The 57,671-nt window shown below is 68.6% G+C and carries 48 protein-coding genes (2 of these 48 only partly in view); 21 read left to right on the top strand and 27 right to left on the bottom strand.

Features of this window, described 5'->3' with window-relative positions:
- The 6 genes from ACO0LV_RS09745 to ACO0LV_RS09720 form a co-directional block, all read left to right on the top strand.
- Positions 1 to 1,252 carry the 3' portion of a DUF885 domain-containing protein gene (locus ACO0LV_RS09745; protein ID WP_424787695.1) on the top strand. 461 nt of this gene lie to the left of the window's left edge, so 1,252 of the gene's 1,713 nt are visible here — the last part of the coding sequence; the start codon falls outside the window, past its left edge; the stop codon is at positions 1,250 to 1,252.
- A gap of 308 nt (positions 1,253 to 1,560) precedes the next feature.
- Positions 1,561 to 2,559 carry an ABC transporter permease gene (locus tag ACO0LV_RS09740; RefSeq protein ID WP_424787804.1) on the top strand — a complete coding sequence of 333 codons (999 nt, stop codon included), beginning with the start codon at positions 1,561 to 1,563 and terminating at the stop codon, positions 2,557 to 2,559.
- Between the two features lie 3 nt (positions 2,560 to 2,562).
- A complete protein-coding gene (locus ACO0LV_RS09735; protein WP_424787694.1) occupies positions 2,563 to 3,528 on the top strand; it encodes an ABC transporter permease in 966 nt (321 codons plus the stop codon).
- A complete protein-coding gene (locus ACO0LV_RS09730; RefSeq protein ID WP_424787693.1) occupies positions 3,525 to 5,672 on the top strand; it encodes a dipeptide ABC transporter ATP-binding protein in 2,148 nt (715 codons plus the stop codon). Before ACO0LV_RS09735 ends, ACO0LV_RS09730 begins: the two co-directional genes overlap by 4 nt.
- Before the next feature lie 149 nt (positions 5,673 to 5,821).
- A complete protein-coding gene (locus ACO0LV_RS09725; protein ID WP_424787692.1) occupies positions 5,822 to 7,627 on the top strand; it encodes an ABC transporter family substrate-binding protein in 1,806 nt (601 codons plus the stop codon).
- Positions 7,628 to 7,804: 177 nt separating this feature from the next.
- On the top strand, positions 7,805 to 9,751 hold the full coding sequence (locus tag ACO0LV_RS09720) for a glycoside hydrolase family 127 protein (protein WP_424787691.1): 1,947 nt from the start codon (positions 7,805 to 7,807) through the stop codon (positions 9,749 to 9,751).
- A 135-nt stretch (positions 9,752 to 9,886) separates the two neighbouring features.
- On the opposite strand, the gene ACO0LV_RS09715 is transcribed toward ACO0LV_RS09720, so the two are convergent.
- The 4 genes from ACO0LV_RS09715 to ACO0LV_RS09700 all read right to left on the bottom strand — a co-directional run bounded on the left by ACO0LV_RS09715 (position 9,887) and on the right by ACO0LV_RS09700 (position 16,889).
- On the bottom strand, positions 9,887 to 12,676 hold the full coding sequence (locus ACO0LV_RS09715; protein ID WP_424787690.1) for a beta-L-arabinofuranosidase domain-containing protein: 2,790 nt from the start codon (positions 12,674 to 12,676) through the stop codon (positions 9,887 to 9,889).
- 48 nt (positions 12,677 to 12,724) lie between these two features.
- Positions 12,725 to 14,191 carry an aminopeptidase P family protein gene (locus ACO0LV_RS09710; protein WP_424787689.1) on the bottom strand — a complete coding sequence of 489 codons (1,467 nt, stop codon included), beginning with the start codon at positions 14,189 to 14,191 and terminating at the stop codon, positions 12,725 to 12,727.
- Positions 14,188 to 15,474, bottom strand: a complete 1,287-nt coding sequence (locus tag ACO0LV_RS09705) for an alpha/beta fold hydrolase (RefSeq protein ID WP_424787803.1) — start codon at positions 15,472 to 15,474, stop codon at positions 14,188 to 14,190. Before ACO0LV_RS09705 ends, ACO0LV_RS09710 begins: the two co-directional genes overlap by 4 nt.
- Before the next feature lie 326 nt (positions 15,475 to 15,800).
- Positions 15,801 to 16,889 carry a Gfo/Idh/MocA family protein gene (locus ACO0LV_RS09700; RefSeq protein ID WP_424787688.1) on the bottom strand — a complete coding sequence of 363 codons (1,089 nt, stop codon included), beginning with the start codon at positions 16,887 to 16,889 and terminating at the stop codon, positions 15,801 to 15,803.
- A gap of 374 nt (positions 16,890 to 17,263) precedes the next feature.
- On the opposite strand from ACO0LV_RS09700, the gene ACO0LV_RS09695 reads away from it, so the two are divergent.
- The 5 genes from ACO0LV_RS09695 (at position 17,264) to ACO0LV_RS09675 (ending at position 23,184) form a co-directional block, all read left to right on the top strand.
- Positions 17,264 to 18,463 carry a sensor histidine kinase gene (locus tag ACO0LV_RS09695; protein WP_424787687.1) on the top strand — a complete coding sequence of 400 codons (1,200 nt, stop codon included), beginning with the start codon at positions 17,264 to 17,266 and terminating at the stop codon, positions 18,461 to 18,463.
- Positions 18,451 to 19,110, top strand: coding sequence for a response regulator (locus ACO0LV_RS09690; protein ID WP_424787686.1), 660 nt, complete (start codon positions 18,451 to 18,453; stop codon positions 19,108 to 19,110). The genes ACO0LV_RS09695 and ACO0LV_RS09690 overlap by 13 nt, the downstream gene beginning before the upstream one ends.
- A gap of 148 nt (positions 19,111 to 19,258) precedes the next feature.
- Positions 19,259 to 20,116 carry a hypothetical protein gene (locus ACO0LV_RS09685; protein ID WP_424787685.1) on the top strand — a complete coding sequence of 286 codons (858 nt, stop codon included), beginning with the start codon at positions 19,259 to 19,261 and terminating at the stop codon, positions 20,114 to 20,116.
- Positions 20,117 to 20,505: 389 nt separating this feature from the next.
- Positions 20,506 to 21,171: a GntR family transcriptional regulator gene (locus ACO0LV_RS09680; protein WP_424787684.1), complete on the top strand. Its 666-nt coding sequence runs from the start codon at positions 20,506 to 20,508 to the stop codon at positions 21,169 to 21,171.
- A 129-nt stretch (positions 21,172 to 21,300) separates the two neighbouring features.
- Positions 21,301 to 23,184 (top strand): thiamine pyrophosphate-binding protein, encoded by a 1,884-nt coding sequence (locus ACO0LV_RS09675; protein WP_424787683.1) that lies wholly within the window; start codon positions 21,301 to 21,303, stop codon positions 23,182 to 23,184.
- Between the two features lie 72 nt (positions 23,185 to 23,256).
- On the opposite strand, the gene ACO0LV_RS09670 is transcribed toward ACO0LV_RS09675, so the two are convergent.
- The 10 genes from ACO0LV_RS09670 to ACO0LV_RS09625 all read right to left on the bottom strand — a co-directional run bounded on the left by ACO0LV_RS09670 (position 23,257) and on the right by ACO0LV_RS09625 (position 35,041).
- Positions 23,257 to 25,146: an FAD-binding monooxygenase gene (locus ACO0LV_RS09670; protein ID WP_424787682.1), complete on the bottom strand. Its 1,890-nt coding sequence runs from the start codon at positions 25,144 to 25,146 to the stop codon at positions 23,257 to 23,259.
- Positions 25,147 to 25,184: 38 nt separating this feature from the next.
- Entirely contained in the window at positions 25,185 to 26,267 is a 1,083-nt protein-coding gene (gene hpaD, locus ACO0LV_RS09665; RefSeq protein ID WP_424787681.1) for a 3,4-dihydroxyphenylacetate 2,3-dioxygenase, read from the bottom strand.
- A gap of 27 nt (positions 26,268 to 26,294) precedes the next feature.
- Positions 26,295 to 27,800, bottom strand: coding sequence for a 5-carboxymethyl-2-hydroxymuconate semialdehyde dehydrogenase (hpaE, locus tag ACO0LV_RS09660; protein WP_424787802.1), 1,506 nt, complete (start codon positions 27,798 to 27,800; stop codon positions 26,295 to 26,297).
- Between the two features lie 88 nt (positions 27,801 to 27,888).
- Positions 27,889 to 28,818 carry a 4-hydroxy-tetrahydrodipicolinate synthase gene (gene dapA, locus ACO0LV_RS09655; protein WP_424787680.1) on the bottom strand — a complete coding sequence of 310 codons (930 nt, stop codon included), beginning with the start codon at positions 28,816 to 28,818 and terminating at the stop codon, positions 27,889 to 27,891.
- A 17-nt stretch (positions 28,819 to 28,835) separates the two neighbouring features.
- Entirely contained in the window at positions 28,836 to 30,293 is a 1,458-nt protein-coding gene (locus ACO0LV_RS09650; protein WP_424787679.1) for a fumarylacetoacetate hydrolase family protein, read from the bottom strand.
- 161 nt (positions 30,294 to 30,454) lie between these two features.
- Positions 30,455 to 31,774, bottom strand: coding sequence for a short-chain fatty acid transporter (locus ACO0LV_RS09645; RefSeq protein WP_424787801.1), 1,320 nt, complete (start codon positions 31,772 to 31,774; stop codon positions 30,455 to 30,457).
- A gap of 310 nt (positions 31,775 to 32,084) precedes the next feature.
- Positions 32,085 to 32,840 (bottom strand): anti-sigma factor, encoded by a 756-nt coding sequence (locus ACO0LV_RS09640; RefSeq protein WP_424787678.1) that lies wholly within the window; start codon positions 32,838 to 32,840, stop codon positions 32,085 to 32,087.
- Entirely contained in the window at positions 32,827 to 33,399 is a 573-nt protein-coding gene (locus ACO0LV_RS09635; protein WP_424787677.1) for an RNA polymerase sigma factor, read from the bottom strand. The genes ACO0LV_RS09640 and ACO0LV_RS09635 overlap by 14 nt, the downstream gene beginning before the upstream one ends.
- Positions 33,400 to 33,454: 55 nt before the next feature.
- Entirely contained in the window at positions 33,455 to 34,183 is a 729-nt protein-coding gene (locus tag ACO0LV_RS09630) for a class F sortase (protein ID WP_424787676.1), read from the bottom strand.
- A gap of 36 nt (positions 34,184 to 34,219) precedes the next feature.
- The gene (locus ACO0LV_RS09625) at positions 34,220 to 35,041 is read right to left on the bottom strand and encodes a DUF4397 domain-containing protein (protein WP_424787800.1); all 822 of its coding nucleotides are present in this window, start codon (positions 35,039 to 35,041) and stop codon (positions 34,220 to 34,222) included.
- Positions 35,042 to 35,341: 300 nt separating this feature from the next.
- On the opposite strand from ACO0LV_RS09625, the gene ACO0LV_RS09620 reads away from it, so the two are divergent.
- From ACO0LV_RS09620 to ACO0LV_RS09610, 3 genes are all read left to right on the top strand, one after another.
- The gene (locus ACO0LV_RS09620) at positions 35,342 to 35,956 is read left to right on the top strand and encodes a DUF664 domain-containing protein (RefSeq protein WP_424787675.1); all 615 of its coding nucleotides are present in this window, start codon (positions 35,342 to 35,344) and stop codon (positions 35,954 to 35,956) included.
- 43 nt (positions 35,957 to 35,999) lie between these two features.
- Positions 36,000 to 36,218, top strand: coding sequence for a hypothetical protein (locus ACO0LV_RS09615; protein ID WP_424787674.1), 219 nt, complete (start codon positions 36,000 to 36,002; stop codon positions 36,216 to 36,218).
- A gap of 128 nt (positions 36,219 to 36,346) precedes the next feature.
- Positions 36,347 to 36,850, top strand: coding sequence for a CinA family protein (locus tag ACO0LV_RS09610; protein ID WP_424787673.1), 504 nt, complete (start codon positions 36,347 to 36,349; stop codon positions 36,848 to 36,850).
- 23 nt (positions 36,851 to 36,873) lie between these two features.
- Here the strand turns inward: ACO0LV_RS09610 and ACO0LV_RS09605 are convergent, their stop codons facing one another.
- On the bottom strand, positions 36,874 to 37,932 hold the full coding sequence (locus ACO0LV_RS09605) for a DNA glycosylase AlkZ-like family protein (protein ID WP_424787672.1): 1,059 nt from the start codon (positions 37,930 to 37,932) through the stop codon (positions 36,874 to 36,876).
- 257 nt (positions 37,933 to 38,189) lie between these two features.
- Here ACO0LV_RS09605 and ACO0LV_RS09600 point away from each other — a divergent pair, with 257 nt between their 5' ends.
- Positions 38,190 to 38,552 carry a DUF4342 domain-containing protein gene (locus ACO0LV_RS09600; RefSeq protein ID WP_424787671.1) on the top strand — a complete coding sequence of 121 codons (363 nt, stop codon included), beginning with the start codon at positions 38,190 to 38,192 and terminating at the stop codon, positions 38,550 to 38,552.
- Positions 38,553 to 38,582: 30 nt separating this feature from the next.
- Positions 38,583 to 39,767 (top strand): amidohydrolase, encoded by a 1,185-nt coding sequence (locus tag ACO0LV_RS09595; RefSeq protein ID WP_424787670.1) that lies wholly within the window; start codon positions 38,583 to 38,585, stop codon positions 39,765 to 39,767.
- A gap of 404 nt (positions 39,768 to 40,171) precedes the next feature.
- On the opposite strand, the gene ACO0LV_RS09590 is transcribed toward ACO0LV_RS09595, so the two are convergent.
- From ACO0LV_RS09590 to ACO0LV_RS09570, 5 genes are read right to left on the bottom strand one after another with little or no spacing between them, the layout of a single operon-like run.
- Complete coding sequence (locus tag ACO0LV_RS09590; protein ID WP_424787669.1) at positions 40,172 to 41,296, bottom strand: Gfo/Idh/MocA family protein; 1,125 nt, start codon at positions 41,294 to 41,296, stop codon at positions 40,172 to 40,174.
- Positions 41,283 to 43,256 carry a 3D-(3,5/4)-trihydroxycyclohexane-1,2-dione acylhydrolase (decyclizing) gene (gene iolD / locus ACO0LV_RS09585; protein WP_424787668.1) on the bottom strand — a complete coding sequence of 658 codons (1,974 nt, stop codon included), beginning with the start codon at positions 43,254 to 43,256 and terminating at the stop codon, positions 41,283 to 41,285. Before iolD ends, ACO0LV_RS09590 begins: the two co-directional genes overlap by 14 nt.
- Positions 43,253 to 44,191 (bottom strand): Cgl0159 family (beta/alpha)8-fold protein, encoded by a 939-nt coding sequence (locus ACO0LV_RS09580; protein ID WP_424787667.1) that lies wholly within the window; start codon positions 44,189 to 44,191, stop codon positions 43,253 to 43,255. Before ACO0LV_RS09580 ends, iolD begins: the two co-directional genes overlap by 4 nt.
- Positions 44,188 to 45,195: a 5-dehydro-2-deoxygluconokinase gene (iolC, locus tag ACO0LV_RS09575; RefSeq protein ID WP_424787666.1), complete on the bottom strand. Its 1,008-nt coding sequence runs from the start codon at positions 45,193 to 45,195 to the stop codon at positions 44,188 to 44,190. The genes ACO0LV_RS09580 and iolC overlap by 4 nt, the downstream gene beginning before the upstream one ends.
- A gap of 8 nt (positions 45,196 to 45,203) precedes the next feature.
- Positions 45,204 to 46,163 (bottom strand): sugar phosphate isomerase/epimerase family protein, encoded by a 960-nt coding sequence (locus ACO0LV_RS09570; RefSeq protein ID WP_424787665.1) that lies wholly within the window; start codon positions 46,161 to 46,163, stop codon positions 45,204 to 45,206.
- A 211-nt stretch (positions 46,164 to 46,374) separates the two neighbouring features.
- Here ACO0LV_RS09570 and ACO0LV_RS09565 point away from each other — a divergent pair, with 211 nt between their 5' ends.
- The 3 genes from ACO0LV_RS09565 to ACO0LV_RS09555 are packed head-to-tail and all read left to right on the top strand — an operon-like array spanning position 46,375 to position 49,079.
- Complete coding sequence (locus ACO0LV_RS09565) at positions 46,375 to 47,112, top strand: GntR family transcriptional regulator (protein WP_424787664.1); 738 nt, start codon at positions 46,375 to 46,377, stop codon at positions 47,110 to 47,112.
- A 41-nt stretch (positions 47,113 to 47,153) separates the two neighbouring features.
- Positions 47,154 to 48,074: a 5-deoxy-glucuronate isomerase gene (gene iolB, locus ACO0LV_RS09560; RefSeq protein ID WP_424787663.1), complete on the top strand. Its 921-nt coding sequence runs from the start codon at positions 47,154 to 47,156 to the stop codon at positions 48,072 to 48,074.
- Between the two features lie 6 nt (positions 48,075 to 48,080).
- Positions 48,081 to 49,079, top strand: coding sequence for a Gfo/Idh/MocA family protein (locus ACO0LV_RS09555; protein ID WP_424787662.1), 999 nt, complete (start codon positions 48,081 to 48,083; stop codon positions 49,077 to 49,079).
- A 305-nt stretch (positions 49,080 to 49,384) separates the two neighbouring features.
- On the opposite strand, the gene ACO0LV_RS09550 is transcribed toward ACO0LV_RS09555, so the two are convergent.
- The 3 genes from ACO0LV_RS09550 to ACO0LV_RS09540 are packed head-to-tail and all read right to left on the bottom strand — an operon-like array spanning position 49,385 to position 52,232.
- Positions 49,385 to 50,365, bottom strand: coding sequence for a sugar ABC transporter substrate-binding protein (locus tag ACO0LV_RS09550; RefSeq protein WP_424787661.1), 981 nt, complete (start codon positions 50,363 to 50,365; stop codon positions 49,385 to 49,387).
- Positions 50,366 to 50,368: 3 nt separating this feature from the next.
- On the bottom strand, positions 50,369 to 51,175 hold the full coding sequence (locus tag ACO0LV_RS09545) for an ATP-binding cassette domain-containing protein (RefSeq protein ID WP_424787660.1): 807 nt from the start codon (positions 51,173 to 51,175) through the stop codon (positions 50,369 to 50,371).
- 1 nt (position 51,176) lies between these two features.
- Entirely contained in the window at positions 51,177 to 52,232 is a 1,056-nt protein-coding gene (locus ACO0LV_RS09540; protein WP_424787659.1) for an ABC transporter permease, read from the bottom strand.
- A 574-nt stretch (positions 52,233 to 52,806) separates the two neighbouring features.
- Between ACO0LV_RS09540 and ACO0LV_RS09535 the strand changes: the two genes are divergently transcribed.
- Together ACO0LV_RS09535 and ACO0LV_RS09530 are read left to right on the top strand one after the other, a co-directional pair.
- Complete coding sequence (locus ACO0LV_RS09535; protein ID WP_424787658.1) at positions 52,807 to 52,938, top strand: hypothetical protein; 132 nt, start codon at positions 52,807 to 52,809, stop codon at positions 52,936 to 52,938.
- 56 nt (positions 52,939 to 52,994) lie between these two features.
- On the top strand, positions 52,995 to 54,329 hold the full coding sequence (locus ACO0LV_RS09530; RefSeq protein WP_424787657.1) for a DUF222 domain-containing protein: 1,335 nt from the start codon (positions 52,995 to 52,997) through the stop codon (positions 54,327 to 54,329).
- Between the two features lie 175 nt (positions 54,330 to 54,504).
- Here the strand turns inward: ACO0LV_RS09530 and ACO0LV_RS09525 are convergent, their stop codons facing one another.
- From ACO0LV_RS09525 to ACO0LV_RS09510, 4 genes are all read right to left on the bottom strand, one after another.
- Entirely contained in the window at positions 54,505 to 55,563 is a 1,059-nt protein-coding gene (locus ACO0LV_RS09525; protein WP_424787656.1) for an ABC transporter ATP-binding protein, read from the bottom strand.
- 215 nt (positions 55,564 to 55,778) lie between these two features.
- Positions 55,779 to 56,531, bottom strand: a complete 753-nt coding sequence (locus ACO0LV_RS09520; RefSeq protein ID WP_424787655.1) for an ABC transporter permease — start codon at positions 56,529 to 56,531, stop codon at positions 55,779 to 55,781.
- 167 nt (positions 56,532 to 56,698) lie between these two features.
- Complete coding sequence (modA, locus tag ACO0LV_RS09515) at positions 56,699 to 57,481, bottom strand: molybdate ABC transporter substrate-binding protein (RefSeq protein ID WP_424787654.1); 783 nt, start codon at positions 57,479 to 57,481, stop codon at positions 56,699 to 56,701.
- Positions 57,481 to 57,671, bottom strand: the final stretch of a protein-coding gene (locus ACO0LV_RS09510) for a TOBE domain-containing protein (protein WP_424787653.1). 220 nt of this gene lie beyond the right edge of the window; 191 of the gene's 411 nt are visible here — the last part of the coding sequence; its start codon lies beyond the right edge, outside the window; its stop codon occupies positions 57,481 to 57,483. The genes modA and ACO0LV_RS09510 overlap by 1 nt, the downstream gene beginning before the upstream one ends.

Raw genomic sequence — 57,671 nt, 5'->3', positions numbered from 1 at the left:
GACCGAGAACATGCGCGCCGGGCTGGCCCGCGGCTTCGGTCCGCCCCGGATCACCCTGACCGGGCGCGAGGAGCCGGTCCGCGCCGTCGCCCAGGCCGCCGATGTCACCGAGCTGGCCCTGTTCGCGCCCCTGCGCACCCTGCCCGAGGCCATCGACGCCGCCGTTCGTGAGGAGTTGCAGCAGGAGGCTGCCGCGCTGCTGCGCGAGGTGGTGGTGCCGGCCTATGCCGAGCTGCTGGAGTTCCTGGTCACCGAGTACCTGCCGAACCTGCCAGAGAGCATCGCCGCGCACGACCAGCCCGAGGGAGAGGCCTTCTACGCCGCCCAGTTGCGGGAGTTCACCACCACCGACCTGAGCCCCCAGCAGATCTTCGACATCGGCATGGAGCACGTACGCGCGATCCGGGCCGAGATGGAGCAGGTGGCTGCCGAGGTCGGCTTCACCGGCGACGTGGCCGGCATGCTCGCCTTCATGCGCGCCGACGCGCAGTTCTACGCCAGCACGCCCCGGCAACTGATCGCCGAGGCCGCCTACACCTGCAAGGCCTTCGACGGCGTCATCCACCGCTACTTCGGCCGTCTGCCCGATCAACGGTTCGCGATCGTGCAGACCCCGCCCGACATCGCCCCGTTCGACACCTTCGGGCGCGGGGCACCGGATGCCTACATCCTGAACACCTACAACCTGCCCGCCCGGCCGCTGTACTCCCTGCCGGCGCTGACCCTGCACGAGTCCGCTCCGGGGCACTCCTTCCAACTCTCCCTGGCTCGGGAACTCGATCTGCCGGACTTCCGCCGTCAGTACATCTCCGCCTTCGGTGAGGGCTGGGGGCTGTACTGCGAGCGGCTGGGGGTGGAGATGGGCATGTACACCACGCCCTTCGAGACGATGGGCATGCTGTCCTTCCAGATGTGGCGGGCGGTACGGCTGGTGGTCGATCCCGGCATGCACGCACTGGGGTGGAGCCGGGAGCAAGCCCAGGACTTCCTGCGCGAGAACACTGCGATCGCCGAGCACGAGATCGTCACCGAGATCGACCGCTACATCGCCTGGCCGGGCCAGGCGGCGGCCTACTACCTGGGCCAGTTGAGCATCCAGAAGATGCGCGCCCGCGCCGAGGCAGAGTTGGGCGCGCACTTCGATATCCGCGACTTCCACGACACCGTGCTGGGACTGGGCAGCGTGCCGCTGGCCGTCTTCGAGGAGCACATGGAGCGCTTCATCGACCAGCGGCGGGCCGCCCACGCATGAGCGGGGCGCACCACTGGACCCACGGCTGGGGAGGCGATGTGACTGTCCATAGCGTGAGCGTTAACATGGGCGGCACCGCCCCAGCAGACGCACGTCACTGGCAGTGGTGGGACCGCAATGGTGAAGGCCGCCGTTCCAGGCAAGCATCCGCGCGTAACATGGCACATTGCATGTGTTACATTTCTACGAATGTGACGGGGGCAGTGAGGCGCCACGCCATGGACGAGACGCAGAGCGAGGACATCGATGACGAACTGTGAAGCGATGAATCCGGTTCGGATCGCGCGGCTCCGTGAGGGATGGGCACCGTGCTGAAGTTCCTCGGGATGCGGTTCGTCCGCTACGCGATCATGACCATCGTGGTCACGTCCCTGGCCTACCTGCTCGCGGTGACCTTCTTCAACCCGGCCCTGCAGATGCTGGACACCCAGGGCCGGATGGAGATGGACCCAGAGGTCAGTTACGAACGGGTCCAGCAAACTCTGGCTCGCCTGGACCTGGACCCGGACCAGAACGCCTTCCAGCGCTACTGGGTCTGGCTGACCGCGATCCTGACCGACTGGGACTGGGGCCGCACCCCCAGCGGCGGATTCGTGAACTCCGAGTTCGGAATCCGGATCTGGATCTCCACCCAGCTCACCCTGGCCGCGACGGTGCTGACCTTCATCCTCGGGATCGCCCTGGGAGTGTTCTCCGCAGCCCGGCAGTACAAACTCGGTGACCGGGTCACCACCTGGTACTCCTACCTCACCATGGTGCTGCCCACCCCGGTGGCCTACCTGCTGGTGCAGCGCGCGGCGATCTGGATCAACGACCAGTCCAGTGAACGCATCTTCTACGTCACCGGGTTCCGCAGCATCGGGGTCGAGGGAACCTGGAACCAGATCGTGGACATGGCCGCCCACTACGCCGTCCCCACGGTGGCGATGACCATCTTCGGGTGGGCCTCGATGCAGATCTCCCAACGCCAGTACCTCCTTGACTTCGTCAACGCCGACTTCGTCCGGACCGCCCGGGCCACCGGACTTACCCGTAACCAGGCGATCCGCAAGCACGCCCTGCGGGTGTCGTTCGTGCCGACCGCCCAGTCCCTGGCCTTCACTATCCCGGCGCTGTTCACCGGCACGGTCTTCGCCGAGGTGATCTTCAACTGGGACGGACTCGGATCCTGGTCCATCCGTGCCCTGCACGCCCACGACGTGAACTCCACCGTGCTGATGACCTTCTACGGCTGTGTCATCTTCGCCATCGGCGCGCTCCTGGCGGACCTGTTCACCTCGATCGTCGACCCGAGAGTGAGGCTCTGAGCCATGTCGATGACTCCGCTGTCCGCGACTCAGAACGCCCGTAGTACCGGCGCTGAGGTACCCACCCGCGAGGACGCCCCTGACGACCCCGTGGGCGCCGACTTCAAACCACTTGGCAAGAAGCGGCTGATCCTGAAACGGTTCTTCCGCAACAAACTCGCCGTCCTCGGCCTGATCATGCTCGGCCTGATCGGGGCGTTCGCGCTCTTCGGCCACCTGCTCACCCCATGGCACTACACCCAGCAGGACTTTCTCTCCCTCGGTTCCCCGCCGAGCGAGGAGCACTGGCTGGGCACCAACTCCGCAGGCGTGGACATGGTGGCCCTGCTCGCCCAAGGAGCTCGGACATCCCTGATGATCGGCCTGGTCGTGGGTCTGCTGACCCCGATCATGAGCCTGATCATCGGATGCGCGATGGCCTACTTCGGCGGCTGGGTGGACCGCGGCTGGATGTGGGTGATCGAGTCCCTCATCATGTTCCCCCAGATCATCCTGATCGGGATCATCATGACCGGCCGCGGGGGCGGACCGGTGCTTCTGGCCTTCATCATGGTGATGTTCGGCTGGATGTCCTCGGCCCGTCTGATCCGCGGGATGGCGCTGTCATTCGTGGACCGCGAGTTCGTCAAGGCCGCCCGTTTCATGGGCGTCCCCTCGCTGCGGATCGTCTGGCGCCATCTGGCCCCGAACCTGGCCTCCCTGGCCATCATCAATGCCACCACCAGCATCTGGGGCGCGATCCTGGCCGAGATCAGCCTGTCCTTCCTGGGCATCGGGGTCACCGTCCCGGAGACCTCCCTGGGCCTGATGATCGCCCAGGCGCGCAACTACCTCTTCTCCCAGCCGTGGATGTTCTGGACCCCGGTGCTGGCGTTCATGCTCATCGTCGGCGCCCTGGCGCTGATCAACGACGGGCTGCGGGATGCGCTCGACCCTGAATCTAAAGCCAGCGGTAAGGCCAAAGTATGAGTACCTTCGCAACCCGATCCGGCAGCGCCGCGACCGCAGGCGCTGACGAGCCCGTCCTGAGCGTGCGGGACCTGAATGTGCGCTTCCCCTCCGAGGCGGGCACCGTGCACGCCGTCCGCGGGGTCAGTTTCGACCTGTACCCGGGGCAGGTGCTGGGCATCGTGGGCGAATCCGGGTCCGGAAAGTCGGTCACCTCGATGGCAGTCATGGGGCTCCTTCCGGACAACGCCAAGGTCGACGGCGAGGTCGTCCTCGCCGGTGAGTCGGTGCTGGGCCTGTCGGACAAGCAGATGAGCCAGCACCGCGGGAACACCATCTCCATGGTGTTCCAGGACCCGCTGTCCTCACTGACCCCGGTGCTGTCGATCGGCCACCAGATCACCGATGCGATCAAGAACCACAACCCGGAGATGTCCAAGGAGGACAGGGAGGCCCGGGCGGTGGAACTGCTGACCAAGGTCGGCATCCCAGACCCACAGGGCCGGATGACCTCCTTCCCGCACGAGTTCTCCGGCGGGATGCGCCAGCGGGTGATGATCGCGATCGCGATGGCCAATGATCCGGCGGTGATCATCTGCGATGAACCCACCACTGCGCTGGACGTGACGGTGCAGGCCCAGGTGCTGGAACTGCTCAAGATCGCCCACCGGGAGACCGGTGCCGCGATCATCATGATCACCCACGACCTCGGTGTGGTGGCCGGTCTGGCCGATGACCTGCTGGTGATGTACGCCGGCCGGGCGGTGGAGACCGGCACTACCGAAGAGGTCTTCGCCAACCCTTCGATGCCGTACACGATGGGCCTGATCGCGGCGGTACCGCGACTGGACGTCTCCGCCGAGCACGCCCTGGCCACCATTCCCGGCCGCCCGCCGAACCTGGTCGATCGGCCCACTGGTTGCACCTTCGCCCCTCGGTGCCCGCTCGCCGCTGAGAAGTGCGAGCAGGGCGAGCCGGACCTGGTGCCCATCGAACTTGGGAGCGATCACACCGCTGCGTGCGTGCGCCTGGACGAGACGGTGCACGCCGATGCCCAAGAGGTCTACGGCGTCAAACGGATGCCGCGATCGGAGATCGAGGAACTGCCGCGCTCCGAGCGCGAGGTGGTGCTGGCTGCGGACAACCTGGAGCGTCGGTTCGTACTGCGCAGCCGGATGCTCAAACGGCATCTGGGCACCGTGCGCGCGGTGGACGGTGTCAGTTTCGATGTCCGGGAGGCCGAGTGCTTCTCCATCGTGGGCGAGTCCGGGTCGGGTAAGACCACCACGCTGCTGGAGATCATGGAGATGGACCCAGCCGAAGGTGTCCGGCTGGAGATCAACGGCACCGCGATCGAGGGGTCGAAGAAGCGCCACCGGGCACCACGCAGCCTACGAGCCGATATCCAGATGGTCTTCCAGGACCCGGTCGGGGCGCTGTCTCCGCGCCAAACGGTGTACGAGATCCTGGCCGAACCGATGGAAACCCACGGGTGGAAGCCTGATCGGGTCAAGGCCCGGATCCTGGAACTGCTCGAGATCGTCGGCCTGCAGCGCGACTACGTCAACAGGTTCCCGAACGCCTTCTCCGGAGGCCAGCGCCAACGCCTCGGCATCGCCCGGGCGCTGGCGCTGAATCCCAAGGTGATCGTGCTGGACGAGCCGGTCTCGGCGCTGGATGTGTCCATCCAGGCCGGGGTGATCAACCTGCTGCAGCGACTGAAATCGGAGTTGGGCCTGTCCTACCTGATGGTCGCGCACGACCTGTCGGTGGTGCGGCACATCTCCGACCGGGTCGCGGTGATGTACCTGGGCAGGTTCGTCGAGATCGGTGACGTGGAGACCATCTTCGACCGGCCCCGCCACCCCTACACCCAGGCTCTGCTCTCGGCCATCCCGATCCCGGATCCCCAGGTGGAGAAGAACCGCACCCACCTGGTCTTGGAAGGTGACCTGCCCTCCCCCACCGACGTCCCCGGGGGTTGTAGGTTCCGCCCCCGCTGCCCGCTGTACCAACTACTCCCGGAAGACAAGCAGAGCGCATGCGAACAGACCGAGCCCACCCTGGATCCCCTCGATGAACGGGACCAACGGGTGGCCTGCCACTACCCGCAAGACCTTATCGAAGCGGTGGCGCACGGACCCAAGGTCAGCGGAAGGGTTTGAACTCCGGGGGACGGCAGGGAAGAACACATCCTGAGACTTGCGGTCGCGCGGCCCGACGCGACCGACACCACGGAGGCTACTCGGCCTCTACCCATCGCGGGACGAGGGCGCCCGCAAACCCACCCAGAAAGTAACGACACATGAGAGAGATGAAACACAAGCGTCTGCTCGTGCCAGCCGCGCTGCTGACCGCCAGCGCCCTGGTGCTGGCGGGCTGTGGCAACGGCGACGGCGGCAGCAGCGGCGGCGGTGGCGACACCGATCCGGTCGAGGGCACTGCGACCTATGACATGGACGCCGTCTATGACATCAACGAACAGCCCCGGGAAAATCTGCAGGAAGGCGGCCAACTGACCATCCCGATGGGTGGGATGGGGCCGAACTGGAACGTCGCTGCTGTCGACGGGTACTTCGGCGCCACCCTGGACATCATGGCCACGATGCACAACATCAGCGCCTGGAAGTCCGACCCGTTGGGTCAGCCGGTTCTGAACACCGACTACTTCCTGGATGTGCAGGAGGAGTTCGAGGAGGACGGCACGCAGATCCTGCACTACGAACTCAACCCCGAGGCGGTGTGGAACGACGGCACCCCGATCGACTTCTACACCTACGAGCACACCGTGGCGATGAACACCGAAGAGGACTTCGATGCAGTCGCTTCGGCCTTGTTCAACCGCGTCGAAAGCATCGAGATGGGCGAGGACGAGTGGTCCTTCACCGTCACGATGGCTGAGGTGCAGAAGCCGATCACGTCACTGTTCGCCGCCTACTCCATGGTGCACCCGGAGGTGACGGACGCCGAGGAGTTCAACGAGGGCTTCGTCAACGACCTCAAGCCCGACTATCGGGCGGGGCCGTTCATCCTGGACATCTACGACCGGGCGGCGAACACCGTCTCGGTGGTGCCCAACCCCAACTGGTGGGGCGAGGAGCCGGTGCTGGACCGGATCAACTTCGTCCAGTACGAGGCCTCGGCCACGATCCAGGCGTTCCAGAACGAGCAGACCGACGCGGTCCAGATCAACAACTACGACCGCTACTCCGAGGTCACCAACTGGCGTGAGCCCGGCGATGGTTACCAGATCCGCCGTGGCCAGCACATCGGCGACGGCGGCTTCCTCTTCAACGCCGATGCCCGCAACCTCGACGACGTCGAGGTCCGCAAGGCGATCTTCCAGGCGATCGACCGTGAGCAACTCGCCGAGGTCCGCTTCCAGGGCCTGAACTGGGAAGAAGAGATGCCCGGCTCCTGGTTGTTGATGCCGTTCGACCCCCGCTACCAGGACAACTACCCGGTCGAGGACACCGACCCCGCCGGCGCCCGTGAAACCCTGGCCGCGGCCGGATGGACCGGCGAGGAGGGTGAGATCGTCACCAACGAGGCCGGTGAGCCGCTGACGGTGCAGTTGTCCACCTTCGGTGATGACCCGACCGAGTCCGCGATCGCGCAGTCGTTCCAGACCATGATGCGTGAGGCCGGGATCGATGTGGAGATCTTCAACCGTGGTGCTGGTGAGTTCAGCGAGGCGATGAACACCCAGGACTTCGGAATCGTGATGTCCGGGTACACCAAGGGCGGCGCGGACCCCACCAGCGGGCCCGGGTGGTTCTGGGGTTGTGAGTACACGCCCACCGGCGTGTGCGATGACGACATCGACGAGTGGGTCGCAGCACTGCCGACGATCCTGGACGATGACGAGCGTGCCCTGGAGACCCTCCGGATCGAGCAGGAGGCCATCTCCCGCCACTTCCACTTCCTGATCTACTACAACGGCCCGAACATCTGGGCCTACCGGGACGGCCTGGCCAACTACGGCCCGCGCCTGTTCGAGACCATCGACTGGACCAAGGTCGGCTGGGAAGCCGACGCCGGTCACGACGGGACCGACACCGGTGTGGACGTGGACGAACTCGACGAGGACTCCGAGGTCGATGAGGAGGACGACTCCTGATCACGGGGCAATGGTCGAACCGGCACGACCGGTGAGCACCGCAGCTGGGTCACATCACGCACCGTGACCCGCACCGGGCCGGTCCGGACCACTACGGTCCGGGCCGGCCCGGCCCATTTCCCCTACCGTCTGCCACACGATGGTCACCCACAGTTCCCGCATCCCGGAGAAGGACCGATGACTCACACACCCGCACCTGACACACCCAGCCCGGGCGCCGCCCGCACATCCGTCCCGGCCGGCGCCGTGACGATCGATGACCCGTTCTGGTCACCACGCCAGCAGCAGTTGCGCACCACCACGTTGCCCGCCCAGTACGACCACCTGGTCTCCACCGGCCGGCTCGGTGCGCTGGCGCTGACGTGGACGCCGGAGAGCGGCGAACCCACCCCGCACCCGTTCTGGGAGAGCGACATCGCCAAATGGATCGAGGCGGCCAGTTACTCCTTGGCCAGCCATCCCGATCCGGACCTGGAAGCCAAGGTCGACACCGCCATCGAGGCCCTGGCGGGGGCCCAGCAGGACGATGGGTACCTCAACGTCTACTTCACCGTGGTCAAGCCCGGTGAGCGGTTCACCGACCTGCGCGATGCCCACGAGTTGTACTGCGCCGGGCACCTGATCGAGGCCGCGGTGGCCCATCACGAGGCCACCGGCAAGACCACGCTGCTGGACGTCATGCGCCGCTACGCCGACCTGCTGGTGCAGGAGTTCGGTCCCGGGGGCCCGCACGAGGGCGGTTACTGCGGTCACGAGGAGGTCGAACTGGCCCTGGTGCGCCTCTACCGCGCCACCGGCGAACGTTCCTACCTGGACCTGGCGCTGACGTTCCTGGACTCGCGCGGCACCGAACCGCACTACTTCGACCTCGAACAGCAGCGGCGCGGCACCCCGGGCTACTTCGGTTCGATATTCCCCCAGCGGGACCGTCGCCGCACCCAGTTCCTGGAGTACAACCAGTCACACGCCCCGGTGCGGGAGCAGACCGAGGCCGTCGGCCACGCGGTGCGCGCGATGTACCTGTACTCCGCCATGGCCGATGTGGCCGCCGAGACCGGTGATGACACCTTGTGGCAGGCCACCGAGCGGCTCTGGCAACATCTGACCAGCAAGCGCATGTACGTGACCGCCGGCATCGGCGACTCCCGCCACAACGAGGGCTTCAGCCACGACTACGTGCTGCCCAACGACAGCGCCTACGCCGAGACCTGCGCGGCGATCGGCCTGGTCTTCTGGGCCCGGCGGATGGCCACCTACAGCGGCGACGCCCGGTACCTGGAGATTCTGGAGCGGGCGCTGTACAACGGCGCGATCGCCGGGATGAGCGCCGACGGGTTGACGTACTTCTACGACAACCCCCTCTCCAGCAACGGGCACGTAGCCCGCCGGGACTGGTTCGACTGCGCCTGCTGCCCGCCCAACCTGGCCCGCCTGGAGGCCTCCCTGGGCAGTTACGCCTACAGCCTGGGGACCGATGAGGTGGCTGTCGACCTGTACCTCGGCTCCACCCTGACCTGCCGCATCGGCGGGGCGGGCGTGCAGGTCGAACAGCGTGTCAGCGCACCCGTCGGCGGACCGGCCTCCTTCACCATCAGCACCGATGCGGAGGCGACCTGGGACCTGCTGCTGCGCTCTCCGTCCTGGGCCGAGCAGATGACGGTCCGGGTGAACGGGACGGCGGTCGAGGCCGTGGTCGAGGCCGGCGGCTTTGTGCGTCTGCACCGCACCTGGGCCGACGGCGACCGGGTCGAGGTGAACTTCGAGGTGCCCGTGCGGCGTCTGTACGCCTCGGCCAATGTCGGCGCCGCCGCCGGGCGTGCCGCCTTGGCCTATGGCCCGTTCGTCTACTGCGTCGAGGGGTTGGACGTGGGCGTACCCGCACACGCGATGGTGCTGGGAGAGCAGACCCCGGCCCCCGTCGACGCCGGCGATGGAACCGTCCCCACGTTGGCGGGACCGGCGTGGGCCCAGGTCCGTGGCGGGGCCGACGACGAACAGTTGTACTTCACCTCCCCCGCTCCCCGGCAGGAGCGGGAACTACGCGCGGTGCCGTACTACACCTGGAACAACCGCGGCCAGTCCACCATGGCGGTCTGGCTGCAGGAGGGCCCGGCCCAGCGCTGAGCGCCCGGGTCGGGAAGCACTCCCGAACCGGACGAGGCCGGCCCAGCGGGTTTCCCGCTGGGCCGGCCGCTTCGTGTTCGCGCCCGGACGCGCCAGGCAGCCGGGACGTGCTCACTCAGGTGAGTTCCGCCGTCGTCAGTCCTTGGTGGTCTGCTCCCCCAGTGCCGGCAGCACCACACGACGACGGGGCTCGATGTTCCCCGCCCGGTCGGTGGCGGCGTACTCCAGCACCTGCTCGGTATCGTTCAGGGTCCGCACGAACGCCTCGGAGAAGGTGCCCCAGAACGTACCGGGTCCCTCCCACTGGATCCGCTCGACCCCCGAGACCTCATCGGTGGCGGTGAAGGTGACCTCGACACTGCTGCCCAGTTCGCGCACCTTGACGGCCGACTCCGGGGGCTCGGTGTCGATGCTCAGTTCCCGTTCGTCCCGGTTCTGACGGCCCTGGCCGTCACTGACCCGGGCCCGGACCTGGTGGGCACCCTCCTGGTCCAGCGTGAAGGGACCCGTGTAGGACTGCCAGTCGCCGTCGTCGATCTGGACCTCGATGTTCAGGCCCTCCTCGCCGGGCCCCTCCCGGCCGTCCTGGGCATCCAGGTGCACCGCCCGCACCACCACCGTGGGGGTGGTGGTGTACCAGCCGGAGGGTGCGGCCTCCTGCTCCACCTCCACGGTGACCACCGGTGGCGCCTGGATCCGTGCCCATCCGGCCGGCAGCAACCAGACGGTGTCGGAATCCTGCTCACCGGTCTGCCAGGTGATCGCATCGCCAGCGCCGGGCTCGGGTCGCACCCGGGCCCGGCGCGGGGTGCCGGTGCCGTCCACATCGGCCTGCGCCGCGGCGATGAGCACGCGCTCGGCCTCATCCCGGCCGAGGACGCCCTCGGTACGGGCCTGGCCGACCACGGTGGCCACCTGGGCGAGGAGGGCCTGCCGGTCGACGAAGACCCCCGGCTCCCAGATGGAGTCCAGCACCGTGACTCCGGCCGGCCGCATCCGGTTGGGCACCCCGGTGTCGGTGCCGGCGAAGGCGATCGTGGCATCGGCCTGGCGTACGTACATGTGGTACCGGGTGTCCTGGCCGGAGTAGGCCGGCTCCCACGTCATCCCGGCGTAGGTGATGGTGCCCTGGGCGTCCAGCTGCGCCAGCAGGTCCGACGCCGGAGCCTCGGTCCGCAGGCTGCCGTCCAGCAGGCGGTTCCCGGCCAGGGGCAGCCGCACCTGGGTGGTCTCCTCGGACCGGGCGAGCAGCACGGTGGGGCCCAGTTCCAGGCTGTGCACGCTCGGGTCGTCGATCGTGGAGACCGACCGCAGGGTGAGCGGCATTTGCACGGAGATGTCGTCGCCGTCGTGCCACCGGCGCTGCAGGCTCAGGTACTCCCCCGCCCGGGCGGACTCCTCCACCACGGCGCCGTTGACCGACACCTGCACCGGACCGCCGACCGCCTCGGGGATCCGCACGTGCACGGTCAGGTCCTCGCTGTCGGCCCCACCGGCCGGTGCGTCGAAGTGGATCTGCACAGAACCGTGCAGCGGGTACTGTCCCTGCACCGCCACGTTCAGCACGGCCGACTCATCGGCGCCGGCCCGGTTCAGAGCGGCCGGGAACAGGTGGTTGATCCACAACTGCCCCGGTGCCCGGTGGAACAACCCCTCGCCGTACTTGACGTGGTTCTCCAGGCCGGTGCCACCGCAGCAGGTGCCGATGTTGTTGAACTCCCGCTTCGCCCCGGGGTGCACCGGGAACATGTAGGTGACCTCGGGCGAGACGTCGGAGTCCTCGGCCTTGCGGGATCCGAGAATCTGGTTCAGGACCGTGCGCTCGGCGTAGTTCATGTACTTCGGATCGAGCGTGTGGGCGAACAGGAGCCGGGCGATCTTGAGCAGGTTGTAGGCCGCGCACGTCTCGGCGTTGCGGTTGCCGATGTCCCCGGCCACGGTGTCGGCCGGGCCCCACAGTTCGCTCTCCCCGGTGCCCCCGTGGGCGTACATGCGCCCGGGCACGATCGAATCGAAGATCCCGGCCGCGGCGTCGAGGTAGCGTCGCTGCCCGGTCAACTCGTACTCGTGGACGTACCCGACCAACTGCGGCAGGTGCTGGTTGGCGTGCATGCCGTCGAGGATGTCGGTGCCGCTCGAGCCGGCCTCGAGCAGGTTCTCCTGGTCGAAGAACTGAGCCGTGGCCAGGAACTCCTCATCCTGCGCCGCCACTGCCAGGCGGGCCAGGGTCTCATTCATCCCGCCGTACTCACCGGCGATGTACAGCGACCACATCTTCTGGATCTGTGCCGGGTCCAGCCTGGACAACCGGGCGTGCACCCACTTGCCCATCGCCGTCACGATCCGCAGGGCCTGGAGGTTGCCGGCCAACTCGTAGGCGTCCAACAACCCGGCCATGATCTTGTGGGTGGTGTAGTAGGGGGCCCAGATCTCGCCGTAGGGGGCATAGCCCTCCAGGCGGGAGAACTGCCACTCCCCATAGGCCGCCAGGAAACCGGGATGGGAGTACCGGCCGGTTGCGGCGAGGGCGCTCTGTACCTGCCCGAGGCCCTCGACGAACTCGCTGACCTTGGCCCGCAGTTCCTGCTCACCGGTGCTGGCATAGGCCATCGACAGCATCGAGAGGAAGTGCCCGGCGTAGTGTCCGCGCAGCAGGTTGGCTGTCTGGGCCTTCTCCCGGCCCGGGTAGTCGCTCTCGCTCCAGGGCTGCTCGTTCGGGTGGCCGTAGTCCTCCCAGTTGCCCGGCGGCTGAGCGCCGTGGGTGTCCAGGCCGGCGTTGATGCGGAACACCGCGAGCAGGCGATCCACCGGGTAGGTGCGGGCCAGATGGAGCATCCGGTCACGGCTGGCGGCGAACACGCTGTTGTCGGCCACGACCACATCGGAAATCGGGTAGGGCCGGGCAAGCGGGCCGACCGTAGGCACAGCGCGATCTTGGGTCTGGGTCACGTCGTCTCCAGGTTGGGTGTAGGTTCAGGCGGAGGGCATGTGCCGGCGGGTCCACTGCTCGATGCCCGCGGCATCGATGGGCAGGGCCTCGGACAGCACCTCGGCGCCGGTGTCGGTGACCAGCAGGTCATCCTCCAGCCGCACGCCGATGCCACGCAGTTCCGGTGGTACGGACAGGTCGTTGGTGTGGAAGTACAGGCCCGGCTCCACGGTCATCACCACACCGGGCTGCAGGTCGGCGCCCATGTAGTCCTCCCACTCGGCCTTGGAGCAGTCGTGCACATCCAGGCCCAGGTGGTGCCCGACGCCACAGACGATGTAGCGCCGGTGCTGCTGGCCCGCCGGGGACAGTGCCTCATCGACCGAGACGGGCAGCAGGCCCCAGTCGTGCAGGCCCTCGGCCAGCACCTCCATGGCGGCGAAGTGGAAGTCCAGGTAGTTCACCCCGGGGCGGACGTGGCTCATCGCGATCCGGTGGGACTTCTCGACCAGGTCGTGCACCTGGCGCTGGGCGGGGCTGAAGGTGCCCGAGGCGGGCAGGGTGCGGGTGACGTCGGCGGTGTAGAGGCTGCGGGCCTCCACCCCCATGTCCAGGAGCAGCGCCCCGTCGGGGCGGATGGGGCCATCGCACCGGGTCCAGTGCAGCACCGGGGCGTTGGGTCCCGAACCCACGATCGTGGAGTAGCCCGGGCCGTTGCCGTGCGTGCGGGCATGCCGGTCGAAGGTGCCCTGCAGCCAGCGCTCCCCCAGGCCCTCGTCGATGGCACGGGGAATCTCACCGGCCACGGCGGCGAAGCCGCCCACGCTGGCGTCCACGGCGTGGCGCAACTGGGCGATCTCCCAGTCGTCCTTGATCATCCGCAGCTGGGCCAGTGCACGGCCCAGTTCGGCCGAGACCTCCATCGAGTGGCTGCGGCGCAGGGTCTCGGGCACCACCGCGGTGGCCAGCACCGGACCATTGGTGGAACTGAGGCCTGCGGAGGTGTCCAGTTCGGCGACGTCCCGGACGGCCACGTCCAGGGCCCGGGACCACTCGGTCAGCCCCGGGGAGGCGCCGACCCAGAGTTCACCGTGCATCGCGTTGCCGAAGAAGCCGTCCTCGCCCGGCCGGAACGGCGGCGGGAGGTAGACGGTGGTCTCATGGCCGCCGCTGACCGGGGTCATCACCACCACGGCGCCCTCCACCTGCACCCCGGTGAGCCAGACGAAGTCACTGTCGGCGCGGAAGCCGTAGGCGCAGTCGTCGTTGCGGATCGGCGCGGTGCCGGCTGCGGCCACGATGGTGCGGCCGGGCAGAGCGGCACTGAGCCGACGACGGTGGGCCGCTGCCGCCGGCGCGGTCCCCTCGGGCAGGTCCACCGGAATGGGTTCGGAGCCCCAGTGCTGGGCGATGTAGTCGGTGAAGGCCGGGATCTGGTGCAACCGCGGGGGGCGGGTACCGGCGTAGGGGGGCTTGGTGGCGGGGCCGGCCTGGTGGGCAGTGTGCGTCATCGCGCTTCGGTTCCTGTCTGTTCTCCGCCGCGGTCACGGACCAGTTCGCGCAACCGCGCGAAGGTCCGTTCGGCGCCGATGCCGTCGTGTTCGAACTCGTTGGTGACCCAGTACTGGGAGTTGCCCACCCCGGACAGGGTGTCCAGTTGCAGGTGGGCGTCGACGTACATGTCGTCGTAGTAGACCGCCGCGGCCACCGGGACCTCGTTGGCGGCCAGGGCGTCCAGGTCGTACAACCGGGACCAGTTCTGGCGGTGGGCCAGCTCGTTCACCGCCGGGGCGAAGCCGCGCAGCAGCCGTACCTCCTCGAACATCCACGGGAAGGCCATCTCGCCGGTGAACAGCAAGGGGCGGCGGTCTTCGGCGAACTCCGGGCGACGGTCGCGTTCGGCCTGGGCAGCCCACGCGGTGGGGCCCGAGCCGACGTCGCCGTAGATGGACTCCTGCAGCGTCCAGAACAGCGGGTTGCCGGCGGAGGAGGTGCGCGCCTGGACCTGCTCCAGGAAGCCGGTGGACAGCCGGCCCGGTCGCACGAACGCCCCCTCGAGCAGCCAGTGCATCCGCTCGAAGCCGGGTTTCATCCCGAAGTCGATGCCCAGGGACTGGAACCTACGCACGGTGAGCCGGTCGCCGTCGGGCAGTCGGACGTCGTCGGCTTGGAGGTGGTCGGCGATCGCGGCCACGATGTCGGCGTCGGCCGGGTAGCGACGGTAGAACTCGGCGGTCTTGTCCTGCACCCGGGTGAAGGTGCGGCGGTAGACCTCGGCGGCCGCCGGCGGCGTCCCCGGGACCCCACCGTGGATGTAGCAGGCACTCAGGGCCCGTGGGGCGACGGAGAGGTAGGTCAACGCGATCCAACCGCCGAAACTCTGGGCGATGGTGGCCCACTTGCGACCCTCGTACAAGGTGGTGCGCACGTGTTCCAGGTCCCGCACGATCGAGTCGGCGCGGAACTTGGCCAGGTAGTCAGCCCCCGCTGCGGCGTCGCCACGGGCCTGCACGTCGGAGGCCTCGATCGGTGTACTGCGACCGGTGCCGCGCTGGTCCACCAGCACGACCCGGTAGTTCGCCAGCGCCTCGGCCAGCCAGCCGCCGGAGCCGGTCAGCGGGCGTGGGTTCGCCCCGCCGGGGCCACCCTGGAGGTAGGTGATCAGGGGCAGGTCGGCGTCACGCCGGTCCGGGTCGATGAGTTCGCGGACGAAGACTTCGATCGTCTCCCCACTCGGTTCGTCCCAGTCCAGGGGGACCTCGATCGTTCGTTCACTCACCCACATGCCGGGCATGGAGTAGGTCCAGGGTTCGGCTCGAGTCACGCAGCATTCCTCCGTTAGAAAACCTCAATGGTATGTACCATTTCACACCGCCTGGACCGTCGTCCACCGGGCTCGCCCCGGTGCGCACCTCGCACCTCCCACCCACCGCGGCACCGGGCACCGCCCTGGCGCCCCACTCCAGGTGACACCGGTCGATCGCCCGCGAGACAGGGGGTGAGCGACCCGAGCCAGCCCACCCCAACTGTGAGATCGGTGGGGTACGAGACCGGTGTCACCGCACCCCACCGGCCTCAGCGTTTGGGGCCGGTGGGCGAGCGGCTCGCGTTGGAAGGGGGTCAGTGGGCGGGGCGCGGGACCAGGTCGACCGCTTGCATCTGGGCGCGCACCGCCAGTTCGGCGGCCTTGAAGGCGTGCTCCTGGGTCATCGCGTTCTCGGTACGCGCCAAGCAGTCCAGGATCAGTTCACCGAAGTAGGGGTAACCCACCTTGCCGTGCACGTTGAAATGGGTCTCCTCCTGCCCATTGGCCAGGTACACATGCCCCGGACCATCGGAGGTGGTGATGTTCATGTACTTACGCTGCTCGATGAACCCCTCGGTCCCGAGGATGAAACTACGCCCATCACCCCACCCCTGCAGACCATCGGGGGTGAACCAATCACACCGGAAATACCCACTGGCCCCGGTATCGGTCACCAGCATCGCATCACCGAAGTCGTCCAACTCCGGGTGATCAGGGTTGTGGTAATTCGCGATCTGGGACCGCACCACCTCGGCATCGGTCGAGCCGGTGTAATGCAGGATCTGCTCGATCTGATGCGACCCGATGTCACACAAGATCCCCCCGTACCGCTCCCGCTGGAAGAACCACTCCGGACGCCCCGCGGCACCCAGACGGTGCGGGCCCATCCCGATCACCTGGACCACCTTGCCGATCGCACCGGCCTCGATCAACTGACCGGCGAACACCGAAGCCTCCACATGCAGACGCTCGGAGTAATACACCGCGTACTTACGCCCGGTCGCCGCCACCGCCTCCTTCGCCGCAGCCAACTGCTCCAACGTCGTCAGCGGCGCCTTATCGGTGAAGTAATCCTTCCCGGCATTCATCACCCGAATCCCCAACGCCGCCCGATCCGCAGTCACCGCAGCCCCGGCCACCAGATGCACCTGATCATCCTCAAGGACCTCGGCCTCACTACGCGCCACGCGCACCTGCGGGAAGTTCTCCCTGAACGCCGCAACCTTGGCCGGGTCAGGGTCATACACCCACTTCAACTGCGCCCCAGCACCGATCAACCCCTGGCACATCCCCCCGATATGACCATGATCCAACCCGATCGCGGCGAACACGAACTCACCAGGCCCCACCACCGGCGCCGGCATCGGATCAGGGGCGTAATTGGCGCCATCAGTTGCGCTCATCATCTTCCTTCCATCAAGGGCGAATCACAATACTCTCGGGCGTCGGGCGGGCCGTCGGGGACCGTGGCTGCATCGCGGACGTACGGGCTGGGTGCCACGGGTGGTGTTCGCGAGATTCGGCGAACCCTCCATTGCGATTGACACTCCTCGACTCCTCCAGCGGACCACATCCCTGGTACGGACCGTGTGCGGGCCGGCCGCGCCGGCCGCGCATCGGTCCTGCGGCGTACCCGAGCCTAGTGCGTCGCCGTCCACGGTGGCAGCGGGAGACGTTGTATCGTGCCCGCACGTGTGGCGGGGTGGGGAAAACCCTCCCCTGGATTGACCGGCCAGCACCGTAGAAGCCACCACCGGGCGCCCGTAGCGTTCAGGGTGTGAAAACCAAACTCATCACCACCTGGTCACGGGCAGTGGACCTGTTCCTGGACTTCATCGTCGGAACGTTCTGGGTGACGCTGTTCCTTGCCCTGATCGCCACAGGTATTCCGCTGATCCTGCTGGCAGGCCTCGGCGTGCTGCTCCTCCTCGGTACCGCCGCTCTGACCCGGGTGAGCGGCTCTGCTGAGCGGCACCGCGCGATGGCCCTGCACAACGTGGCCATCGAGGCACCCCACCGCCGCCGCACCACTCGCACCGACTGGCTCCGCCCCTTCGCCCAGGGCCTGACCGACATGACCGATCCGGTCACCTGGCGAACGCTCGCCCACCACCTGATCACGATGCTGGTGGGCAGCGGCATGCTCCTCATCCTCGCCGGCGGCATCGGCCTGCTGGAGTGGCTCACCCTGTCCGCGAACGCCGGCACCGTCTCCTGGGCGATGCCGGTGGCAGCCGGACTGGCCGCGTTGCTGCTCCTGGTGCTGTACGTCGTCTACATCGGCCGGCTGGACGAGGCCGCCTCGGTGGCCCTGCTGGGTCCGAGCCGCTCGGCGGCGCTGGCCGGGCAGGTCAACCAGTTGGCGCAGGCGCGCAAGGGCGCGGTCAGTGCGGCCGACACCGAGCGACGCCGCTTCGAACGCGACCTGCACGACGGCGTTCAGCCGCGGCTGGTCTCCACCGCAATGACCCTGGGCATGGCCAAGCACCGGTTCGACGAGGACCCGCAGGGAGCCCGCCAACTGCTGGATGAGGCCCATGAGGAGATCAAGGAGTCGATCACCGAACTACGCCATCTCGCCCGCGGCATGCACCCGGCGGTCCTGACCGATCGTGGCCTCGATGCGGCACTGTCCGCGGTGGCCTCCCGCAGCCCGGTCCCGGTGCGCCTGGAGGTGAACCTGGCCGGTCGCCTCGATGGCGAGACCGAGGCGGTGTTGTACTTCGTGGTCGCCGAGGCCCTGACCAACGTCGCCAAACACTCCGGCGCCACCAGCGCACAGGTGCAGGTCAACCGGCGCGATGGCGCAGTCTGCGGGCGGATCACCGACAACGGGCGCGGATCGGCCTACGTCACACCCGGTGGGGGCTTGAGTGGCATCGGCGACCGGGTCCGTTCCGCCGGCGGCACGTTCACCCTGACCAGCCCCGAGGGCGGTCCAACCGAGATCGAGGTACTGGTGCCATGCGAATCGTGATTGCCGAGGACGCCGTTCTGCTGCGCGCCGGACTGGAGCGCCTGCTCAGCGACGCCGACCATGAGGTGGTGGCCACCGTGAGCACCGCCAACGAACTGCTCCGCGCTGTGGACACCCACAGCCCTGACCTGGCCGTGGTGGATGTGCGCATGCCCCCGACGTTCACCGACGAGGGCATCCGGGCCGCGGTGCTGATCCGGTCCCAGAACCCCGACACGTGCGTGCTGGTGCTGTCCCAGTACGTCGAGGAACGCTACGCCGCCGAACTCATCGCCAGTGACACCGCCGGCCTGGGCTACCTGCTCAAGGACCGGGTGGCCGATGTGACGGACTTCCTGGATGCGGTCGCCACCGTGGGAGCCGGTGGCACGGCCCTGGACCCGGAGGTGGTGGCCCAGATCCTGGTGCGCTCGCGCCGGGTGGACGAGCTCACGGCCCTGACTGCCAGGGAGCGCGAGGTGCTGGCCGCGATGGCCGCCGGCGCCGCCAACCGCACCATCGCGAAGCAACTGCACATCACCGATGGTGCGGTGGAGAAGCACATCTCCTCGATCTTCACGAAGTTGAGCCTGTCGAGCGAGGCCACCGGCAATCGGCGGGTGCTTGCGGTGCTGCGATACCTCCGGCACGAGAACGGAGGGACATGACGCCGGGGCCCCGAAACCCAGGGCCGCGCACACCCCCGCATGTAGCCGGCCAATCGCACGCCGCGCCGGCGCAGATACCCCCGCACGTAGCCGGCGAACGCGTCGTCGGCACACCGCCACTCCGACCGACCTTTCCTGAGGACCCACGATGACCGCCACCGCAACGCCCCAGCCCACCTCTCCCCCGCCGTCAGGCACCCCGCACGCGCGGCCCAACAGCGCCCTTCGCGCCGCCCTGCTCCTGATCGGCACGGTGCTGCTGATCGGCCTCCTGGTCCCCACCGGGGTGCGGCTGGTCGCACTGGCCACGCACGAGAACCAGAGCGGCCTGCACCAGGTCACCGAAGAGGTGGACAGCGTGTCACTGCGCACCGTCGCCACCGACGTGCAGGTGCGGTACGCCGATGTGGATCAGGTGGAGTTCGAGTTCACCCAGAACAACCCCGACCTGATCCTGCGGCACAGCGTGCGGGCCGGAGAGCTCTCGATCGTGGTGGAACGGCCTGGCCGGGGCCTGGGCATCCTCACCCCGTCACTGTCCTCCCGCCGGGGGGCCAACGTGGAGGTCACCTTGCCGCGCACCTCGGCCGGAGCGGACCTGGACCTGCGCACCACGGCCGGGGACGGGCAGATCGAGGGGGACTTCGGTGGCGTCTCGGTGAACTCCACCGCCGCCGACATGCACCTGACCGGAAGCGCTGGTTCCCTCCAGGTGGACGGCACCGCCTCCGACGTCATCGCCCGTGACCTGGCCGTCTCCGGCCCGGTCCGGATCGACATGACCGCAGGGATGGTGAGCTTCCACGGCACCGAACTGCCCTCCTCGATCAATGTGGGCACCACGGCCACCGACGTGTTGTTCGAACTGCCCGCCGGTGAGTACGAGATCCGCACCAGCACCACCGCTTCGACCCTGACGCAGGGTCTGTCCAGCACCGTCGGCGCCGAGCGGATCTACGATTTCCGCAGCACCGCGGGCGACCTGCACCTGCGCGAACGCCCCTGAGCACGGCCCCGGCCGCCTACGGCTCCCCGGTGCCTCAACGCCCCGGCGCACGGCGTCGGCCGGCTTCGGCTCCAGGGCGAGCCTCGTGGCCGAGGGCGAGTGGCCGAACACTCGCCTTCGGCTACAGGGGTCGCTCTCGGCGGCACTGGACCGGGCGGGCTCGGCGGCATCCGCAGCGTGCTGAACCGCTGTCTCGCCGACAGCGTGCTGAACCGCTGTGCCGCCGTCGCGCGTGCGTCGCGGGGGCGGTTCGCGTTCAGGTGTGAGGCGGGGTCGCCCACCGCTGACCTGGGAACGCAGGATCGTATATGATGCTGGGTGCCGGCGCGGCCGGCGCACGAGCAGCGCTAGGCGCGCGAGCAGAGGCAGGCACCAACGGAGGGAGCACAGTGACCAGACTCGTCGCGGTCTCCAAGTCCGAGATGGTCTACCAACGGGTACGCGACCGGATCCTTACCGGCTCCTACGGCGCGGGATACCGGCTGGTGCTGGACAAACTCGCTCGAGAGTTCGAGGTCAGCCCCGTCCCGGTCCGTGAGGCGATCCGTCGCCTGGAGGCCGAGGGGCTGGTCACCTTCACCCGCAACGTGGGTGCCGAGGTCAGCGGAGTCAACGAGCGCGATTACACCGACGCCATGCAGACTCTGGCCTACCTCGAGGGCGCGGCCACCGCCCTGGCTGCGCCCGCCCTGAGCGCCGAGCAGGTCGCCGAGGCAACCGAGGTCAACGAGCAGATGCGCCGTCTGCACCACGGGGACTTCGACCCGGTGCGCTTCACCGCACTGAACGAACGCTTCCACCGGGTGCTCTGCGGGGTCTGCCCGAACCAGCGCCTGCTGGACCTGGTGGACCGGGAGTGGCAGCGGATGGCGATGATCCGCCGCTCCAGTTTCATCCGGCTGTCCTCGCGCCCGGCGGTCTCGGTCGCCGAGCACGACGATCTGCTCCACCTGATCCGCACCAAGGCGCCGACGGGCGAGGTGGAGCGGGCCGCGCGCGCCCACAAACTGCGCACCATGGAGGAGTTCCTGGCCGGCCGGCACGGCGGCACCTGACACCGCACCGTAGGGACCGCCCAGCACAGCGAAGGACGACGACGAGCGCCTTGGACGATGACGACCGGAGGTTCCGTGCCAGACAAGCCAGACACACAAGGCCCCGCCGTGTCCCCGGACCCCCCGACCGTGTCCACGCACACCCCCGCCGTGTCTCCGGGCACCCCCGCCGTGTCTCCGGGCACCCCTGTCGTGTCCCCGGGCACACCTGTCGTGTCCCCGGGCACCCCCACCGTGTCCATCGCGGTCGCCGAAGTGATCAGCGAACGCGCCGGGCACCTCTTCGGCCTGCTGGGCAACGGCAACGCCCACCTGGTGAGCCACCTGACGAGTTCCGGTTTCCCGTTCACCTCGGCCCGCCACGAAGTCGCCACCGTGACCATGGCCGACTCCTACCACCGGGCCACCGGGCGAATCGCCGCCGCCACCACCACCTACGGCCCCGGCTTCACCAACACCTACACCGGCCTGGCCGAGGCCGCGCGGGCCCGCGTCCCCCTGGTGCTCATCACCGGCGACGCGCCGTCGACCGGCCTGCGCACCTTCGACGTCGACCAACCCGCGGCAGCGGCCGCCGTCGGCGTGGACACGCTCACCGTCACCCCCGCCGACGCCGCTGCCCTGACCCACCATGCCTTCGATCTGGCGCTGCAGACACGCCGTCCGGTGGTCCTGGCCATCCCCCACGACCTGGCCACCGTGCCACTGCCCGACGCCGACCAGCCGGCCCACCGGGCGCCCTCGGCCGAGACACCCGGTGAGCACGCGGACCCGGATCGCGGCACCCGCACCGGCCAGAAGCCCCCTCCCCTGCCCGCGCCCATCGGCCCCCCGGCACCGTCAGCCGAGGAGTTGGACCGGATCGCCGAGGCCCTGCGCGCCGCGCGCCGCCCCCTGATCCTGGCCGGCCGGGGCGCGGTCCTGACCCGGGCGGGCGAGGACGTCCGCGCGCTGGGCGATCGGCTCGGTGCGCTCTTCATGACCTCGGTGATGGCCGCGAGCGTCATCGACAGCCCGTGGAACCTCGGCATCGCCGGTGGCTTCACCCGCGCCCACCGCCTCGAGGTCGCCCGCCGGGCCGACGTCGTGCTCGTGCTCGGTGCGAGCCTGAACCCCTTCCAAACCCGGTACGGCACCCTGGTCGCGGAGGGAACCCGGGTGATCAGGGTCGACGACGAGTCCCCGGCCGACCATCCGATGGTCACCGACGCCGTCCACGCCGACCTGGTGCCGGTAGTGCGCGGGCTGCTGGAACGACTGCGGCAGGCCGATGAGGCGCGCACCTGGCGGGCCCACGTTCCGCAGGTGGCCACGGCGCAGTTCCGATCCGCGCAGATCGACCCCGCCGAGTTCACCCCGGCCGAGACGGCCGCCACGGAGGGCACCGGATCGGCAGAAGGGGTCGAGCTCTGCGCCGACGGCCGGTTGAACCCCCGCGTCGTGGCTGCCGCACTCGACGGCATCCTCCCCGCGGACCGCTCCGTGGTCACCGACGGTGGCAACTTCATCGGGTGGGCGCCGATGTACTTCTCCGTCCCGGACCCCCACGCGATGGTGCTGCTGGGCACCGCGTTCCAGTCGATCGGGCTCGGTTTCGGCTCCGCCGCCGGTGTGGCCGCCGCCCGCCCGGACCGCACCACCGTCCTGGTCACCGGCGACGGCGGGGCCCTGATGGGCCTGGCGGACCTGGAGACCCTGATGCGCACCGCACACCGGGCGGTGGTCGTGGTCTTCAACGACGCCGCCTACGGCGCTGAACTGCACCAGTACGCCGCCGCGGGCCTGCACGATGCGGCGATGCGTATCGATGAGGTCGACTTCGCCGCGCTCGGCCGCGCCTTCGGTGCCGAGGGGATCCAAGCGCGCACGCTGGCGGACCTGGACGTCCTGCGCCAGTGGCTGGCCACCCACGCCGAGGGCGTGTTCATTCTCGATGTGTCCATCTCCACCGAGGTGGTCGCCGACTTCCTGGCCGCCTCCCTCGAGGCCAAGTCCACCCGCGACCAACGCTGACTTCGCGGCACGTGGATCGAGTGCGCACCGAGGCGTGCGCCTGCTCAGTCCAAGATCCGCGAAGTCAGGAGATCAGGCCGGCGGACGTAGATTGGCGGCGAAGAAGTCGGCCAGGTCTGCGGTCGCCTCCAGCGGGAGCACGTGGGCGACGTATTGGTCCGGACGGACGACGACGACGGCCCCGCCGCGGTCGATCTGGCGGATGTCGAAGATGTCCTCACCCTCGATCACCCCGTACACCTTGTTGTAGTCGAGCAGATCGAAGGGCCCCACGGTCGGTTTGAAGACCGTGGGCACGGCGTTGATGTCGACGTCGGAGTGGGACTGCTGGTAGATCACCTTGACGTCGAAGATCGCGTCGTCGTCGCCGTCGGCCGGGGTGAACCGCACCACGGGTGAGTCCGGCGCGGTGGTGAGCCAGTGCGCGAACCGGCTCAGCGCCGAGCCCTCCCCCGCCGCCCCGGCGTCGGCGAAGGCATAGAGGCGCCAGCGCCCGTCGGCCTCGGCCAGGTGCCCCAGGTGCACCGGGTTGGCGTCGCAGACCCGCACCACCCGCGCGGACTTGAACCGCTTGCCCACGGTGAGACCCTCGGCGAGGCCCTGGTGGGTGGCCGGTCCGGTGATCATCGACGGTTCGTACTCGGTCATGAAGCCCGCGGGGAACTCGAAGGTCTTGACGTAGAAGTCCTCCAGGGCCGAGGGGTCCTCGAACTCATCGGCCGGTTTTGCCATCAGGGTGGACCACTCCCGGTCGAAGTCGATCAGGTTCTGGGCCACGACCTGCCGCTCGGCCGAGTAGGTCGCCAGCAGTGACTCCGGGCTGCGCCCGTCCAGCACGTGCCCGAGTTTCCAGCCCAGGTTGAACCCGTCCTGCAGGGACACGTTCATGCCCTGCCCGGCCTTGGCGCTGTGGGTGTGGCAGGCGTCCCCGGCGATGAACACCCGCGGCAGGCGCTCGGACTCGGCCCCGGCGGGTACGTCGTCGAACTTGTCGGTGACCCGGTGGCCCACCTCGTACACGCTCCACCAGGCCACGTGCTTGACGTCCATCGAGTAGGGCGTGAGGATCGCGTTGGCCTTGGCGATGATGTCGGTGATCGGCGTGCGGCGCACGGTCGCGGCCCGCTCGGGGGTGACCTCACCCAGATCCACATACATCCGGAACAGGTGCCCGCCCTCGCGCGGGATGTGCAGGATGTTGCCCCCGGAGCGGGACTGGATCGCGCACTTCAGCCGGATGTCCGGGAAGTCGGTGGTGACCAGCACGTCCATCACCCCCCAGGCGTGGTTCGCCTGGGCACCCACGTGGGTGCACCCGATCTCGGTACGGACCCGGCTGTGCGCGCCGTCGCCGCCCACCAGGTACTTCACCCGCACCGTGCGCTCCTGCCCCTGCCGGGGCCCGGCGGTGTGGCGCAACCGCACCTGCACCGGGTAGTCGCCCTCGCCCACGGTCAGACCGAGGAACTGCACGCCGTAGTCGGGCCGCATCCGCGTGGGCGAGTTCGCCATGTACTCGTTGAAGTAGTCGATGATGCGCGCCTGGTTGACCAGCAGGTGCGGGAACTCGCTGATGCCGGTGGGGTCATCGGCCGGCCGCGCGGTGCGCACGATGTGCTCCGGGTTCTGCGGGTCCGGCTTCCAGAACGCCATCTCGGTGATCCGGTAGGCCTCCTCGGCCAGCCGGCCGGCGAAGCCGAAGGCCTGGAAGGTCTCCACGCTGCGGGCCTGGATGCCGTCGGCGTGGCCCATCTCCAGCCGGTGCGGGCGCCGGTCGATGACCCGGGTGTGCACGCTGGGGAACCGGGACAGTTGGGCCGCCGTGATCGTTCCGGCCGGCCCGGTGCCCACCACCAGCACATCGAAGACGTCGGGGATGTCCTCGGGGCGGTCCAGGCCGACCCCGGCCGCCGGTTGGATGCGTGGGTCGGTGGTGACGTACCCGTGATGGTGGAACTGCACTGGGACTCCTCTCGCCAGCCGCGATGTCGCCGGCCGGTTCAGACCTGGTTGCCGAGTTTGAAGCCGTGGTCGGACTCGCCCTTGCGGGTGTAGGAGAAGCCGTCGGCGCCGATGGTCACGTCCATCTCCTTGGCCTCCTGGCGCTGTTGCAGCGGTACCGGGTCGCCGTCCAGGTCCAGCACGGTGGAGGCCTCGGTGTACCAGGACGGCACCACGGGGTTGCCCCACCAGTCCCGGCGCTGGTTGTCGTGCACGTCCCAGGTCACCACCGGGTTGTCGGGGTCGCCGGTGTAGTAGTCCTGGGTGTAGATCTCCACCCGGTGCCCGTCCGGGTCACGCAGGTAGAGGTAGAAGGCATTGGACACCCCGTGCCGGCCGGGGCCGCGCTCGATGCAGTCCGAGCGGCGCAGCGCGCCGAGCTTGTCGCAGATGTAGAGGATGTTGTGCTTCTCGTGGGTGGAGAAGGCGATGTGGTGCATCCGCGGCCCGTCCCCGCCGGTGAGTGCGGTGTCATGCACGGTGTGCTTGCGGGCGAACCAGGCGGCGTAGGTGATCCCGTCGTCGTCGCGGATGTCCTCGGTGCGTTTGAACCCGAGGTTCTCCAGGTACGCCGCGCCGGCGGCCACGTCGGGATAGACCTGGTTGAAGTGATCCAGGCGCACCAGCGCGCCGGCGCCGTAGCGTTCGTAGTTCCACACCAGGCGCGGCACGTGCTCGGTCTCGTGGAAGAACTCATACGGGAAGCCGAGCGGGTCCTGTACCCGCACGGCGGCACCGATCCCGCGCACGAACCCCTCGGCGCTGCGGCGCACGTCGCAACCCAGGTCCCGGTAGTAGGCCTCGGCCCGGTCCAGGTCCTGTGGGCTGCGCACCCGGAAGGCCAGCGCGGCGACCGCCGGCTCGCCGCCGACCCGGAGCACCAGGTTGTGGTGGATGAACTCCTCCAGGGTGCGCAGGTAGATCGCGGTCTCGTCCTCCTCGGTGACCACCAGGCCGAGGATGTCCACGTAGAACTCCCGCGCGGCGGCCAGGTCGGTCACCACCAGTTCCATGTACGCCGCCCGCACGATGTCGGGCGGGGCGGGTTCCGTCGTCGGGCTGTCCGTGCCGGGTTGGGTCATGACCGGCTCCTTCGCGTGCTCGCCATCTCAGGCCTCGTCCCTCTTGGCGGCGAAGAACGGGTCCTGCTCGTCATACCCGGTGGCCCCGAACCGCGCAGTGTGCACGGCGCCGAGGGTCACGTGCACGGCCTTGTGCTCGGAGTAGAAGTTCAGCGACCGGTAGCCGCCCTCCTGGCCCAGGCCGGAGACCTTGATGCCCCCGAACGGGGAGCGCAGGTCGCGCACGTTGTGGGAGTTGATCCAGATCATCCCGGCCTCGATCCGGTCGGCCAGGATGTGGGCGCGGGTGACGTCCTTGGTCCAGATGTAGGCGGCCAGTCCGTACTTGACGTTGTTGGCCAGCGCCACGGCCTCATCCTCGGTGTCGAAGGGGGTGATCGCCACCACGGGTCCGAAGATCTCCTCCTGGAAGATCGACGCCTCGGGCGGCACGTCGGCGAACACGGTGGGGGCCAGGTAGTTGCCCTGGTCAAGTCCCTCGGGGCGCCCCCCGCCGGCGACCAGGCGCGCCTCGGTCCTCCCGGCCCGCACGTAGCCCAGCACCCGGTCGTAGTGCTCCGGATGCACCAGCGCACCGACCTCGGTGTCGGGATCCGACGGCGGTCCGACCTTGATGTTCTTTGCGCGCGCGGCGTAGGCGGCCACGAAGTCCTGATACACCGACCGCTCCACCAGGATCCGGGAGGAGGCGGTGCAGCGCTCCCCGTTCAGGGAGAACACCCCGAACAGGGTGGAGTCCAGTGCGGCCTCCAGATCGGCGTCGGCGAACACCAGCGCCGGGGACTTGCCCCCCAGTTCCATGGACAGGCCCTTGAGCGTGGGGGCGGCATTGGCGAAGATCGTCTGCCCGGTGGTGGTCTCCCCGGTGAAGGAGATCAGGTCCACGCCCGGGTGCCTCACCAGCGCGTCGCCGGCCACCTCCCCGATGCCGTTGACCAGGTTGAACACCCCCGGCGGCAAGCCGGCCTCCTCGAAGATCCCGGCCCACAGCGAGGCCGACAGCGGGGTGAACTCCGCGGGTTTGAGCACCACGGTGCACCCGGCCGCGAGCGCCGGGGCGAGTTTCCAGGAGGAGAGCATGAACGGGGTGTTCCACGGGGTGATCAGCCCGGCCACCCCCACCGGGGAGCGGTTCACGTAGTTCATCTGCATGCCCGGGACCTTGTAGGCGTCATCGGTCCCGGCCACGATCAGGTCGGCGAAGAAGCGGAAGTTCTCCGCCGCCCGGCGGGCCTGGCCCCGGGCCTGGGTGATCGGCAGACCGGTGTCGAAGGACTCCATGGTGGCCAGCGCCTTGTCCTGGGCCTCGACGGCGTCGGCGATCGTGTTCAGGATCCGGGCCCGTTCCCGGTTCCTCATCCGCGGCCACGGGCCGGTCTCGAACGCCTCCCGGGCGGCGGTCACCGCGGCGTCGATGTCGGCGTCCTGTCCGGCGGCGGCCAGGATGTAGGCGGCGTTCGTGGTGGGTTCGAGCACCTCGAAGGTCTGCCCGCCGCGGGAGTCGAGGAACGCGCCGTTGATGTAGTGCTGGATGCGCTCGGGAGTGCCCGGCGGCGGGGCGGGAGCCGGCGACGGCGTGGGCCGGCTCGCCGGAGTCGGTCCGGTCGTCTCAGCGGTCACCTCAGGTTCCTTCCACCGGGGTCAGGTACTGCTCGCCCTGGCGGGCCAGCTCGGTCACGCGGCGCCGGCCCTGCTCACTCAGCCCGACCAGGGGCGGGCGCACATGGTCCGAGCCGATCAGGCCGCGCTGGGCCATCAGCCACTTGGCCGGGGCGGGATTAGTCTCGGCGAAGATCAGGTCCACCAGCGGGTGCACGCCGTAGTGCAGCGCCCGCGCCCGGTCCCAGTCCCCCGCGATCGCGGCGTCATAGGTCTCGGCGACGGCGGCCGGCGCGATGTTGGACAGCGCGGAGATGAACCCGGTTCCCCCCAGCGGGATCAGCGGCAGGCACAGCAGTTCGATCCCGGACCACATCAACGCCTCCTGGCCGCACAGGTACATGGTGCGGGAGAAGTGCTCGAAGTCCTTGGTGGTCTCCTTGATGCCCACGATGTTGTCGTGGTCGCGGAACAGCCGGGCGAAGGTCTCCGGGGCCAGGTCCACCGCGGTACGCACGGGCACGTTGTACGCCACGATCGGCAGGTCGGGGAACTCCGTGGCCACCGTGGAGTACCAGACGTAGAGCGCCTCCTGGGTGGGCCGGGCGTAGTAGGGGGTGATGATCAGCGCCATGTCCGCCCCGGCGTCCCGGGCGATCGAGGTCAGCTCCAGGGTCTCCTCCAGCTGCGCCGTGCCGGTGCCGGGCAGGAACGGGACGGCGTCACCCACCTCCTGGGCCACGGTGCGGATCGCGGCCGCGCGCTCGGCGAGGCTCTGGGAGGAGGGTTCGCCGGTGGACCCGCCGATGGAGACGCCCCGAGAACCGTTGGCCAGTTGCCAGCGCACCATGCGCCGCAGCGACTCGTGGTCCAACTCGCCCTCGTCGGTGAACGGGGTGAACACCGGCGCCAGCGCACCGGTGATACGGGCGGGGTCGGAGCGGAACTTCATCGTGTCCTCCTCGGAGCTCAGCCGCGGGTGGAGCGCCAGGCGTCGAAGGCCTGCCGCCACTTCTCGTTCATCGGGTACAGCCCGTGCACCGACTCCCCCGCCGCGACCATCTCGGCGATGAAGGTCTCCTCGGCCTCCTGGTCCTCGGCGTCCCGGAGTACCTCGGCCACGAGGTGGGGTGGGATGACCAGGGCTCCGTCGTCGTCGGCCACCACGACGTCCCCGACCTGCACGGTGGCGCCGCCGCAGGAGATGGTCGCGCCGGTCTCCCAGGGCACGTGCCGCCGACCCAGGACGGCGGGGTGGGCCCCGGAGGAGTACACGGGCAGGTCGAGGTCGGCGACGGGGGCCGCATCGCGCACCGCACCGTCGGTGATGATGCCGGCGGCGCCGCGCACCTGGGCCCGCAGCGCGAGGATGTCCCCGAGAGTGCCGGCCGAGGGGTCGGCGCGGGCCTCCATCACCAGGACCTCGCCCGGCCCGATCGTGTCGATCGCCTGTTTCTGGGCGTTGTACCCCCCGCCGTGGTCGGCGAACAGGTCCTTGCGGTAGGGCACGAAGCGCAGCGTGCGGGCCCGGCCCACCAGCCCGCGACCCGGGACCAGGGGGCGTACGCCGTCGATGGAGACGGTGTCGTAACCGCGCCGGCGCATCTGCACCGACAGGGTGGCCACGGCGACCGCTCCCAGGCGGGCGCGCAGATCCTCGGTGAGAACGAACGGCGGTTCGCCAGGGGTGGCCTCCCGCCCCCAGGCGTCGGCGCGCTGGGCGTCGTCGACCTTCGGCGGATGGCCCCAGTCGGGCAGGGCGGGTCCCTCGATCACCTCGGTGTGCAGCCGCCCGGTGCTCAGGTCCGGATCGTCCGGGCAGGACACCTCGACGGCGATGTGCTGGCCGGGTCCGGCGACCGAGGCTCCCGCGGGAGTGCCGGTGAGGATGACATCGCCGCGGTGCAGGGTCATGACGCGGGACAGATCGGCGATCATCAGAGCGAAGGGGAACAGCAGGCCGGCGGTGGAGTCGTCCTGGACGAGTTCGTCATCCAGCCAGGTGCGGATGGCAAGCCGGGCGGGGTCGAGCCCGGTGGCGTCGAGGAGCCGCGGGCCGATCGGGGTGTAGCCGTCTCCGCCCTTGGAGCGCACGTTGGAGCCCTTGTCCGCATACCGCAGGTCATGCAGGCCCAGGTCGTTGGCGGCGGTGACCCAGCCGACGTGACCCCAGGCCCGTTCCGGCGGGACGTCCCGCGCGTCGGCGCCGATCACCAGGGCGATCTCACCCTCGAACCCGAGCAGCTCGGTGCCCGCCGGTCGGATCACCTGGCCGGAGCCGGTCAGCGAGGAGGTGGTCTTGAGGAAGTAGGACGGATGCGCCGGGGTTCGGCCACGCTGAGCGGCGCGCGAGGCGTAACTGAGGTGAACCGCGATCACCTTGCCGGGCCGGTGCCCGAGGACGGCGGTGATCGGGTCGTTGCTCATCTGCACCGGCTCCTTCGCCCAGGACGTCCACGAACGATCGTATACGATCCCAATCCTGCCCCCGCCACCCCCCGGTGTCAACAGGTGGACGGGCGTGGGAGTGGCCACCACGGGACACCCGCTGCGCCCGATGACACTGCGCCTCCGGGCGAACGCGTGGCCTACAGCGAGATCAGCACCAACGTGGTGCCGAACACCAGGCCCGTGGTCACCAGGGTGATCGTGGTGTAACTGAGGATGTCGCGCATCTTCAGCCCCGCGATGGCCAGCAGGGGCAGGGCCCAGAACGGTTGGATCATGTTGGTCCACTGATCGCCGTAGGCCACCGCCATGATCGCGATCGCCGGGTCCACCGACAGGCTCTCGGCCGCCTCGAGCATCACCGGCGCCTGGACCGCGAACTGCCCACCGCCCGAGGGCACGAAGAAGTTGACGGTGCCGGCGGCGACGAAAGCAAGCAGCCCGAAGGTGTACTGGTTCGAGATGGACACCAAGGCGTCGGAGATCACCGTGATCAGCCCGGTGCCGGCCATGATGCCCATGATCCCTGCGTACAGGGGGAACTGCAGCAGGATCTCCCCGACGTTGGAGGCGGCCTTCTTGGTCAGCGCGATCAGTTCGAAGGGGTTCTTCACCAGCAGCAGGATCAGGGCCAGGAAGCTCCAGTTGACGAGGTCAAGGGTCAACGTGCCCCCACCGGAGAAGTGGATCACCAGGTAGCCCACCAGCATCAGCCCGGTGAGCAGCGTGGGCACACGAGAGGCGTCCACCCGGTCCGCAGGGGTGGTGACCTGCTCGGCGACGTCAACCTCCTTCTCCCGGGCATCGACCTTCAGTGGCACGATCGCTTCCTTGCGCCGTGGTGCGACCAGCAGCAACGCCACGGCCACCAGAATGATCGCGGCACCGGCCGCGGCGATGTTCCACGGGGTGAAGATCGTCTCGGTGATCGGCAGCGGCTCACCGAGTTGCTCGGCGACGAAGGAGTCCGGCGTGGCCGCCAGCAGCGGTCCGGACGCCGAGTAGCCCATGTGCCAGACCACGAACCCGGAGAACGCGGAGGCGACCAGCATGGCGAAGTGGATCGGTTCGTCACGTCGCCGGAACTCATAGGCGACCTCGCGGGCGAGCAGAGCACCGGCCACCAGGCCCAGGCCCCAGGTGATCAGCGAGGCCAGCGCGGCGATCACGAAGACCAGCACGTAGCCCTGCATGGCCGTCCTGGGTCGCTTGGCCAGCCACACCAGGATCTTCCGGACCGGGCCGGTGTTGGCCAGGATGTACCCGAGCAGCAGGATGAGCGCCATCTGGGTCATGAAGGCCAGTAGCCCTGCCAGTCCGTTGCCCCACTCCTCCACCACCTGCACCGGCCCGGCGTCGGTCAGGATGAGGGCGAGCAGGACCACCACGAACGTGAGCACGATCGCAAAGACCAGGGCCGAGGGGATGAACCTCTCGACCAGGCTGTTCAACGGGCGCATCAGGCCCGACAGCACCGCACCGCCGTCGGCCTTCTTCTCGTCTTTCGTCGTTCCCTGGCTATTCGGGTCTGCCATGTCTCCTCCTTGAGTATGGTCCCCGCCCGGCTTCTCGGCTCGACCTGAAGCCGGGAGGGTAGATGGGGCGGGTGGCGACGATTCCACCCAGGCCTCAGCGTGGCACATCCAGGCGCCCCGCAGGCGGCACTTCGGGCTGGGTCCGGCCCACCGCCACGTGCCACCGCCGGCTGCCACCGCTGAGTGCCACCGCTGAGTGGCACCGCTGAGTGGCACTGCGGGGCACCGCGATCACCTAGGACAGTTCGCCGCGCACGATGCTGTTTCCGCTATGGGCAGGGTCGCCGTCGTAGGGCTCGTCGGAGACGTCCACGATCAGGAACTCGCCCATATCGAGGTTGTCGGGAACGTCGAAGACTCCCTCGGATCCGACGAGGACGCCGAGGCTGATCAGCCGCTCCAGATCGCTGTCGATGAGCCACACCTCGCGGTACCCCTCGCCCAGGCCGGGGTCGAGTTCGACGTTCAACACCCGGGCACCGTCGACCTCGTGCAGCGCGGCGGCGCCGGCGTCGGCCTCGCTCCACTCAGGAAGGGGCGCCAACTCGGCCGTGGCGAGCACCTCGGGCGCCGGGGGCGTGCGCAGTTGGTCAGCCACCACGGTGGCGCCGACGCCCAGCAGGAAGGCCGCCGCAGCCACCCACGCCGTGCGCCAGGTCCGGGACGAGCGCCGTGCCAGTTGCGGAACGGGCGCGCGCACGGGCTCGGCAGAGACCTCGGGCGCGACCGCAGACACCTCGGGCGCACCGGCCGGTCCGGAGGCTGGCGGCCCGAGGAGTTCGGCGCTGATCCGGGACCAGACGTGCTCGCCCGGGCGCTCCAGGCCGGACTCCCCGACGCCGGCCCGTCCTGCGCTCACCACGCGTCGCAGCGCCTCGAGTTCCTTCCGGCACGTCGTGCACTCGGCGACGTGGCGGCTCTGTGCGCGCGTGACGCCCTGCTGCTCCCCGAGAGCGAGGAGGGCCAACGTGCCATCGTCAGGATGCTCCATCGGTCACCTCCAGCCGATCCCGCATACGTTGCAGACTACGTTTGATGTGGGACTTGACCGTTCCGAGTGGCAGGTCGAGCCGCCCAGCGATCTGGGAGTGGGTCAGATCCTCGAAGAAGGCAAGCCGCATGATCGTGCCCGGAGGTTCACCCAGACGGCGCAGTTCCTCGGCGATCACCACCCGGTCGATGACGACGACCGGATCGGCTCCGGCCCCGGCCCCGCCCGGCCGGCGGGCGACGACCTCGGCCGCGTCCTGCGCGCGGCCGTCCCGGGTCCGGCGCTGATAGACGTCGACGATCTTGTTCCGCGCGATGGCAACCAGCCAGGAATGCAAGCGAGCCCGGGTCGGGTCGTACCTGGTCCGACCCTGCCATGCGGCCACGAACACCTGCTGGGTGACGTCCTCGGCGTCAGCGACCGAGCCCAGGGCTCGTAACGCGATCGTGTAGATCAGCGGCGACCACCGTTGATAGACCGCACGCATGACGCCGTCGTCCTCGGCGACGAAGGCACGCTCCAGGGCTGACTCCCGAGCCTGCCCTGCCTCGTCGCTCATCGTCCGCCCATCCGGCGCGATCGTGGCTCCATGGTTGGGCCAACCGGGGATTCGATCATCCTTGTCGCAGGCTAGCAGTGACGACGATGTTGTCGGTGTAACTACCGCGCGCCTCATCCCACTGCCCGCCACAGGTGATGAGCACCAGCCGGGGCTGCCCATCGCGCCGGAAGTGGTCGGCCAGGTCGATGGTCTCCTTGGCTTCGCTGGTGACGGTGACGACGTCATAGGTCACCTCCGTCCCATCCGGGCCGATGAGGTCGATCGAATCACCTGGCTGGGCTTGGCGAAGGTAATGGAACGGACCGACGCCGGTGGTGAAGGAACCGTTGTGTGCAGCAACGACAATGGATCCGTTCGCGTCGCCCAGTCCGGGCCCGAAGCGGTACCACCCGGCCCTGTTGGCGTCGTCAGGGATCTCCATCTGGCCGTCCGCGGCAACCCCGACCGGGTCGATGTCGAGGGTGATGTCCCGCTCGGCGTACTCCAATCGCACCGGTGGGGTCCTGGCCTCGGGGCCGGCAGCCTCGAGCCTGGCGGTGCGGACGTCGACCTCGACCGCGGGTGATTCGAGCTCACCGGGGACGACCTGCGACCCGGGTGCGGTGGCTTCGGTGCGCCCCTGCTCGGGCGCCCCCGGCGAGATCGCGGCGGAGCCCGGCCGTGCCGCCGCGGCGTCGGTCGAGGCAGACCGGCTCGGTGGCTGCGCGTCGGGGGTCGCGCAGCCACCGAGGATTCCGGCCAAGAGCAGGATCCCGAGGGACAATGACCTCGTCCTGAACATTCGGACTCCTACTCCCGCCCCGTCTGGGCTTGCTCGTCAGTTGGTTGCGTGTGCGCCCTGGCTGCGGCCGCGCAATCCGAGGATGGCCAGGAGGCCCGCACCGAGGGTGATCACGACCCAAGCCAGCGGCGCCATGCCCGCTTCCTCGACCGGGATCTGACCGGTGGGGACACCACCCGGGGCCGAGTGCAGTCCATCGACCGTCTGGACCGCCTGGTCGAGAGTGCCCTCTTCCAGGCTGCCCCACGCATAGACGATCGTGAGTGACCCCTCACCGACCGTGACGTCGGCCGGGCCCAGCACCGGGTCGGTGGTGCCGGCTGCGGCCACTGCCGCCGGCACGGTCCCGGCGGGCAGATCGAGGCTGGCCTCGTCGGGGTTGGCCAGGTCGGTGATGACAGCCTCGTCTCCGGCCAGGATGTCGACGGCCGGAGCGGCTGCGGTGTGCCGCACTGTCAGGCGCCCTTCGCCTGCCGCCGTTTCAGAGGTGTCGTTGGTGAACAGGGCGGCGGTCGGCCCACCGTCGGCGTCCAGGTGGGCCACCGCGGTGTAGTTCATCCCACCGTCCAGACTCAGGTCCACCGGCCCGAGGGCCGGCTCACTGTCGTCGTCGGCGTCTGCCGCGGTGATCGCCACCGAGTAGGTGCCGGCAGGCAGTTCGAGCGGGCCGGCGAGGTCACCGGGTTCGAAGTCGTCCAGGGTGAGTTCACCATCGACGTAGACGTCGACGACCATGTCCGGCACACCGTGCAGAACCGAGAGTGCGGCGCCGGGTTCGGTGGTGTCGGCGAAAGCGGGTGCCGCGGCGAGTGTGACTGCCGTGAGGCCGGCCAATCCGGCCAGCGCGGTGCGACGCATGTGCATGATGTTTCCTCCATCGGATGTGGCCCGGGTGGGCCGGTGGGTGTTCGCACCGGTACTTTCTGGCGATGACCCCCGTTTGGATGCACCTCGGCCGAAGTTTTTCCGATGAGTTCGGTCAGTGCCTCATGAGGTACCGCTCGGATCTACCACCCGAAGATCTACCGCCGGATCCTTCCGAACGGCACAATGTGGACACCACCAGGCGGCTGGCCGGGCCACATCGGGTGCGGCGGACGCACCAGAGACGGCGGACGCACCAGAGACGGCTGCCGCACCAGAGATGGGAGTGCGTGCATGGCTGAGGCAACCGAGGCAGCGGCGCAGGCGCCGTGGGAACCGCCGCTGGCCGGCTCGGAGGTGGAGCACCTGCTCGGTGCCCTGAACCGGCTGCGCACCACCTTCCGCTGGAAGACCGACGACCTGGACGCCGAGGGCCTGTCCCGCACTGTGGGCGCCTCCGCGCTGACCCTGGGTAATCTGCTCAAACATCTGGCGTGTGCCGAGGATGAGAAGTTCGGGATGGCCCTGTCCGGTGCGGCCTACGGGCCGCCGTGGGCCGGCATGGTCGACTTCGACGGAAGTCCGCACGACTACATGTTCAGCACCGATGGGATGGAGCCCGCGGAGTTGTACGGCGTGTGGGACGTGGCGGTACGCCGATCCGACCAGCGCCTGCAGGCCGCTCTGGAGCAACAGGGCCTGGACCAGCGGGTTGCCCTGGGCGCCGACGAGGGGTTGGAGGTGAGCCTGCGCCGGCTGCTGTACGACCTGGTGGAGGAGTACGGGCGGCACACCGGCCACGCGGATCTCCTCCGGGAGGCCGTCGACGGTCGGGTCGGCGAGGACCCGCCACAGGGTTGGAGCGCCGTGAGCGGGAACTCACCGGTCGGAGTTCCTCCTGGCAAGTGAATCGACGGCCGGCCTGGAAACGGCCGGCAGGGAAGGAGTCGCGATGGCTGACACACCCGATATCCGACCGGTGGGGGACCTACCGGACGCGATCGGCAAGACCGCTGCCCGCGAACTCGCGGGCAACGGCATCACGAGCCTGGCACGGGTGGCTCAGCACTCCCGGAAGGAACTGCTGGCCATCCACGGCGTGGGTCCCAAGGCGATCGCCATCCTTGGCGAGGCCCTGGCGGCCGAGGGTCTGGACTACCGCGCAACCTGACCGCGCCGGCGGGCCGGGCACCCCCGTCATCAGACGCCATCGCCTCCGCCGGGCGGGCGCACCAGAACGGGCCGCCCCGGCGCAGTGATGCAGATGCCGCAGGCACGATCCCCTGCGAGGATGCGTCCATGTCCGCCTCTGAACAACTTCGAGCCGACTTCGAGGAACTCGCTGCGCGCGTCGGCAAGGCAGCCCATGCCCGCGGCGCGCTCGTTGCCACCGCCGAGTCCCTGACCAGCGGACAAGTGGCCGTCCACCTGGGCGCCGCACCCGATGCCGGTGACTGGTTCGCCGGTGGTGTGGTCGCCTACACGGTCGAGGCGAAGCAGCGTGCTCTGGGCGTCCCGCCCGGCCCGGTGATCTCCGAGCAGTGCGCCACCGCGATGGCCGAGGGGGCGGCGCAGCGGCTGGGGGCAGACTGTGCCGTGGGCGTGACCGGTGTCGGCGGGCCCGACGAGCAGGAGGGTGAGCCGGTCGGGACGGTGTTCATCGCCGTACACACCCCGGAGGGCACCACCTGCGAGCAGCATCACTTCGACGGCGACGCCGAGGAGATCCTGGACGCCACCACCCGCAGGGCCCTGGAACTGCTCGGCCAGGGGATCACCGATGTCGGGACCAAGGCCCAATAACGGCGCCGCCCACCGCCCGGGGTCTAGCCGAGGAGTTCCCGCACCCGCAGCGACTGTTCGGCCAGTTCCGGGGGTGATCGGTCCGCCCCGTCGAACCAGGACACCGCGGGCCCATCACCGGCGAGCCGCCAGGTCCCGCAGACCACACCACCGGTGATCACCAGGTTCGCTCCGCGGCTGACGGCGGGCCGGTGTTCGGGCGGGACCACGTGGACGTCGGCTGTGCCAGTGCCGAGCACCCACTGGTCGTGACCGGTGAGGAAGCGCACCGCACCGGTAGGGCTGGCGGCCATCAGGTCCTCCACGTGGTCGGTGTGCACCAGCGCGGGCTCACCCTCCACCTCGATCTCGGTGAGTTGCTCACCCAAGCCGGCGAGCCACCCTGCGATGCGCTGACGGCCGGTGCCAAGCCCCTCCCCGAGCCAGTAGTGCACCCGCTCGGGCGTCGTCGGGCCGTAGGCGGACAGGTAGGCGAGGACCGCCTGCCTTCCCGCCTCCTGCAGTTCCGGCAGACCCGGCCAGTACCGGTTCTGTGCGAGCGCCTGGAGGGTGGCCTGTCCGTTCCTGGTGGGGCCGAAACACACGTCGCCCTGCCAGAAGAAGGGCTTGAGGAAGGTGTTCGCGGCCGAGAGTGCCGGTCCGAGGTGGGCGAACCTAGCGCTCGTGGTGACCTCCGCGGCGACTTCATCCGGTGTCAGCGGCCCATCAGCCAGGGCCTCGCGGACCGCTGCCCGAAGCGCCGGCCACTCCCCCGGCTCCACCCGGTAGTGGTCGCGCCAGCTCCGGCGCTCCCACATCCGGCTCGCGGATCGCAGCGCCAGGTAGACGGCCGCGCTCGCGGGGGTCATCAGGTAGGTGCCGCCTCGGAACGCGAACACCTTGACCACACGGCCCTGGGCGAGGACCCGATCGAGTTCGTCCGGTTCCGGTTCGGTCTGGCGCACCCGCACCGCGTACCCAGGGTTACCGGACCAGGCCGGGATGGCACCCAAACGGCCCACGACCTCGTCGGCCCGAAGCCGACCCGCCGGCGCGAGCAGCTGCCGAGCCATTCGCCAGGCCAACGCCTGCGCCCAGGTCACCCGCACCGCGCTACCGCCATCTCGGATCCGGCGGAACGACACGCTTCATGGATGCCCACCCGGCAGCCGAAGACCATGCCACAGGGACTCTCCCCCAGCCTCGTTGCCATGGGCCCATCCTCGCACCCCGGCCGTCGTCGCACCCGGGGGTTATCCACTATACGTGCGGGTGCCGATGCAGGACAATGACGACGACGGAGAGGGGACGAGCCGAATACGGCCACCGGACCACCGCTCACCTCAGGAGGAGACCACACATGGCTGACACACACGAATCCAAGGACGACTCGGCCAAGGCCAAGAAGACCTGGTACGAGGAGTTCACCGTCTCCGGGAACGAACTTCTCGACCAGGTGAAGAAACTCGTCGCCGAAGGCAACGTCCGGCGGGTGTTCATCAAGAACCCCGAGGGGCGCACCCTGCTGGAGATCCCTCTGACGGTAGGCGTGGCCATCACCGCCGTGACCGCGGCGTTCGCGCCCATTCTGGTGGCGGTCGGGGCCATTGCGGCGCTACTGACCTCCGCGACGATCGGTGTCGAAAGAGAAGACCCTGACGACGACGCGGGCGGCAACGAAGACTCGACGGCAGGCAACGGGCCGCCCGTCCTGGAGCAGTAGCCGCTGCACGGACCATGGCAGGGTGGGAGCATGACGACGATTGCTTTCACCGGCGGACATGTCCTGCCTATTGACGCTGAGCCCTTCGATGGCACGGTGATGGTCACCGACGGGGTGATCAGCGCGATCGGGCCGAAGGCGAAGGTCCCGCGGGGCGCCGAGGTGGTCGATGCGACCGGACAGTGGGTGCTGCCCGGTTTCGTCGATGCCCACACGCACCTGGGTACGCACGAGGAGGCCGAGGGCTGGGCCGGTAGCGACGTCAACGAGATGACCGACCCGGTCACCGCCCAGGTCCGGGCACTGGATGCCATCAACCCCAAGGAGACGGGCTTCGCCGACGCCCTGGCCGGCGGCGTCACCGCGGTGTGCGTCAATCCCGGCTCGGGCAACGTCGTCGGCGGCTTGTGCGTAGCGATCCACACCCACGGGGATGTGGTCGATGAGATGGTGCTGCGCTCTCCCGCCGGACTGAAGTCGGCGCTGGGTGAGAACCCGAAGCGGGTGTACGGGGACAAGAAGACCATGCCCTCGACCCGGCTGGGCACCGCCGCGGTGTTGCGGCAGGCGTTCGTCGAGGCGCAGAACTACGTGGCCAAGCGCAAAGCGGCCAAGGGTGACTTCGATGCACGCAACCTCACCCACGAGGCGGTCGCCTCGGTGCTGGCCGGGGAGATCCCGTGGCGCCAGCACGCCCACCGCGCTGACGACATCGCCACCGCACTGCGGGTGGCTGAGGAGTTCGGGTACGAACTGGTCCTGGACCATGGCACCGAAGCACACCTGGTGGCCAAGCAGATCGCGCAGCGGGGTGTGCCGGTGCTCATCGGGCCGCTGTTCACCAGCAGGTCGAAGGTGGAGTTGCGCGAGCGCAGCCTGGCCAACCCCGCCAAACTAGCCCGGGCCGGAGTGACGATCTCCATCATCACCGACCACCCGGTCGTCCCGATCAACTTCCTCGTGCACCAGGCCACGCTCGCGGTGAAGGAAGGCCTGGACCGCGACACGGCGCTGCGCGCGATCACACTGAACCCGGCCAAGGTCATCGGCATCGACGACAAGGTCGGATCCCTGGCCAAGGGCAAGTACGGTGACATCGTGCTGTGGAGCGGAGACCCGCTCGATGTCATGCAGCGCGCACAGCGGGTGTTCATCAAGGGCCAGGAGGTCTACTCCTACTCCGCCGACGAAGCCAACGCGCCCTCCAGTTCGTAGCCTTTAGCCCCTCAGGTGTCCGCACCGACGTCGCGGGGCCAGATCCAACGCCAAGTCGGCCTGGTCGCCCACGTAGGCGATGAGCGGCGGGTTTGACCGAGCGTGAGCCGGTACGCCCCAAGGGTGCGCAGCAGCCGGCGGTAGCGCTGCTGGGTCCGGCTCAGCGGCGGCATCGGCACGTACCGTTCGATGGTCGCTGCTCCGGCTCACGGTCCCAGTGATGGCACCCATGGCGTCAGCGACGACGGCACGTCACGGGGCCGGCGGTGATGGGGGTCCGTGGCGCGGCGGCGACCAGGTCTGGCGGATCCGGAGGACCTTAAGAGGTCAGCTGGTTGGCCGGTACCGGGCATGCGCCTGGCCGATGCGCCCACCGCCGATGATCCCGACCCGCGTGCGCCGGGTCATCGGTAGAAGGCGGGTTGTTCGACGAGCCGCACTGGTTCGATCCGTCCGGACTGTTGGGAGGTCACCCCGGCCTCGCAGCACGCTGCCGTGGCGTAGCCGTCCCAGGCGGTGGGCCCGGAGGTGGTTCCGGCACGTACCGAATCGACCCACTGCTGAATCTCGGCGTCGTAGGCCACCTCGAACCGGTCGTAGAAGTTCTGCGAGATCGCCCGGGACTCCTGCTGGGCGGAGGTGACCTGCATGCCGGTGGCGTACCCAGCGGACACGACCCCGTTCTCGAACACCGCCTGCGCCTCCACCTGGTATCCCAGGCCGGAGTTCATGAAGATCTCCACATCGGCGAGCAGACCCGAGGAGGTCTCCAACAGCACCAGTTGCGGGTCACGCATGGCGCCCTTGCGGGTGCTGCGACTGGTGCGCACCTGCACTGAGGTCACTTCCTCCCCGGTGAAGAACCGCACCGCGTCGAATTCGTGCACGACGGAGTCGTTGATGAGCATCTCCTCGGTGAACCCTGGCGGAGCCGCAGGATTGCGGTGCTGGAAGTGCAGCATCAGCAGCCGACCCAACTGTCCGGAGTCGATGACCTGCTTCAACTGGCGGTATTCGGTGTCGAATCGTCGGTGGAAGCCCACCTGGATCGTGCGCCGGCCGCTGCGTTCCTCGGCCTGCAGCACGCGCAGTGCTGATTCGGCAGCCGGGGTCAGGGGCTTCTCGCACAGCACCGGTAGATCCGCCTCGATCAGTTGCAGCAGGGCCACCTCGTGCAGGAACCCGGGAGTCACCAGCACGACCGCATCTGCACAGTCGGCGGCGACGAGATCGTCGATAGTGCCGAACACCCGTGGCTGAACCTGCTGGCGGGCGCTGGCTCTGGCTGCCACGGAGCGGGCCCGGTCGGCGTCCACATCCACCAGGGCACTGACTATCGCACGTTGAGTGGTTCCGGCGATCCGTTCGACGTGATTGGTCCCCATCCGCCCGGTGCCGACGACCGCGACTCGCAGATCGCGCTCGGATACCGGTCGCCCGGTGGACTCTGCCGGTGCTGGCTGCCGCTCGGCGCGCACCTGAGGGGGTGGCTGCACCTCGTCATCGGTGCGTCCCTCAGTGGATGGCATCGGTTTCTCCTGCGGTGGCGCTGGGGCCCAGCAGCGGGCGCTGGCGGGCTTTCTGCTGGGTGTAGGTGACGTGAGCAGCCTGGGTGGTGTCCAGGTCGGAAACCTGCGCCACGGGCACGTCCCACCAGGCCTCGGAGTCGGGCGCTCCCTGGTACAGGTCAGAGGCGATGTGGATGAGCACCGGACCGGTGTCCTCCGGTAGCGACCTGGCGTGGTCCACGGCCCGGCGAAGGTCGTCGATCGCGCCCGGTCCGCGGTCGATGCGGATCACCTGCACGCCCAGCGACTCGGCGTTGGCGGCCAGATCCACGGGCAGTTCAGCACCGTCCTCAAAGGAGTGGCGCTGGGGGTCCAGGTAGCGGAACTTGGTGCCGAACCGTTGGCTGCCCACGGTCTCCGACAGGGATCCGATCGAGGCGAATCCGTGGTTCTGCAGGAGCACCACGATCAGTTTGATCCGTTCGGCCACAGCGGTGACCAGTTCGGTGTGCATCATCAGGTAAGACCCGTCCCCCACCATGACCACCACGTCCCGCCCGGAGCCTTCGGCGAGCGCGGCCCGTTTCACACCCAGGCCGCCAGCGATCTCATAACCCATGCAGGAGAACGCGTACTCCACGTGGTAACCGTAGGGGTCCTTGATCCGCCAGAGTTTGTGCAGGTCCCCCGGGAGGGAACCGGCGGCGCAGATCACCACGTCCTCATCCGCCATGGCCCGGTTCACCGCGCCGATGATCTGGCTCTGGGCGGGTAGCGGCTGGTCCTGGATGGTGAACGCCTCGTCCACGGTGGCATCCCAGCGTTGTTTCTCTGCCCGGATGAGTTCCGCCGTCTGCTGTCCTACTTGGTAACCCACGGAGCCCAGTGCCGCCCGCAGAACCGGGATCGTCTTTCCCGCGTCGGCGATGATCGGGACCGACACCCCGAGTTTGTAGGTGTCGAAGCCGGTGATGTTGATGTTCACGAACCGCAGCGCGGGGTTCTGGAACAGTGTCTTGGAGGCGGTGGTGAAATCGGAGTACCGCGTCCCGATACCGATCACCACATCGGCCTGTGCGGCGTAGGCGTTGGCCGCGGTGGAGCCGGTCGCACCGACCGCCCCCAGGGCCTGTGGATGGTCCCAGTCGATCACGCCCACACCCGCCTGGGTGTAGGCGACGGGGATGCCGGTGACCTCGGCCAGGTCACGCAGTGTGTCGGTCGCCAACGCGTAGTGCACCCCGCCACCGGCGATGATCAGCGGCCGGTGGGCGCCACGAATCAGGTCCACCGCGGCCTCGATATCCACCTGTTCGGGGTCGGGGCGGCGGATGCGCCACTGCCGGGGGGCCAGGAACTCATCCGGTACCTCGATCCGTTCGGCCTGCACGTCCTGGGGCAGTGAGATCGTCACCGTGCCGGTCTCAGCCGGGTCCATCAGCACCCGCATCCCGGACAACAGGGCGCTGAACACCTGTTCGGGCCGCTCCACCCGGTCAAAGAACCTGCTCACCGGCCGGAATAGATCGGCGCAGGCGATGGTCGCGTCGTGGGGCAGTTCGAGTTGTTGCAGGACCGGGTCCGGGGCGCGAGTTGCGAATTCGTCGGAAGGTAGCAGTAGTACCGGTAGCCGGTTCGTAGTGGCCACCGCCGCACCAGTGATCATGTTCGTACTGCCCGGTCCGATCGAGGCGGTCACGGCGTAGGTCTGGCGCCGACGGGTGTGCCGGGCGAAGCCGGTGGCTTGATGCACCAGGGCTTGTTCGTTGCGGCCCTGGTGGAACGGCATCAGCCCGGGAGCATGGGTCTGGACCTGCTTGAGGGCCTGGCCCACACCGGCGAGGTTGCCGTGCCCGAAGATGCCGTGCATGCCTGGGATGGTGCGCACCTCGGTGCGGTGACCATCGATAAGGTCGACAGTCCATTGGTTGGCCAGGAACTCCACCGCGGCCTGCGCCACGGTCATGATGCGGGTGCTCATTCAGGGGTCTCCTTCTCCACGGAGTCGTCGCGCAACAGCGACGCGGCGGTGTCGATCGCGCCGGCCACATCACCATCCTCGGGGTAGAGCAAGGCCCGGCCCACGGTCAGGCCCTGCACCCCGGGTAGCGCCAGGGCCGGGCGCCACGTGTCCAGGATGTCCTCAGTGGGCCCGGCCGCGCTGCCGCCCAACAGCACGGTGGGCAGGGTGGTGGCGGCCATTACCCGTTCCATATCCGGTACCACGGGCAGTTTCAGCCAGGTCCGGGCCGTACTCGCCCCGAGCCCCTGGGCGATGGCTACCGAGCGCACCACCGCATCGGTGGACAGGTCGTTGACCACCTGGCCCTGGCGTTTGACGGCGATGAACGGTTCCACCATCGCCAGCAGCCGGTGCCGGTGCAGGTCGTCGACGGCGTGGGCGGTGGCCTCCAAGAGCGAGGTGGTGTGTTCCTCGTCGTAGGCGATGCGGGTGAGCATCTTGCCGCCGTCAGCACCGATCTCTGCCAAGGCCGGAGCGGTGTGGGCGGTGAACCGGTCATCGATCTCATTCACCAGTCCGGGCAGGCCGGCGCGGTTCATTGAGCCGAACACGAGTTTGCCGTCCAGCGCGCCGAGTAACAGCAGGTCATCCAGCACGTCCGGGGACGCCAGCACCCCGTCCACCTTGGGGCTTGCCAGGGCGGTGCACAGCCTGTCCAGCAACTCCCGCCGGTCGGCCATGGCGAAGGAGTCACCGTTCACCCCAAGGGCGCCGCGGGCCGGATGGTCGGCGGCGATGATGAAGACCTGTTTGCCCCGGCGTGGGCCGGGGTGGCGGCGCCGGGCACGGGCGACACGCAGCACCGAGTCGGGGTCCTGCACACGCAGGTCGGTCAGATGCTCATACCGTCTTGGGTCGCAACTCCCGCTTCGCGCCGGTTGGGCCACGGTCATTCCTTCTTCCGGGCGGGCTCGGCCGGCGGCCGGTCCGGGACGGCGCGTCCGGCGTCGCGCAACATCTGGTAGATGCAGGTGGACGTGGGCATCGCTTCGGAACAAGCGATCTGCCCCGCGACGTGGGCGCCGGCGGCGTTGGCGAAGTCCAAGATCTGTTCCAAGGGCCAGCCGGATAACAGCCCGTGGCATAGCGCCCCGCCGAAGGAGTCCCCGGCGCCCAGCCCGTTGACGGTCTCCACCTGGATTGGCTTGGAGGTGACGCGTTCCTCGGCGGTGGCGGCCATGACGCCCTCGGATCCCTGTTTGACCACGGCCAGTCGCACTCCGGATTCCAGGATCCGGTCGGCCTGGTCGTGGGCGCTGCCGGGACCGACCGCCACGGCGCATTCCTCGGTGTTACCCACCGCCACCGTCACCGAGGGCAGGATGCGCATCACCTGCTCGCGGGCCTGGTCCACCGAGTCCCAGAACATCGGCCGGTAGTCCAGGTCCAGGATGGTCTGCTGCCCGGCGATGAGTTCATCGCGAGGACGGGCCTGATGCATCGCGACCTGTGCTTCACGGGAGGCGGGTCGCACCATCCCGGTCAAGGTGGACCAGAAGATGCTGGTGTGCCGCACCGCGTGATAATCCACCTCATCGACGGCGATCTCCCAGTCCGGCGCCGACGGGCTGCGGCCGTAGAAGTACAGCGGGAAGTCCTCCGGGGGTTGGATCGCGCAGAACGTCACCGGGGTCTGCAGCCCGGGCACGGCGGTCGCCCACCGGTCGTCCACGCCGTAGCGCCGTAGTTCGCGGCGCAGGTAGACCCCGAACGGGTCATCGCCAGTGCGGGTGATGACGGCAACGCGCCGGCCGTGCCGAGCGGCGGCCACCGCCACGTTCGTGGAGGAGCCGCCCAGGTACTTACGGAACCGGGTCACATCCTCCAATGGCACGCCGATGTCATCGGGGTAGATGTCCACACTGATGCGGCCAGTGGTGATGAGGTCGTAAGTCACGCGTGCTCCTAGCGGATCCGGGTCCGGGAGCCGCAGCCGCATAAGTACCGGCGGGTGCGGGCAGCGATCGGCAGGGGTATGTCGAAGGAGGCCACCGGGTACATATCCTGTTCCACGATGCAGTAGAACCCGCGGCCCAGTTTCTCCAGTTCCTCGATCACCACGGCCAGGTCGGGAGCGCCCGCCGGCGGTTCGACCATCACCCCGGCCTTGTTCGCCTCGGCCCAGGTGAGGTTGTCCCGGCGCACCACCTCCATGATCGTGGGATCGACCTGCTTGAGGTGCAGGTACCCCACCCGGTCGGGATAACGGCGGATCAGGTCAGCCGATGAGGCACCCCCGTATTCGACGTGCCCGGTGTCCAGGCAGATACTGACCAAGTCCGGATCGGTACCTTCGATGAAGCGCTCGATCTGCTGCTGGCTGCACACGTGCGCATCGGCGTGGGAGTGGAACTGCTGGTGCAGGCCGTACTCTTCATGCAGGACCCGGCCCAGTTCGTTGTGCCCATCGAACAATCGCTGCCACTGGTCGGTGCTGAGGTCTTCATCCTCCACGGGCTCGCCGGTGACGTCATCGCGCCACATCGCCGGGATCACCACGATGTGTTCCCCGCCCACCGCGCGGGTGAGTTCGGCCACGCGCCTGGCCTGGTACCACGTGGCCCGGCGTTCATCCGTGTGAGTGCGGTGGAACGCGGTGAACACCGTGCCGGCACTCACCTTCAGATCCCGCGCGGCAAGTTCGTCCTTCAACTGGGAAGCGTCGGTGGGCAGGTAACCGTAGGGACCTAGTTCGATGATGCGGTAGCCGGCTTCGGTTGCTTCGTCGAGGAAGCGGTTCCAGGGGGTCTGGCTGGAGTCCTCGGCGAACCACACTCCCCAGGAGTCCGGTGCGGTGCCGATCAGCGACGGCGCCTCGGTACCGTCCTCGGCGACCTGGGGCATATGGGTGGGCGTGTGCGTCATTGTCCTCCTCCAGCCGCGGCTACAGCGAGAGGCCCGTTCGGCGGCCCCGCGAGTTGGCCTGCAGGTTCCAGTCTTCCGAGAAGGCTGTCCTATTGTCAAGACAAACAGGGGAACGGCGAATAGCATCGTCCTTCCGAGCGCGCGTTCCTCAGGTGTTATGACACGCCCGACTTGTCATGACAAACTAACCAAGGTGCAAAGGAGACGCCCCGTGCCCGCCTCACTCGAGATCGATCTGGACCGCTCCTCCCCGGTGCCGCTGTATCACCAGGTCGCGTCGGCCATCGAGAGCGCCATCCGCGACGGCACCCTGCCTCCGGACACCAAACTGGAGAATGAGGTGGCCCTCGCGCACCGATACAACCTGTCCCGGCCCACGATGCGTCAGGCGATGAACCAACTGGTCCGTAGCGGGCTGGTGGTGCGTCGCCGCGGTGTGGGCACCCAGGTGATCGGCCCCCGGGTGCGGCGCGACCTGCGCTTATCAAGTTTGTACAATGACCTGGTCTCCGAAGGAGCAAACCCGCAGACGACGGTCCTGTCGTTGGAACGGATCGGCGCGCCGGCCCAGATCGCCGAACCGCTGAGAATCGCCACCGGCGATGAAGTGTGTCATCTGCGCCGGTTACGGAGGGCGGACGGCCAGCCGCTGGCGGTCATGGAGAACTGGGTGCCGAGTAGTGTCGCGCACCTGGACAAGGAGTCCTTGGAGCAGGATGGCTTGTACAACATCTTGCGCAAGGCCGGGATCGACTTCCGGATGGCCCATCAGCGGGTGGGCGCCACCACCGCCGGCACCGAGCAGGCTGAACTGCTCCAGTGCAATCGCGGTTCGGCCTTGGTGATGATGGAACGCACCGCCCTGGATAGCCGTGGCATCGCGGTGGAGCACGGGCACCACCTCTACCGGGCAGACCGGTACTCCTTCGACATCACCTTGGTGGATTGACCAGCCGGCAGGACCGTCGAGCACGAAAGTGAGGATTCGCTATGCCCCATGCACAGACCAGGCCCTGGTTCCACCCCGCAGGTAGCACCGGTCACGGCCCCTGGGCTCTCGACCTGGGTACGGCTGACTCGGTCGTCCAGGTGCCAGGGTGGGAGCACACCGGCATCCGTAGCGCGGAGATCGCCCCCGGCGGACACGTGCATCTGGGTGCCCAGAACGAAGAGCGGCTCGTGCTGCCGTTGAGTGGTTCCTTCGACGTGCAGGTGGAAGGGGCGCGGTTTGAGTTGGAAGGCCGCGCGTCGGTGTTCCACGGCCCCACCGATGTGCTGTACGCCGGTATCGGCACCGAGGTGCGGATCGGTTCAGCCGATGGCGGTCGGGTGGCCGTCGCCTCGGCCACCGCCACCGTGGAGTACCCGGTCCGGCACGTGGGCAAGGCTGAGGTGCCGGTGGAACTGCGCGGGGCAGGTGCGGCCTCGCGCCAGGTGCACAATTTCGGCACCCCGGCCGCATTGGATGCCGACCGGTTCATCGTGTGCGAAGTGCTGACCCCGGCGGGCAACTGGTCGTCCTATCCCCCTCACAAACACGATGAGGAGACCGACGGCGAGACCGCGCTGGAGGAGATCTACTACTTCGAGATGCAGTCCGCCGAGGGCATGCCTGTCCCCCCGCCCGAGGAGGGCGGGCCGGACCTGATGGGGTATCAGCGCGTGTACGCCTCGGACGACCGGGAGATCGACGTCACCGCCGAGGTGCGCACCGGCGACGTGGTGCTGGTGCCCTATGGCTGGCACGGGCCGGCGATGACGCCGCCGGGGCACGACATGTACTACCTGAACGTGATGGCCGGCCCCGGCCCGCTGCGGGCGTGGTTGATCAGCGACGATCCGCACCACGGGTGGATCCGGCGCACCTGGGAAGGTCAGGAGATCGACCCTCGTCTGCCGTTCGACGGCTGAGGACACATGGTGGCCACCACGATCGGGCTGCTCGGAGCCGGACGGATCGGGACGCTGCACGCGGCGAACCTGCGTGCCCTGGCAGAGGTGGAGGTGCTGATTGCCGACGCCGAGCCTGCCCGGGCGCAGCAGGTCGCCGTCGACCTGGGCTGCTCAGCGGTGGCAGACGCAGAGGCCTTGTTCGCCCGAGATCTTGACGGCGTGGTGATCGCGACGGGCACCGACCAGCACGCGCCGTTGGTCCAGCGGGCAGCAGCGGCCGGGGCTGCGGTGTTCTGCGAGAAACCCCTGGCGCGGACCACCGCAGAAGCCTTGGCGGTGCTGGAGGTGATCGACGCGTCCGGGGCCACCGTGCAGGTCGGTCACCAGCGGCGCTTGGATCCCGGATACCAGGAGGCCCGACGGGCGTACCGGGCGGGAGAACTGGGGTGGTTACACACCGTCCGAGCGGTGACCGCCGATCAGTTCCCCCCAGCGGTGGCGTTCCTGGCCACCTCCGGTGGGTTGGTGCGGGACTGCTCGGTGCACGATTTCGACATCCTGCAGTGGATCACCGGGCAGCGGATCATGGAGGTCTATGCCCGCGGCTCCAACAACGGCGATCCGGCTATCGGCTCCGTCGGGGACGTGGACTCGGCAGTCACGCTGGCCACGTTCGCAGACGGAACCCTGGCCACGGTCTCGGCCACCCGGCACAACGGCGCGGGGCATGATGTACGGCTGGAACTGCACGGGTCCGTAGGTACCATCCAAGTCGGCCTGGATGCCAGTTATGCGGGCAGAAGCGCCGAGCCAGGCTTCGTCTACCCCGCCGGCCAGGTGCACACCACGTTCCACGAACGATTCGCCGACGCCTACGCGGCGGAGATGGCGGCGTTCGTAGCGTTGGTGCGCGGCTCCGGCGCCAATCCCTGCCCTCCCCATGAGGCGGTGGACGCTGGGCGTGTCGCCGACGCCGCGCAGGCATCGCTGGACTCAGCAGTACCGGTCCGGGTGGCGCGGTGACCCTCGGTCCTGCAAGGCGACGCGGTCATGGTGGTGCGGCGTTCACCGCCCGAGCACGCGCTCCGCTGCGCTGATGATGAGCGACGCACGCCAGGCCAGAGCGCGCGGAGGGTGTCCCAGTCCTGATATCGCGCGCTCACGAACGCCCCGCATGTGCCGAATACACTCCGAGGCCCTTGGTGCGCCCCCGGCGACTCAGGTGCACCCCCGCAGCGAGCAGGTGCGCACCGGCCAGGACCACACGGCAATGATCCCGGCCGGGTTCGATGAACCTGCTGCAGCGCGGGCTGCTATTCCGCGGGCTGCTATTCCGCGGCCTGCTCCTCCAGCGCGGCCGCGAACTCCTCGGCGTTCTCGGCTGTCACCAATGTGGTGTCGATGGCGATCTCGGCTTCCACGTCTTCACCGGCTGCCACCCGGATGGCTTCCTCGATGCTGCGAGCACCCATCTCGTAAGCGCCTTGGGCCATGGTGGCGTCCAGTTCACCGGCGATGATGGAGTCGATCGCATCGCCGGTCCCGTCCACGCCTACGATGAAGAAGTCATCGAGGTCCAGGCCCGCTCCGCGAACGGCCTCGATGGCACCCAGAGCCATGTCGTCGTTGGCCGCGAAGATCACGTCCAGCTCGGGGTTGGCCTGCAGGGCGTCGGCGGTGACGGCGCGAGCCTGCGCACGGTCGGAGTCGGCTCCGAGATCCGCCACGAGGTTGAAGTCAGTGCCCTGCAGCACCTCCAGTGCGCCGTCGATGCGGTTGTCGGTGGAGGGGTTACCGGCCACACCGCGGATGGTGAGCAATTCCCCGGAGCCCGCCTCATCGAGAAGGAACTCGCCCACTGCCTGACCAAGGTCCCAGTTGTCGGTACCGATGAAGGTTTCCGCTCCGTCCCACCCCTCGATGTTGGTATCCAGCAGTACCACCGGGGTGCCTTCGTCCACGGCGCTTTGCAGGATCGGTTGGAGTTGCTCTGCCTGGGTGGGAGAGACCACGAGCACGTCGGGCTGGTTCGTCAGGTCCGCCTGGATGCGGTCGATCTGTTCCTGCACCTCGGTCTCCTGGGTCGCGCCACCCACGGTGACGTTCACTCCGTGTTCGGCCGCGGCATCTTCCACCCCGCCCATCACCTGCAGCCAGTACGGGGAGGTGGTGGTCTTCAGCACCACGGCGACGTTCAGCGCATCATCGTCGCCGCCGTCGCCATTTCCGTTACCGCAGGCGCTCAGTGTCAGGACCGCAGCGGCGGTGAAGGCTGCACCCACCCGCCATTTCTTGTTTCTTGACGCCATGATCTACTCCTCCTTGTGGGTTCTCGCACCCACGATCAGTGAAACCATTTCCTCCATCGTCTCTGCGGTGGGCACGACCTCGCCGACCACACCGCCTTGTCGCATCACCACTGCCTTGTCGCACACCTCGACCACGTGATCCATGTTGTGGGAGATGAGGACGATCGAGACGTTGTACCGGCGCGGCAGTTCAGCGATCGTGTCCAGCACGTTGCGCGTCTCCCGGACCCCGAGCGCCGCCGTCGGCTCATCGAGGATCAGCACCCGGGTGGCGAACGCCACTGCGCGGGCCACCGCTACCGCCTGCCGCTGGCCCCCGGACATCAGGCCCACCGAGGAGCTAAAACTCGGCAGATGCACCTGCAGGGAGTCGAGTTTACGACGGGCCTCGGTTTCCATCGCTTTGCGGTCCAGCCAACCCAGGGCACGCAGCCAACGCGGTTTAGTCAGTTCGTTGCCCAGGTACAGGTTGGAGACCACGCCGAGGTTGTCGAACAGCGCCAGGTCCTGGTACACGGCTTCGATGCCCAGGGCCCGGGCGTCGTTCGGGGAGCGGATGTCCGCCGGATGCCCATCGATGTAGATCCTGCCGGCATCGAGCCGGTGTACACCGGTGATGGCCTTGATCAGCGTGGACTTCCCGGCCCCGTTGTCGCCGAGCAGTCCCAGTACCTGGCCCTCATCCAGCGAGATGCTCACGTTGTCCAGAGCCCGCACCGGCCCGAAAAGTTTCGAGGCGCCGCGCACTTCCAGGATCGGCGGAGTGCGCCCGGACTCTGCGGGGGCTGGTGCTGCTACGGCATCGGACATGTCACTTCGCCTTCTGGTCAACTTCCTTCTGGTCAACTTCCTTCTGGTCGACTGGTTTGTGCTCAGCCTCCGCAGTTTTCAGCCGGGTCTCGAGGCGTTGACGGACCACGTCCATCTCCACGGCTATGATGACCACCACGCCAAGCGCCACGTACTGCCAAGCTGCGGCGACGTTGAGCAAGTTCAGCCCGTTCTGGATCACGCCCAGGATGAGCGCCCCCACTAGCGCCCCGAACACGGTGCCCCGGCCGCCGAAGAAACTGGCTCCCCCGATGATGACTGCCGCGATAGCGGACAGCTCCAGCAAGTTCCCGGCCGTGGGATAGGCCGAGTTGGTCTGCCCGGAGACCACGAGCGCTGCCACGCCAGCGAAGAAGCCGCTGATCACGTAGACCGAGATCAGCACTCGGTCCACGGGGATCCCCACTCGTTTGGCACCTTCCTTGTTCGCACCCACCGCATAGATCCACTGCCCCCAGGTGATGCGGGAGAGCAGGATGTGCACCAGCAGCGCGAGGCCGAGCACCAGGAACACCGCGACGGGCACGCCGAATACGCGATGACTGCCAAGGGCGAGGATGGCAGGGGGCATACCGGTGATCGGCCGGCCTTCGGAGATCAGCAGTGCAGCCCCGCGGGCTACCATCATCATCGCCAGTGTGGCCAGGAACGGGTGCGGTAGCCGACCTTTGACGAACAAGGTGCCGCTGACCGCGCCGGCGAGGATCCCCCCGGCGATCATGCTGGGGATGATCAACCAACCTTCCACGATGTTGGCTTCCCGGACCCACAAGGCACCGAGCACACTGGCGAAGGCGATCACCGAACCCACCGAGAGGTCGATCCCGGCGGTGATGATGACCAGCAGTTGACCCAGCGCCAGCAGCGCCACCACCGAGGACTCCAGGCCGATGTTGCCCAGGTTGCGCCCGGACAGGAACACCGGGGTGAGAATGGACATCGCGATCGCTAGGAGCAGGAGCATCAGGGCCGGCCCCATCCGAACCAGTGTGAGGCCCCAACGCAGACGCTCCTTGTCCGCTACGGGTGCTGTCACAGGTCTCCCCCGTCCTTGTTGGGAACCGGCACCTTGCGTGTGTGGTAACTCATCCTGACCAGCACCCGATTCCTTGTCAAGACATATGGACTAATACCTGCGCCATGCGTGCCGCGCCGGTACGACTCTATGGTGGGTGCAGCGCACTGATCGACGAACCCGCTCGCCGCGACATGGCCGTCCGATCGCGAATCTGGTGCGGGCCAGTCATCACGTGCGGGCGTCCGACCGTACCCACCGGGGCGAATGGCTCAGACCGGCGCCACCTGGCGCAGGCAACCACGGGAGGCGACCGCGGGCCGGCGTGACTCACAATGCTGCCCGACACACCGGATGTGCAGCAGGTGTTGGGCACTGTCGTTCGCCCCGTTGAAGACGATCACCCTCTGGTGTTCGGCGAACGCAAGGACCGCTCGCTGCTCAATGACGTCGTCATCCTCCTCGCAGCCGACCATGCTGACGCCGGTCGCCTACGCCGCGGGCGTCAACGGCGCCGGCGGGCTCTGGGGAACCCGGCGGCTGGCCGGTACCGGTGGGCTGGGGAGTTCAAGCACGACGGCGGTTGCCTCCCGCGGTGGCCGACATCGACGACGAGGCGGCCTGGACCGGCATCCTCGCTCGCCACCCGGTGCTGCCGGACACCCGACACCGATTCCTCGCGGAGAGCGCCCCGGGCGACCCACGCCGGGGGGAGGTGCTCGGATGAGCGCCATCGACCGGTCATCGAACTGGAATGTCAGTGGCCGCTAGTACGGTTGTTCTATGTCGACCACCTCCGTCGCCGATCCGGTGACCCAGGCGCCAGCGGTGCTGGGCCAGGTCACCGAGAAGTTGAGTGACCTTGCTCAGGGCGAGTGGTGGCGAGCCACGGAGAGTGACCTCGTCGATGTGCTCGGTGCGGTGAACCGGCTGCGGCACGAACTCGCGCGCGTAGAGGTCCATGCCACCGCCGAGACGCTCAAGCGCGGCCTGCCCAAGGATCGGTGCCTGTCGCCGGCAGACTACCTGTCCGAGGCCCAGGCCCAGCGGGCACCCGCACCGCCGGTGGGGCACGCCGTGAACACCGTCCGGTTGGCAGAGGCCGTCCAGCAGGTCTCCGAGGGTGTCGACCGAACGGATTGTCTGCAGGAGACCGTCGCCGCATTCGACGCCGGAGTCCTCGCCGCGTCACGGGCCGGCACGATCGTGCGGTTCCACAACGAGGTAGCGCCCCATTCACCCCCTCAGGCGCTGGCCACGACCATGCGCACGATCAACAAGGGCGCCAAGGACTCCCACGGTCCCCGCGGAATGAGCAGGGATCCACTGGGCCGGGATCACGATCCGAACTCCATCGTTCGGCGCCGAGGGTGGAGCGAGCGCGAGTTGCGCACGATCCTGTCCCAGGCCCGCCGCATCATCAAACCGGCCACCGAGTCCGAACGCGAGGAGGAACGCGGCCGGGCCTTCCGCACCCTGCACTCCATCACGCGCGAGAACGGGATGACCGAGTACGCCCTGGTCGTCGAGCCCGAAGCCGCCGCCACCATCGATGCCGCTGTCTCAGCCTTGTCCGCCCCAGTCAAAGGTGAGGATGACACCCCGGATCCGCGCACTCCGGCCCAACGACGCGCGGATGCACTGCTGACCGTCATCCGGCGCGGAGTCTCCGCCCCCGACGGAGTGCCGAAAACGACCAAGGCCCAGGTGATGGTCACCATTCCACTGGCAGATCTGCTCAGCACCACCCAGGGTGCCGGCATCACCGCCACGGGGCAGGTCCTCTCCCCTGGCACCGTTCGGCGGATGGCCTGCGACGCCGGGGTCATCCCGGCCGTACTTGGCTCGCAGGGGGAGATCCTGGACCTGGGCACCAAGGTGCGCCTGTTCACCGAGGGACAGCACCGGGCCCTGTGGCACCGCGACCAGCGGTGCACCTTTCCCGCCTGCACGATCCCAGCGCAGTGGTGCGATGCCCACCACGTCGAGCACTGGGCTAACGGCGGACCGACGAACCTGGACAACGGGGCGTTGCTCTGCCCCCGGCACCACACCTATGTGCACAGTTTGGACTTGACCGCCACCGTGACCACCACCGAGGTCACATGGCACACCTGACTACCCCGCCCCGCACCCGGCTCGCGAGGGCCGGGACAGAGGCATGCCTGTGCAGCAGCGCAGCAACCACCGCAGGCACCGCCGGCCCCATAGGCACAGCAGGAACCGCTGGCACCCCCGGCGCGGCAGGCCCCATAGACGCAGCAGGTATGGCAGCCGCCGCAACAACGAACGCTCAGGCGGCGTACAGGTTCACCTCGGCAGCCTTGATCACGAACGTCACCTCCTGACCCACGGTCAGGCCCAGGGAGGCGACCGCTGCCGGGGTGACGTCGGCGGCCAAAGTGAGACCCGCCGTCGTCCGGGCGCGCAGCCGCACCAGTTCTCCCTGCTGCTCGATCCCGACCACCCGCACCTCGACGGTGTTGCGCGGGCTGCCCCCGGGAGCATCGCGGTGCACCGCGACCGCACGCGGGCTGAAGGTCGCCGCAGCGGCTCGTCCAGCAGCAACCGGCCGGCCCGGCCCGGTCTCACCGCCGTCGGGCATGCCGTGGATCACCAGACCACCGGTCAGAGTGATCGCGTCGCGGGACTCCCATACGCCCGAGAGCATGTTCACCCCGGCGAAGCGAGCAGCGAACTCCGAGCGCGGCCGGGCGAGCACCTGCAGCGTCGGCCCCTGTTCGACCACCCGCCCATCGGAGAGGACGACGACGGAACCGGCCAGCGCGAGCACGTCCAGCAGGTCGTGGGTCACTACCAAGGCTGTGCGACCGACTTCACGCAACGAGGTTCGTAGCACCTGACGCATCTGGGCAGCAGCCTCGACGTCCAGCGCGCCCAGGGGCTCATCGAGGAGCAGCAACTCGGGATCGGGGGCCAGCGCGCGCGCCAGCGCGACCCGTTGTTGCTGCCCGCCGGACAGTTCCCCCGAGCGCCGGTGTGCCAGGTGGGCGATCCCGACCTCCGCCAATCGCGCCATTGCGATCTGGCGGGCTCGCGCGCGTCCGGCACCCTGCGCCTGCGGGCCGAACGCCACGTTCGCCAGGACATCCAGGTGGGGCAACAGCAGGGGTTCCTGAGCGAGCAGTGAAGTGCCCCGCCGATGCGGGGGCACCCACCCGCCCTGGCCGGCTACCTGTCTCGATCCCAGATGCACGGTGCCCGCACTGGGGTGGAGTGTGCCCGACGCCAAGGCGAGCGCGGTGGACTTGCCGGCGCCGTTGGGGCCCAGCAGCGCCACGATCTGACCGGCCGGAACCTCCAGGTCCAGGCGGACTTCGCGCTCGGACACCTCAGCGTGAATTGATAACGCCGGTGGAGTCGCGAGGTTTCCGCCTCCCGCCGTCGGTCCTCTGACCGCCGCGCATCCTGGGGCACCGCCACTGCCTGAATCCTCAGCGCGCATCACATCCCCGGCGCGCATCGCTCTGCCGGCGCTCATCGCGTCACCCGAGTCCGCCTCGGCCGAGTTCATCGCGCCACCGGAGTTGGCCGCGTCCCCCGAGTTCATCGCATCACCTGCGTGCCTCGCGCACCGGCTGTGCGGCTACGCCCGTGGGTACTCAGCACCAAGACCGCAGCCAGCAGAATCAGGACCAGGGACAACGCTATCGCCGCGTCCGGGTCGACCTCCCGCTGCAGGTAGATCTCCAGCGGCAGGGTGCGCGTCACCCCCTGCAGGGACCCGGCGAAGGTCAGCGTCGCGCCGAACTCGCCCAGACAGCGGGCGAAGGCCAGCGCTATGCCGGAGCCCAACCCCGGGCCCAGCAGCGGCACCGTCACCCGGCGCAGCACCGTGGTGGGCCGGGCCCCCAGGGTGGCGGCCACCACCTCATGCCGACGACCGGCGGTGCGGGCAGCGCCCTCGATGGAGATCACCAGGAACGGCATCGCCACGAATGCCTGCGCCAGCACCACCGCCGCCGTGGAGAAGGCGACGTCGACCCCGAGCACCTGCAACTGCTCCCCGATCAGTCCGCGGCGACCGAACGTGGTCAGTAGCGCCAACCCGGAGACCACCGGTGGCAGCACCAGCGGGAGCAGCACCACGGCCCGCACCACCGGCGCTGCGGGGAAGCGCACCCACGCCAGCACCAGCCCCAGTGGCACCCCGAGCACCACACACACCAACGTCGCGGCTACCGAGGTGCGCAGACTGAGCCAGAGCGCGGACAGTGAGGCTTCGGAGGTGAGCAGGGCGGGCAGGTCGGCCCAGGGCACCCGAGCCAGCATGCCGATCACCGGCAGCGCGATGAGCAATACCGCACCTGCCGCGGGAAGCAGGATCCACCGCGGCAAACCGGCGGCGAAGCCGGCTCCCCCGTCCCCCGCCCGGACCTCCCGTCGCTGCCGCGGGTCGGTTTCCGGTTCACCATGGCCCGGCGGCCGAGAGCCTCGGGCCCTCGTCGGTGCCCGGTGCTGCGGACTCATGGGATGCCGAAGCCCGTCTCGTCCAGCACCGCTTGCGCTTGCGACCCGAGCACGAAGTCGATCCATGCGGTCGCAACGTCGGGGTGGTCGGAGCCGGTGGTGACAGCCATCGGGTAGTGGTTGATGGCCCGCTCGTGCTGGTCGTAGACCTCGATGATCTCGATCCGTTCCCCGGCCGAGGCGGCATCGGTGTTGTACACAAGACCGGCATCGGCCTGCCCGGAGGTGATCTTGCCGAGCACGTCGGTGACGCTGCCCTCCTCACTCACCGGCACCAGGTCGACGTCGAACAGACCAGCCACGGCGGCGGTTGCCTGCCCACACGGCACCTGGGAGGCACAGACCACCAGGTCGGCACCGGCCAGGCTGTCATTCATGCCGGTCACGCGGGCCGGGTTCCCCGCCGGGGTGATAAGGGTGAGCACGTTGGTGGCGAACAGGACCGGCTCGCCCTCGATCGTGCCGTTGGCCGCGGCGTCGGCGATCGCCGCCTCGTTCGCAGCGGCCAGCACATCGGCAGGCGCCCCGGCGTCCAACTGGGCAACGAGGTTCGAAGATCCCGCAAAGGAGAACGCCACCGATACGTCGGGGTGCTCAGCGGTGAACATCTCTCCGATCTGGGTAAAGGCGACATGCAGGGAAGCCGCGGCGAATACGGTCAGTTCACGGTTGGGCAGGTCACGGTCGGGGTCGGCCTCGTCACTCGCCCCGAGTGTTCCGCACGCGCCCAGTGTGAAACCCGCGGCCAAGGCGCCAGCCAGTAGTCCGCTCCGAGGCATCAGGCCGGTTCCTTCGGAGCCTCGATAATCACGGTGGTCGCCTTGACCACGGCGGTAGCCAGCGAGCCGGGCTCCAGGCCGAGGTCATCGACGGCCTCGGCGCTCATCAGCGACACCATCCGGAACGGCCCGCACTGCAGATCCACCTGCGCCATCACCTGGTCGCGTAGCACCCGGGTGACCAGTCCGG

Origin of the sequence: Pseudactinotalea sp. Z1739, assembly GCF_049725055.1 — a bacterium.
Classification (GTDB): domain Bacteria; phylum Actinomycetota; class Actinomycetes; order Actinomycetales; family Beutenbergiaceae; genus CALKWS01.
Note: the sequence above shows the minus strand (reverse complement) of the source record. Positions and strands in the feature narration are given on the sequence as shown.

Bases quoted from the DNA above. Each gene is read 5' to 3' on its own strand.
- ACO0LV_RS09735 (WP_424787694.1), top strand. From the start codon at position 2,563: ATGTCGATGACTCCGCTGTCCGCGACTCAGAACGCCCGTAGTACCGGC.
- ACO0LV_RS09730 (WP_424787693.1), top strand. From the start codon at position 3,525: ATGAGTACCTTCGCAACCCGATCCGGCAGCGCCGCGACCGCAGGCGCT.
- ACO0LV_RS09725 (WP_424787692.1), top strand. From the start codon at position 5,822: ATGAAACACAAGCGTCTGCTCGTGCCAGCCGCGCTGCTGACCGCCAGC.
- ACO0LV_RS09720 (WP_424787691.1), top strand. From the start codon at position 7,805: ATGACTCACACACCCGCACCTGACACACCCAGCCCGGGCGCCGCCCGC.
- ACO0LV_RS09710 (WP_424787689.1), bottom strand. From the start codon at position 14,191: ATGACGCACACTGCCCACCAGGCCGGCCCCGCCACCAAGCCCCCCTAC.
- ACO0LV_RS09705 (WP_424787803.1), bottom strand. From the start codon at position 15,474: ATGCCCGGCATGTGGGTGAGTGAACGAACGATCGAGGTCCCCCTGGAC.
- ACO0LV_RS09700 (WP_424787688.1), bottom strand. From the start codon at position 16,889: ATGAGCGCAACTGATGGCGCCAATTACGCCCCTGATCCGATGCCGGCG.
- ACO0LV_RS09690 (WP_424787686.1), top strand. From the start codon at position 18,451: ATGCGAATCGTGATTGCCGAGGACGCCGTTCTGCTGCGCGCCGGACTG.
- ACO0LV_RS09685 (WP_424787685.1), top strand. From the start codon at position 19,259: ATGACCGCCACCGCAACGCCCCAGCCCACCTCTCCCCCGCCGTCAGGC.
- hpaD (WP_424787681.1), bottom strand. From the start codon at position 26,267: ATGACCCAACCCGGCACGGACAGCCCGACGACGGAACCCGCCCCGCCC.
- dapA (WP_424787680.1), bottom strand. From the start codon at position 28,818: ATGAAGTTCCGCTCCGACCCCGCCCGTATCACCGGTGCGCTGGCGCCG.
- ACO0LV_RS09650 (WP_424787679.1), bottom strand. From the start codon at position 30,293: ATGAGCAACGACCCGATCACCGCCGTCCTCGGGCACCGGCCCGGCAAG.
- ACO0LV_RS09645 (WP_424787801.1), bottom strand. From the start codon at position 31,774: ATGCGCCCGTTGAACAGCCTGGTCGAGAGGTTCATCCCCTCGGCCCTG.
- ACO0LV_RS09640 (WP_424787678.1), bottom strand. From the start codon at position 32,840: ATGGAGCATCCTGACGATGGCACGTTGGCCCTCCTCGCTCTCGGGGAG.
- ACO0LV_RS09635 (WP_424787677.1), bottom strand. From the start codon at position 33,399: ATGAGCGACGAGGCAGGGCAGGCTCGGGAGTCAGCCCTGGAGCGTGCC.
- ACO0LV_RS09630 (WP_424787676.1), bottom strand. From the start codon at position 34,183: ATGTTCAGGACGAGGTCATTGTCCCTCGGGATCCTGCTCTTGGCCGGA.
- ACO0LV_RS09625 (WP_424787800.1), bottom strand. From the start codon at position 35,041: ATGCGTCGCACCGCGCTGGCCGGATTGGCCGGCCTCACGGCAGTCACA.
- ACO0LV_RS09620 (WP_424787675.1), top strand. From the start codon at position 35,342: ATGGCTGAGGCAACCGAGGCAGCGGCGCAGGCGCCGTGGGAACCGCCG.
- ACO0LV_RS09615 (WP_424787674.1), top strand. From the start codon at position 36,000: ATGGCTGACACACCCGATATCCGACCGGTGGGGGACCTACCGGACGCG.
- ACO0LV_RS09610 (WP_424787673.1), top strand. From the start codon at position 36,347: ATGTCCGCCTCTGAACAACTTCGAGCCGACTTCGAGGAACTCGCTGCG.
- ACO0LV_RS09600 (WP_424787671.1), top strand. From the start codon at position 38,190: ATGGCTGACACACACGAATCCAAGGACGACTCGGCCAAGGCCAAGAAG.
- ACO0LV_RS09595 (WP_424787670.1), top strand. From the start codon at position 38,583: ATGACGACGATTGCTTTCACCGGCGGACATGTCCTGCCTATTGACGCT.
- ACO0LV_RS09590 (WP_424787669.1), bottom strand. From the start codon at position 41,296: ATGCCATCCACTGAGGGACGCACCGATGACGAGGTGCAGCCACCCCCT.
- iolD (WP_424787668.1), bottom strand. From the start codon at position 43,256: ATGAGCACCCGCATCATGACCGTGGCGCAGGCCGCGGTGGAGTTCCTG.
- ACO0LV_RS09580 (WP_424787667.1), bottom strand. From the start codon at position 44,191: ATGACCGTGGCCCAACCGGCGCGAAGCGGGAGTTGCGACCCAAGACGG.
- ACO0LV_RS09570 (WP_424787665.1), bottom strand. From the start codon at position 46,163: ATGACGCACACGCCCACCCATATGCCCCAGGTCGCCGAGGACGGTACC.
- iolB (WP_424787663.1), top strand. From the start codon at position 47,154: ATGCCCCATGCACAGACCAGGCCCTGGTTCCACCCCGCAGGTAGCACC.
- ACO0LV_RS09555 (WP_424787662.1), top strand. From the start codon at position 48,081: ATGGTGGCCACCACGATCGGGCTGCTCGGAGCCGGACGGATCGGGACG.
- ACO0LV_RS09550 (WP_424787661.1), bottom strand. From the start codon at position 50,365: ATGGCGTCAAGAAACAAGAAATGGCGGGTGGGTGCAGCCTTCACCGCC.
- ACO0LV_RS09545 (WP_424787660.1), bottom strand. From the start codon at position 51,175: ATGTCCGATGCCGTAGCAGCACCAGCCCCCGCAGAGTCCGGGCGCACT.
- ACO0LV_RS09530 (WP_424787657.1), top strand. From the start codon at position 52,995: ATGTCGACCACCTCCGTCGCCGATCCGGTGACCCAGGCGCCAGCGGTG.
- modA (WP_424787654.1), bottom strand. From the start codon at position 57,481: ATGCCTCGGAGCGGACTACTGGCTGGCGCCTTGGCCGCGGGTTTCACA.